The organism is Dehalococcoidia bacterium (assembly GCA_040902535.1).
Taxonomy (GTDB): domain Bacteria; phylum Chloroflexota; class Dehalococcoidia; order DSTF01; family JACRBR01; genus JBBDXD01.
The window spans coordinates 1-57671 of record JBBDXD010000027.1; the positions used below are offsets into that span (position 1 = coordinate 1).

Annotated in this window: 54 protein-coding genes and 2 pseudogenes (1 of these 56 running past the window's edge); 36 read left to right on the forward strand and 20 right to left on the reverse strand. The window is 65.5% G+C overall.

What is annotated here, in order from left to right:
- Nucleotides 1–171 precede the first annotated feature (171 nt).
- The 4 genes from WEB52_14755 to WEB52_14770 form a co-directional block, all read right to left on the reverse strand.
- Nucleotides 172–2025, reverse strand: coding sequence for a bifunctional homocysteine S-methyltransferase/methylenetetrahydrofolate reductase (locus tag WEB52_14755; GenBank protein MEX2227695.1), 1854 nt, complete (start codon nt 2023–2025; stop codon nt 172–174).
- A gap of 127 nt (nt 2026–2152) precedes the next feature.
- Entirely contained in the window at nt 2153–2659 is a 507-nt protein-coding gene (locus tag WEB52_14760; GenBank protein MEX2227696.1) for a pyridoxamine 5'-phosphate oxidase family protein, read from the reverse strand.
- 88 nt (nt 2660–2747) lie between these two features.
- Entirely contained in the window at nt 2748–3704 is a 957-nt protein-coding gene (locus WEB52_14765; GenBank protein ID MEX2227697.1) for an NAD(P)/FAD-dependent oxidoreductase, read from the reverse strand.
- A 110-nt stretch (nt 3705–3814) separates the two neighbouring features.
- On the reverse strand, nt 3815–4564 hold the full coding sequence (locus WEB52_14770) for a phosphatase PAP2 family protein (protein ID MEX2227698.1): 750 nt from the start codon (nt 4562–4564) through the stop codon (nt 3815–3817).
- 172 nt (nt 4565–4736) lie between these two features.
- Here WEB52_14770 and larB point away from each other — a divergent pair, with 172 nt between their 5' ends.
- The 8 genes from larB (at nt 4737) to WEB52_14810 (ending at nt 10808) form a co-directional block, all read left to right on the forward strand.
- On the forward strand, nt 4737–5501 hold the full coding sequence (gene larB / locus WEB52_14775) for a nickel pincer cofactor biosynthesis protein LarB (GenBank protein MEX2227699.1): 765 nt from the start codon (nt 4737–4739) through the stop codon (nt 5499–5501).
- Nucleotides 5502–5541: 40 nt separating this feature from the next.
- Nucleotides 5542–6333: a GNAT family N-acetyltransferase gene (locus tag WEB52_14780; GenBank protein MEX2227700.1), complete on the forward strand. Its 792-nt coding sequence runs from the start codon at nt 5542–5544 to the stop codon at nt 6331–6333.
- 119 nt (nt 6334–6452) lie between these two features.
- Nucleotides 6453–7619: an acyl-CoA dehydrogenase family protein gene (locus tag WEB52_14785; GenBank protein MEX2227701.1), complete on the forward strand. Its 1167-nt coding sequence runs from the start codon at nt 6453–6455 to the stop codon at nt 7617–7619.
- A gap of 49 nt (nt 7620–7668) precedes the next feature.
- Nucleotides 7669–7884, forward strand: coding sequence for a hypothetical protein (locus WEB52_14790; protein MEX2227702.1), 216 nt, complete (start codon nt 7669–7671; stop codon nt 7882–7884).
- Nucleotides 7842–8153, forward strand: a complete 312-nt coding sequence (locus tag WEB52_14795; protein ID MEX2227703.1) for a type II toxin-antitoxin system RelE/ParE family toxin — start codon at nt 7842–7844, stop codon at nt 8151–8153. Before WEB52_14790 ends, WEB52_14795 begins: the two co-directional genes overlap by 43 nt.
- Nucleotides 8154–9086 (forward strand): methionyl-tRNA formyltransferase, encoded by a 933-nt coding sequence (locus tag WEB52_14800; GenBank protein ID MEX2227704.1) that lies wholly within the window; start codon nt 8154–8156, stop codon nt 9084–9086. It abuts the gene before it with no gap.
- A gap of 421 nt (nt 9087–9507) precedes the next feature.
- Nucleotides 9508–10005, forward strand: coding sequence for a hypothetical protein (locus tag WEB52_14805; GenBank protein ID MEX2227705.1), 498 nt, complete (start codon nt 9508–9510; stop codon nt 10003–10005).
- Complete coding sequence (locus WEB52_14810; GenBank protein MEX2227706.1) at nt 10002–10808, forward strand: hypothetical protein; 807 nt, start codon at nt 10002–10004, stop codon at nt 10806–10808. The genes WEB52_14805 and WEB52_14810 overlap by 4 nt, the downstream gene beginning before the upstream one ends.
- Here the strand turns inward: WEB52_14810 and WEB52_14815 are convergent.
- Complete coding sequence (locus WEB52_14815; GenBank protein MEX2227707.1) at nt 10805–10936, reverse strand: hypothetical protein; 132 nt, start codon at nt 10934–10936, stop codon at nt 10805–10807. The genes WEB52_14810 and WEB52_14815 overlap by 4 nt on opposite strands.
- A 436-nt stretch (nt 10937–11372) precedes the next feature.
- Between WEB52_14815 and WEB52_14820 the strand changes: the two genes are divergently transcribed.
- The 7 genes from WEB52_14820 to WEB52_14850 are packed head-to-tail and all read left to right on the forward strand — an operon-like array spanning nt 11373 to nt 18861.
- Nucleotides 11373–12251 carry a polyprenol monophosphomannose synthase gene (locus WEB52_14820; protein ID MEX2227708.1) on the forward strand — a complete coding sequence of 293 codons (879 nt, stop codon included), beginning with the start codon at nt 11373–11375 and terminating at the stop codon, nt 12249–12251.
- On the forward strand, nt 12241–13146 hold the full coding sequence (locus tag WEB52_14825; GenBank protein ID MEX2227709.1) for a glycosyltransferase: 906 nt from the start codon (nt 12241–12243) through the stop codon (nt 13144–13146). Before WEB52_14820 ends, WEB52_14825 begins: the two co-directional genes overlap by 11 nt.
- Complete coding sequence (locus WEB52_14830; protein MEX2227710.1) at nt 13146–14294, forward strand: radical SAM protein; 1149 nt, start codon at nt 13146–13148, stop codon at nt 14292–14294. Before WEB52_14825 ends, WEB52_14830 begins: the two co-directional genes overlap by 1 nt.
- Nucleotides 14251–15399, forward strand: coding sequence for a DUF362 domain-containing protein (locus tag WEB52_14835; protein MEX2227711.1), 1149 nt, complete (start codon nt 14251–14253; stop codon nt 15397–15399). Before WEB52_14830 ends, WEB52_14835 begins: the two co-directional genes overlap by 44 nt.
- Before the next feature lie 8 nt (nt 15400–15407).
- On the forward strand, nt 15408–15920 hold the full coding sequence (locus WEB52_14840) for a GtrA family protein (GenBank protein ID MEX2227712.1): 513 nt from the start codon (nt 15408–15410) through the stop codon (nt 15918–15920).
- The gene (locus WEB52_14845) at nt 15917–16969 is read left to right on the forward strand and encodes an NAD-dependent epimerase/dehydratase family protein (GenBank protein ID MEX2227713.1); all 1053 of its coding nucleotides are present in this window, start codon (nt 15917–15919) and stop codon (nt 16967–16969) included. Before WEB52_14840 ends, WEB52_14845 begins: the two co-directional genes overlap by 4 nt.
- A complete protein-coding gene (locus WEB52_14850) occupies nt 16969–18861 on the forward strand; it encodes a hypothetical protein (GenBank protein ID MEX2227714.1) in 1893 nt (630 codons plus the stop codon). The genes WEB52_14845 and WEB52_14850 overlap by 1 nt, the downstream gene beginning before the upstream one ends.
- An 81-nt stretch (nt 18862–18942) precedes the next feature.
- Here WEB52_14850 and WEB52_14855 read toward each other — a convergent pair whose 3' ends face one another.
- The 4 genes from WEB52_14855 to dcd form a co-directional block, all read right to left on the reverse strand.
- Nucleotides 18943–20184 carry a HipA domain-containing protein gene (locus tag WEB52_14855; GenBank protein MEX2227715.1) on the reverse strand — a complete coding sequence of 414 codons (1242 nt, stop codon included), beginning with the start codon at nt 20182–20184 and terminating at the stop codon, nt 18943–18945.
- A 393-nt stretch (nt 20185–20577) separates the two neighbouring features.
- Nucleotides 20578–21732: a DNA polymerase III subunit beta gene (gene dnaN / locus WEB52_14860; protein ID MEX2227716.1), complete on the reverse strand. Its 1155-nt coding sequence runs from the start codon at nt 21730–21732 to the stop codon at nt 20578–20580.
- Between the two features lie 114 nt (nt 21733–21846).
- A complete protein-coding gene (locus WEB52_14865) occupies nt 21847–22515 on the reverse strand; it encodes an HAD family phosphatase (protein ID MEX2227717.1) in 669 nt (222 codons plus the stop codon).
- Nucleotides 22512–23084, reverse strand: a complete 573-nt coding sequence (gene dcd, locus WEB52_14870; GenBank protein MEX2227718.1) for a dCTP deaminase — start codon at nt 23082–23084, stop codon at nt 22512–22514. The genes WEB52_14865 and dcd overlap by 4 nt, the downstream gene beginning before the upstream one ends.
- A gap of 168 nt (nt 23085–23252) precedes the next feature.
- On the opposite strand from dcd, the pseudogene WEB52_14875 reads away from it, so the two are divergent.
- Nucleotides 23253–24058: pseudogene (locus WEB52_14875) on the forward strand (SDR family oxidoreductase).
- A gap of 137 nt (nt 24059–24195) precedes the next feature.
- On the opposite strand, the gene WEB52_14880 reads toward WEB52_14875, so the two are convergent.
- The 3 genes from WEB52_14880 to glyA form a co-directional block, all read right to left on the reverse strand.
- Nucleotides 24196–25068, reverse strand: coding sequence for an alpha/beta fold hydrolase (locus tag WEB52_14880; protein ID MEX2227719.1), 873 nt, complete (start codon nt 25066–25068; stop codon nt 24196–24198).
- Between the two features lie 6 nt (nt 25069–25074).
- Complete coding sequence (locus WEB52_14885) at nt 25075–25407, reverse strand: hypothetical protein (protein ID MEX2227720.1); 333 nt, start codon at nt 25405–25407, stop codon at nt 25075–25077.
- A 181-nt stretch (nt 25408–25588) separates the two neighbouring features.
- Entirely contained in the window at nt 25589–26863 is a 1275-nt protein-coding gene (gene glyA / locus WEB52_14890) for a serine hydroxymethyltransferase (GenBank protein ID MEX2227721.1), read from the reverse strand.
- A 296-nt stretch (nt 26864–27159) separates the two neighbouring features.
- Between glyA and WEB52_14895 the strand changes: the two genes are divergently transcribed.
- The 3 genes from WEB52_14895 (at nt 27160) to WEB52_14905 (ending at nt 30711) form a co-directional block, all read left to right on the forward strand.
- Nucleotides 27160–27531 (forward strand): hypothetical protein, encoded by a 372-nt coding sequence (locus WEB52_14895; GenBank protein MEX2227722.1) that lies wholly within the window; start codon nt 27160–27162, stop codon nt 27529–27531.
- A 117-nt stretch (nt 27532–27648) separates the two neighbouring features.
- On the forward strand, nt 27649–27861 hold the full coding sequence (locus WEB52_14900) for a hypothetical protein (protein MEX2227723.1): 213 nt from the start codon (nt 27649–27651) through the stop codon (nt 27859–27861).
- A 135-nt stretch (nt 27862–27996) separates the two neighbouring features.
- Nucleotides 27997–30711 (forward strand): M1 family aminopeptidase, encoded by a 2715-nt coding sequence (locus WEB52_14905; protein MEX2227724.1) that lies wholly within the window; start codon nt 27997–27999, stop codon nt 30709–30711.
- A 109-nt stretch (nt 30712–30820) separates the two neighbouring features.
- Here the strand turns inward: WEB52_14905 and hemL are convergent, their stop codons facing one another.
- From hemL to WEB52_14935, 6 genes and pseudogenes are all read right to left on the reverse strand, one after another.
- Entirely contained in the window at nt 30821–32116 is a 1296-nt protein-coding gene (hemL, locus tag WEB52_14910; GenBank protein MEX2227725.1) for a glutamate-1-semialdehyde 2,1-aminomutase, read from the reverse strand.
- A 49-nt stretch (nt 32117–32165) separates the two neighbouring features.
- On the reverse strand, nt 32166–32912 hold the full coding sequence (locus tag WEB52_14915; GenBank protein MEX2227726.1) for a 3'-5' exonuclease: 747 nt from the start codon (nt 32910–32912) through the stop codon (nt 32166–32168).
- A 252-nt stretch (nt 32913–33164) separates the two neighbouring features.
- Nucleotides 33165–33455 (reverse strand): annotated as a pseudogene (locus tag WEB52_14920) (UvrD-helicase domain-containing protein).
- A gap of 507 nt (nt 33456–33962) precedes the next feature.
- Nucleotides 33963–35747 carry an AAA family ATPase gene (locus WEB52_14925; GenBank protein ID MEX2227727.1) on the reverse strand — a complete coding sequence of 595 codons (1785 nt, stop codon included), beginning with the start codon at nt 35745–35747 and terminating at the stop codon, nt 33963–33965.
- Between the two features lie 35 nt (nt 35748–35782).
- Nucleotides 35783–37027, reverse strand: coding sequence for an MFS transporter (locus tag WEB52_14930; protein MEX2227728.1), 1245 nt, complete (start codon nt 37025–37027; stop codon nt 35783–35785).
- Nucleotides 37028–37244: 217 nt separating this feature from the next.
- On the reverse strand, nt 37245–37436 hold the full coding sequence (locus WEB52_14935; GenBank protein ID MEX2227729.1) for a hypothetical protein: 192 nt from the start codon (nt 37434–37436) through the stop codon (nt 37245–37247).
- Between the two features lie 1432 nt (nt 37437–38868).
- On the opposite strand from WEB52_14935, the gene WEB52_14940 reads away from it, so the two are divergent.
- The 10 genes from WEB52_14940 to WEB52_14985 all read left to right on the forward strand — a co-directional run bounded on the left by WEB52_14940 (nt 38869) and on the right by WEB52_14985 (nt 50052).
- A complete protein-coding gene (locus WEB52_14940) occupies nt 38869–39567 on the forward strand; it encodes a response regulator transcription factor (GenBank protein ID MEX2227730.1) in 699 nt (232 codons plus the stop codon).
- Complete coding sequence (locus WEB52_14945; protein MEX2227731.1) at nt 39545–41056, forward strand: HAMP domain-containing sensor histidine kinase; 1512 nt, start codon at nt 39545–39547, stop codon at nt 41054–41056. The genes WEB52_14940 and WEB52_14945 overlap by 23 nt, the downstream gene beginning before the upstream one ends.
- Nucleotides 41057–41095: 39 nt before the next feature.
- Nucleotides 41096–42184, forward strand: coding sequence for an NDP-sugar synthase (locus tag WEB52_14950; GenBank protein ID MEX2227732.1), 1089 nt, complete (start codon nt 41096–41098; stop codon nt 42182–42184).
- 53 nt (nt 42185–42237) lie between these two features.
- Nucleotides 42238–43401 carry a hypothetical protein gene (locus WEB52_14955; GenBank protein ID MEX2227733.1) on the forward strand — a complete coding sequence of 388 codons (1164 nt, stop codon included), beginning with the start codon at nt 42238–42240 and terminating at the stop codon, nt 43399–43401.
- Nucleotides 43402–43469: 68 nt separating this feature from the next.
- Nucleotides 43470–44669 carry a M20 family metallopeptidase gene (locus WEB52_14960; GenBank protein ID MEX2227734.1) on the forward strand — a complete coding sequence of 400 codons (1200 nt, stop codon included), beginning with the start codon at nt 43470–43472 and terminating at the stop codon, nt 44667–44669.
- Nucleotides 44669–45772, forward strand: coding sequence for a GrpB family protein (locus tag WEB52_14965; protein ID MEX2227735.1), 1104 nt, complete (start codon nt 44669–44671; stop codon nt 45770–45772). Before WEB52_14960 ends, WEB52_14965 begins: the two co-directional genes overlap by 1 nt.
- On the forward strand, nt 45754–46494 hold the full coding sequence (locus WEB52_14970; protein ID MEX2227736.1) for an HAD family hydrolase: 741 nt from the start codon (nt 45754–45756) through the stop codon (nt 46492–46494). The genes WEB52_14965 and WEB52_14970 overlap by 19 nt, the downstream gene beginning before the upstream one ends.
- Before the next feature lie 257 nt (nt 46495–46751).
- Nucleotides 46752–48266 carry a hypothetical protein gene (locus WEB52_14975; GenBank protein ID MEX2227737.1) on the forward strand — a complete coding sequence of 505 codons (1515 nt, stop codon included), beginning with the start codon at nt 46752–46754 and terminating at the stop codon, nt 48264–48266.
- 198 nt (nt 48267–48464) lie between these two features.
- Entirely contained in the window at nt 48465–48773 is a 309-nt protein-coding gene (locus WEB52_14980) for a hypothetical protein (protein ID MEX2227738.1), read from the forward strand.
- A gap of 7 nt (nt 48774–48780) precedes the next feature.
- Nucleotides 48781–50052, forward strand: a complete 1272-nt coding sequence (locus WEB52_14985; protein ID MEX2227739.1) for a Glu/Leu/Phe/Val dehydrogenase — start codon at nt 48781–48783, stop codon at nt 50050–50052.
- A gap of 281 nt (nt 50053–50333) precedes the next feature.
- Here the strand turns inward: WEB52_14985 and WEB52_14990 are convergent, their stop codons facing one another.
- Complete coding sequence (locus tag WEB52_14990; protein MEX2227740.1) at nt 50334–51986, reverse strand: glycosyltransferase family 39 protein; 1653 nt, start codon at nt 51984–51986, stop codon at nt 50334–50336.
- A complete protein-coding gene (locus tag WEB52_14995) occupies nt 51983–52414 on the reverse strand; it encodes a hypothetical protein (protein ID MEX2227741.1) in 432 nt (143 codons plus the stop codon). The genes WEB52_14990 and WEB52_14995 overlap by 4 nt, the downstream gene beginning before the upstream one ends.
- A 126-nt stretch (nt 52415–52540) precedes the next feature.
- Here WEB52_14995 and WEB52_15000 point away from each other — a divergent pair, with 126 nt between their 5' ends.
- The 7 genes from WEB52_15000 to WEB52_15030 form a co-directional block, all read left to right on the forward strand.
- Nucleotides 52541–53302 carry a site-2 protease family protein gene (locus WEB52_15000; GenBank protein ID MEX2227742.1) on the forward strand — a complete coding sequence of 254 codons (762 nt, stop codon included), beginning with the start codon at nt 52541–52543 and terminating at the stop codon, nt 53300–53302.
- Nucleotides 53302–53796 (forward strand): hypothetical protein, encoded by a 495-nt coding sequence (locus WEB52_15005; protein MEX2227743.1) that lies wholly within the window; start codon nt 53302–53304, stop codon nt 53794–53796. Before WEB52_15000 ends, WEB52_15005 begins: the two co-directional genes overlap by 1 nt.
- Nucleotides 53797–53810: 14 nt before the next feature.
- The gene (locus tag WEB52_15010; GenBank protein MEX2227744.1) at nt 53811–54806 is read left to right on the forward strand and encodes a prephenate dehydrogenase/arogenate dehydrogenase family protein; all 996 of its coding nucleotides are present in this window, start codon (nt 53811–53813) and stop codon (nt 54804–54806) included.
- A 7-nt stretch (nt 54807–54813) separates the two neighbouring features.
- A complete protein-coding gene (aroA, locus tag WEB52_15015; protein MEX2227745.1) occupies nt 54814–56112 on the forward strand; it encodes a 3-phosphoshikimate 1-carboxyvinyltransferase in 1299 nt (432 codons plus the stop codon).
- 50 nt (nt 56113–56162) lie between these two features.
- Nucleotides 56163–56444: an extracellular matrix/biofilm biosynthesis regulator RemA family protein gene (locus tag WEB52_15020; protein ID MEX2227746.1), complete on the forward strand. Its 282-nt coding sequence runs from the start codon at nt 56163–56165 to the stop codon at nt 56442–56444.
- A complete protein-coding gene (gene gmk / locus WEB52_15025) occupies nt 56441–57040 on the forward strand; it encodes a guanylate kinase (GenBank protein ID MEX2227747.1) in 600 nt (199 codons plus the stop codon). The genes WEB52_15020 and gmk overlap by 4 nt, the downstream gene beginning before the upstream one ends.
- Nucleotides 57041–57211: 171 nt before the next feature.
- On the forward strand, nt 57212–57671 hold the 5' portion of the coding sequence (locus tag WEB52_15030) for a cysteine synthase family protein (protein ID MEX2227748.1). It continues 476 nt past the right edge of the window; only the first 460 of its 936 coding nucleotides appear in the window; it begins with the start codon at nt 57212–57214; its stop codon lies beyond the right edge, outside the window.

Genomic DNA, 57671 nt, shown 5'->3' on the forward strand with positions numbered 1-57671 from the left:
CCCCCCCCCCCCCCCCCCCCGTATATGGAACAAGGCCGCCTGAAGGCAGCCTCGTTGGGCTCGTGACGGGTCGCCCCCCCACGAGGTGGTGTTGCCTGTGAGTATCGACAACGACACCAATTGTCAATGCTGATGAGCATAATTGATAGGCGAACGGGGATCACTGCGCTCTCAGGATGACCGCGCCTTCGCCAGCGTCACCAACTCGCCCACCACCTCGACGCGTCCGAACGACGGCACGAGGTACGTGCCCTGTACCATCGACCGGCACGCTTCCAGCAGCTCACGCGCCTGCGTGATGCCCTCCGCGATGCCGTTCTCGCCCGCCAGGCGCATGCGCTCGCGCACGTCGTCCGGCACGAAGACGCCCGCCAGCTCGTTGTGAATGAACTCGGCATGCCGATAGCTCTGCAGCGGCATGATGCCGACGAGCACGGGCACGCTGATCGCTCCGAGCCGCTCAAGAAAGTTCTCGAGCAGGCCGGCGCTGTAGATTTGCTGCGTCATCAGCGCGTCGGCGCCAGCTTCGAGCTTGCGCCGCACGCGGTCGACTTCCAGGTCGAGGTTGTCCGCGGTGGGATTCGCCGCGCACGCCACCCAGAAGTCCGTCCCCTTGCCGATCGAGTTGCCGGCCCAGTCCGTGCCGCTGTTGAGTTGCTTGAGGATCTTGATGAAGCCGATCGAGTCGACGTCCCACACGCCCGTCGCCCGCGAGTAGTCACCCGACGACGGCGGGTCGCCCGTCAACGCGATCACGTTGCGAATCCCCAGCGCGTGCGCGCCGAGCAGGTCGCTCTGGATCGCCATCAGGTTACGGTCGCGCGACGTGAAGTGAATGATCGGCTCGATGCCGCAGCGCTGCTCGACGAGCACCGCCAGCGCGATCGCGCTCATGCGCACGCGCGCCATCGGGCTGTCGCCAATGTTGATCGTGTCGACGCCGAGGTCCTTCAGATACGCCGCGCCTTCCAGCACCTTGCGCGGGTTGAGTCCGCGCGGCGGATCAAGCTCCACGCTGACGACGAACTCGCCTGCGGCCAGCTTCTGCCGCAGTGTGCGTCGCTTTTCGCCTTCATCAGCCTTCTGCGGCGCCGGCGCGACGGCCGGCACGGCGATCTGCGTCTTCGCGCGGCCGCGCGTGTTCCATTCGCCCGCGAGCGCTTCGCGCATGCGCGACGTGTGCTCCGGCGTCGTCCCGCAGCAGCCGCCGATGATGTTCGCGCCCGCCTCGACGAGCTTGCGCGTGTACTCGGCGAAGTATTCCGGCGTCGATGGATACACGAGGCGCCCGTCCATGAAGCGCGGCAGTCCCGCGTTGGGCATCGCCGACACGCGGATCGCCGTGTTTGCCGACATCTGCTCCACGACTTCCAGCGCCGACTGCGGCCCCAGGCTGCAGTTGATCCCCGCGACCTCGGCGCCTAACGACGCGGCGACGTTCGCCACCTCGTCAGGCGGTTCGCCGCCGATCGTCCGCCCGTCGCGCTGGAACGTCATCTGCGCGACGATCGGCAGGTCGCAGGCTGCCTTGATCGCGCCGATCGCCTCCGTCAGTTCGAGAATGTCCGGGAACGTCTCGAGGATGAAGAGGTCGACGCCTTGTTCGAGCAGCGCGTCGACCTGCTCGCGGAAGGCATCGCGCACCTCCTGCGGCTTGATATCGCCCAGCGTCTTGAGCATGCGCCCCGTCGGGCCCACCGCCCCGGCGATGAAGACCGGGTGGCCGCTGATCTCGCGCGCGTCGCGGGCGAGCTTGGCGGCGCGGAAGTTGATCTCGTGCACCTTGCCTTCGAGGTGGTGCTTCGCGAGCCGATACCGGTTCCCACCGAAGGTGTTCGTCTCGATGATGTCGGCGCCGGCGGCGATGTAATCCTCGTGGATCCGCCGCACGATGTCCGCGCCGTCGATCACCTGTGCTTCGAGACATGCCGACTGCGGGACGCCGCGCGTGTGCAGCAGCGTGCCCATGGCGCCATCGGCGAGCAGGACGCGTTCTTCGAGCGCCTTCGTGAACGGATGCTTCATCGTGCCGTCAAGTATAGGAGATGAAGGAAGCGGCGCTTATCGGGGAATACGTGAGTAAGACATGCCCTGGGAGGCCGCAGATCAGGACCGAGAAAGAACCTGGAGCCTCGAACTTAGAACTGACAACTTATGACTGAGAACTCGACTCGAACCGCCAACGCGTCGCCGTGTTCGGAAAGTCGTGTTCGAGCCACGTCAGCGCTTTCGTCGGCGAGAGCGCGTACGTGATATTGCCGGGGTCATGCGGGTCCGGGCGCATGTCGTACTTCTTCTCGTACGCGTCGGCCATGCGCTCGAGTTGCGCCCGGCCTGTCATCTCAGCCACCTTGCCGTGCAGGATGACGACGTTATCGCCGCTTTCGAGGTGGACGATCCCGTCCGGACGCTCGGCGAGATTGCGCCCCTTGCGAGACTCGCGACTCGTCGCGAAGGCGGCGGCGCCGTCGAACCACAACCCCCACACCGGCATGGCATGTGGCGTGCCGTCGGCGTTGGTGCTGATAATCCAATAGTTGCGCGCGTCCCGCAGCCACTGCTCGATCTGCTCCCACGACAAGATCTCGGCGCCGCTCCCGTCGCGCGCGATGCCGTAGCCGTCGGGCATGTCTGGTCGATCTGCGCTCGGTGTGCTCACGCCGCCATCGTATCAGGCCATAGACGATCGGAGATGAGCGGTTGAGCAGCAGCGCGGCCCCCAACTCCTAACGTCCAACCCCCAACCGCTAGCTCCGCTGCTCCGGCCTGTACAGCTCGTAGTTCGCCGTGCACGCGGCCGTCGAACCCTCGTGCGCGGCGGTGACGATCTGATGCGCGTATTCGCGCGTCACGTCGCCCGCGCCGAACACCATCGCTACGTTCGTGCGTTGCTCCTGGTCCACCTTGATGTAGCCCACCTGGTCGAGTTCGACGCCGAGCGGCCGCGCGAGCAGCGTGTTCGGGCGCGCGCCCTGCTGGCTGAACATGAAGTCGACATCGAGCGTGCGTCCATCGTCGAGTTCGACAACGTTCATGAAACCATCCTCGCCGTAGACCTTCTTCACGCGCCCCTCGATCAGCGTGATGTCCGCGGCGGCAAGCTGCTGCTGCTTCTTGTCGCTGATCAGGTTGCCGCCCGGCGGACGATTGGTGACCATCGTGAGCTGCGGCGTGAAGTTGAGGAACTGGAGCGTCGTCGTCGCCGCTTCATCGTCGCGCCCGACGACGACTACGCGCCGGTTGCGCACCTTGTGACCGTCGCATGTGATGCACCAGAACAGCGACCTGCCGAAAAAATCGTCGACGTCGGCGTTCTCGAACTCCGGCAGATAGTCACGCACGCCCGTCGCGAAGATCAGCGTACGCCCGTGCAATTCAACGCCGTCGCACGCGGCGCGGAAGCCATCTTCCGTGCGCGACACCTCCGCGATCTTGCAGTCGATGAACTCCGCGCCGAAACGCTCCGCCTGGCGCTTCCCAAGGTCGCGCAGCTCGGTCGAGCGGATGCCATCCGGAAAGCCGAGGTAGTTCTCGTTCGTCTCGTGCGTCGTCGAGCGCCCGCTGCCGTGGTCCGCGACGATCACGCTGCGGTTGTAGCGCGCGAGGTAGATCGCGGCAGAAAGTCCCGCCGGGCCGCCGCCGATGACGACGCAGTCGTAAGGCCGGTGTTGCGGCTCCATCTCGCCACTATGGCGAAGTGGCACGTGCCGCTCCGTAGAACCAGCCCGCCGGGGAGTGTCAGTTCGCTATCAGGCTGACGTTCCGCGTGCATCGAAGGCGGGCTGGCATGACTGAGCTGTGCCACCTAATTGTCCTACGGCCGGGGGGCGTTCTGCACCGGCTCCGGCATGGCGTCGTCAACGGCCAGCGGGCGGAACCGGGACCGCGTCAGTACGCCGGGCGACTCTCCGCGCGTGCGCTCGCGGAGCACGTTGTCGAGCCAGAGCGCCGGGATCAGGTACATCGATGCAAGCAGCAGCGAGCCGATGAGGTCGCTCGTCCAGTGCGCACCCGTGTAGAGACGCGCCGGCCCGCCAACGACGATGATGAACACGCAGAACATCCGCACAATCCAGACGATTGGCTGCCACGGCACGATCCGCGGGATAAACGCGAAGATCAGGCCGTACGCCAACACTTCACCCATGAACGTGCCGCTCGGAAAGCTGTCCTCATTCGGGAAGACGCGCACCGGTACCGGCGGCTCGTCCCACGAGAACGGGCGGTCGACGATCTCCCGCACGCCGAGCTGTGCGTATCGCATGGCGCCGGCGCCGAGCACCACCGCCGCCTCGAACAGGCGGCCCCGCACGACGAGCAGCCCGAATAGCGCGATCAGCGCGGCGGCGATCCACTGCAGGTCGCCAACGTCGTTGACGAAGCCGAACAGCCGATCCGCCGGCTCGCTTTCCAGGTCCTGCACCCAGATCGAGGGCTTCTTGTCGAACGGCAGGAAATACGTGCCATCGACCCACCGCGCGAGCGCGAAGAATGTCGCGCAGACGGCCAGCAAGGCGAGCAGCACGGTCGCGTGTAATGCGATACGGCCCACGTCAAGGCGCATTCGTCGAGTATTCGCGCGTGAGCCTCGACCGGCAAGTGCAAAGGCGGATCCCACCGTCAAGCTCACATCGCCCTTCGAGCAACTCCCACGGCTGACGTGCGAAGCTGCCCCGGTCGGCGATGCTATGATTGAAGCGCGCCGGCATGTTGAATCTGCACACGGGAGTGAAGCCATCGAAGAGCATCGTCTGCGCGACCTGCTGACGTCGGTCGCCGAGGGCCGTCTGGCCATCGACGCGGCGGTCGATGAACTGCGCCACCTGCCGTACGAGGACCTCGGCTTCGCGAAGATCGACCATCACCGCGGGCTCCGCGACTGGGTGCCGGAAGTGATCCTTGGCGAAGGTAAGACGCCGGCGCAGATCGTCGAAATCGCCACGCGTCTGCTCGACCGCGCCGATCGGCTGCTCATCACGCGCATCTCGCCGGAAGCGGCACGCGACGTGCTGGCCGCCGTCCCCGATGCGAAGCACCACGAGGCCGCACGGTGCATCACCGTCGAGCGCGCGACGCTGCTCAAGCAGCCCGGCGTGGCCGTGCTCTGCGCCGGCACCGCCGACCTGCCCGTCGCGGAGGAGGCGGCCGTGACGGCGGAAATCATCGGCAACGACGTGCGCCGCATGTATGACGTGGGCGTGGCCGGCATCCACCGCCTGCTCGATCAACTCCCCGCCATCCGCGAGGCGCGCGCGCTCGTCGTCGTCGCCGGCATGGAGGGAGCGCTGCCCAGCGTCGTCGCGGGGCTCGTATCGTCACCCGTCATCGCCGTGCCGACGTCCATCGGCTACGGCGCGAGCTTCAACGGACTGGCGCCGCTCCTCGCCATGCTCAACGCCTGTGCGGCCGGCGTCTCGGTCGTCAACATCGATAACGGCTTCGGTGCGGGCTACATCGCGGCGTCCATCAACCGTATTGCGGTGGCCGGCCGCCCGGACTGACTATCGGTCATCGGTCGCCGGACGCCCGGCGACACTATCCATGACGACCATCTACAATCCGGCCATGGCGTTCGACCCCGTCGTGTCACTGCGGATCATCAACAACGAGCGGCTGCGCAACGCCCAGGGCTGGGCGGAGCACCGCGACCTCGGCGGTGTGCTGGCCATGACATCCGATGCGCCTATCCCGGACCTCAACTGCCTCGAAGCGTTCAATACGACGGAGGCTAAACTCGAAGGGCTGCTCGACATCGGCTTCGCACTGCTGCGGGCGTTTGACTGCGATCCCGCGGCGCAGCTCACGCCGCTCGACCGCCCGAAAAGCGTCGCGAAGCATCTCGAACGGCGTGGTCTCCGCGCCACCGACCGCTGGCACACCATGGTATTCCGCGGCGACGTTGCGTCGATCCCCGTGAACCCCACCATCGACGTGCGCCGCGTCGAGCCCGACGACGTGCCGCTGTTCGTCAGTCTCCACGCCGGCGGTGAGAAGTGGGTGCGGCGGCTGTCAATGTCATCGACGCTGGCGGCGATCAACGAACCCGGCAACAGTTTCTACCTGGCATACGTCGAAGGCCAGCCGGTGGCGACTACGCACCTGTTGGTCGACGGTGCCACGGCCGGCATCTACGCCGTCGGCACGCAGAAAGCGCACCGGCGCCAGGGCATCGCCACGACGCTGCTCGCCGCGGCGCTGCGCGACGCCCAGGCCGCTGGCTGCGACGTCATCGGCCTGCGTACGCTCGCGGGCAGCGACGCCGAACGCCTCTACCGGCGCCACGGCTTCGAACTCGCGCACGAATCGCGGCTCTACGAGACCCCCACAGCGTAGAATCGATAACAATAGACAGCCGTCCGCGTCCCTCTGTTGTCTGCTCCCTGTTGTCTGTTGTCCCCTGCGCTGTACCCTCTCCCTTACCCGAGGTCCGCGCAAACTGAGGCCAACGACGCATGGAATTCCAGCTTTCCGAAGAGCATCGCCTGATCCAGGAGACGGCGCGCCGCATCGCCAAACAGAAGATCGCGCCGCGCGCCGCGGAGATCGACGAGACGCAGGAGTATCCGCACGACATCTTCGCTGCGTTCAAGGAGACCGGCCTCACCGGCCTGACGATCTCAAAGCAGTACGGCGGCAGCGGCGCCGGCATGTTCCCGCTCGCCCTCGCCGTCGAAGAGGCGGCGAAGTATTGCTGCGCCTCGGGGTTGATGCTGCTGCTGTCGGCCCTGGCATCGCAGCCAGTCATGATCGGCGGCGACGAACGCCAGAAGAAGTGGATCGGCGAAGGCATCGCGAGCGGCTCGATCAAGGGCGCGTTCTGCCTGACCGAACCCAACCACGGCTCCGACGCCGGCAACCTGGAGATGCGCGCGAAGAAAGACGGCGACGACTACATCCTCAACGGCGAGAAGATGTACATCTCCGGCGGCACCGTCGCCGACTACGTCGTGGCGTTCGCGCGCACGAACGGCACGCCGGGCCCGAAGGGCATCAGCGCGTTTATCGTGCCGAGCGATGCGCCGGGCTTCAAGGTCGCCGGCCAGGACCGCAAGATGGGCGTGCGCGGCGTCCCGACGGCCGACATCGTCTTCGAAGACGTGCGCGTGCCCCGTGAGAACCTGATCGGCGGCGAAGAAGGCCAGGGCTTCAACCACGCGATGCTCACGCTGAACTCGTGCCGGCCCGTCGTCGGCGCCCGCGGCCTCGGGCTCGCCGAGGGCGCGATGTCGTACGCGCTGGAGTTCGCGCGTCAGCGCGAGGCGTTCGGCAAGCCGATCGCAGAGTTGCAGGCGATCCAGTTCATGTTCGCCGACATGGCGATCCAGATCGAAGCGGCGCGGCTGCTCGTCTACCAGGGCGCGTGGCGCGTCGACCAGGGCCTGTATGACCGCGAACACGCCGCCTACCTCTCGATCGCGAAGGCCTACGCGACCGAAGTCGGCGTGAAAGTGTCGAGCGACGCGATGCAGATCCTCGGCGCGCAGGGCTACATGATGGACCACCCGCTCGAACGCCACTACCGCGACGCGCGCCAGCTCATGATCGTCGAGGGCACGAGCCAGATCCAGCGAGTCGTCATCGCCCGCGCGTTACTCGAACGGGAGATCGTGTATCCGTAGATTTCGCGCGGTCCCAACCGAGTATCGTCATGTGGCTTATACTGGCGCTATGAAGACGGCCAAACAGGAACTTCGGGAACTCCTTGAACAATTGCCTGATGACGCTCCATTGGAAGTGCTCATCCTCGAGATTCAAAATCGGGCAAGCGTCAGGCGTGGCTTCGATGAGTTGCGGCGCGGCGAAGGTATCAGCCACGAAGAAGTCAAGGAGCGACTGCGAACGTGGCGCGAATCGTTTGGTCGCCAGAAGCCAGTCGACGCCTGATCGATATCGCGGCTTACATGCTGCTAGCCGCTCCCGAGCATGCGGAGTCTGTCGTCGACCGCATCGTCCAGGCCACTGAACGTTTGGGCGACTTCCCGCGGATGGGACGAACACTGCCCCACACCCGCGACTTCGAAGCTCGCGAGATCATCGTTGATCGCTTTCACGTTGTGTATGCCATAGACGGAGAGACGGTCGAAATCTCCACCATCCTCCATGGTGCGATGGATATCGCTACGCGCTTACATGAACTGCTAGGTGATGCTTAAATGCGCATCGCACTGATCGGCCAGGCCGCCTTCGGCGAAGCCGTTTTTACCCGCCTCCGCGATCAGGGCGAGCAGATCGTCGCCGTGTCGTCGATCGAGGGCGCGCCCGGGCGTCCCGACCCGCTGTGGGCTGCCGCTGAAGCCGCCCGCCTGCCACCCTTCCCGACCGGCAAGCTCAAGAAGTCCTCTGTCCTCGACGCCTGGTCGGAGACGAAACCGGACCTCTGCGTCATGGCGTTCGTGAACCACATCCTGCCCGAGCGCGTCCTGGAAGCGCCGCCGCTCGGCACCATCCAGTACCACCCGTCGCTGCTGCCCCGGCACCGTGGCCGCTCGTCGATCAACTGGGCGATCGCGCAGGGCGACGGCGTCACCGGGATCACCGTCTTCTGGGTCGACAAGGGCATCGATACCGGCCCTATCCTGCTGCAGAAGGAGGTCCCGGTCGGCCCCGACGATACCGTCGCTTCGCTGTACTTCGACCACCTGTTCCCGCTCGGCGTCGATGCCATGGCGGAAGCGGTGCGCCTCGTCCGCGAAGGCAACGCGCCGCGTATCACGCAGGACGAGACCCGCGCGACCTACGAGCAGCCCGCCGACGACACGACGAGCGCGATCGACTGGGCGCAGCCCGCGCAGGACGTCTACAACCTCGTCCGCGGCTCCAACCCGCAGCCCGGCGCCCACGCCATGCTCGGCGACCTGCAGGTCAGGTTCTTCGACGCCCGTATGTCGCCCGAAGCCCCTCCCGAGCCGCCCGGCACGGTCCTCGCGGTCGGAGAGACGATCGACGTCGCGCTTGCGGGCGGCATCCTGCGCGCGATGCGGTTGCAAGCCGCCGGCGGCAAGAAGATCGCCGCGACGGAGCTCGCCGCAGCGCACGGCGTCACGCCACGGGTCCGCTTCGCGAACGGCGCTCTTCCCGCGCCCTGACCAGGACGCGATGACTCGCTAGTTAACCTTTGCCCGCTCCCGGGCGTTTCCCCTTCGCAGGGCGCCGGAGAGACGTATGACTGCACGATACCCTTGGTTGGCGGCCATCGTGATTCCGTGCGCGCTGGCGACCGCCGCGCTCGCGGGCATCGCCTCACAGCCGCCCACGGCGCTTGCCTGTACCGGTGGCTGGCCCGGCGGTCCGATCGAAGCGATGGCCAACGTCTCGCATATCGCCATCGTTCAGGCTTCAGCAGTCGGTAGCGCCAAAAACACGGCGCCCACCGTCACGCCTCAACTCTCGCCGACACCGACCTCAACTCATGACTCCGCATTCCCCCCGGTGCGCACGCCAGCATCCCCACCCGTCGCGTCGCCAACGCCTGTGCCTCCGAGCGATTTCGTGTTGGAGGGAATTGGCGTGACGTTCAGCCTGCTCGAGAACATCGCCGGAAGCCCGGCCGCTACGATCGAACACGGTTGGACGCAGCGGCGCGACATCGAGGAAGCGCTGCGCCAAGGAGAAGGGGGTCGCCCCGTGATCACGTCGTGCGAACTGGACCGCTTCCTTCCACGCTATATGCTCGGGCGCACGTACTTGCTCTTCTACGCCCACACGCCGGTATTCGATGATCTGTTCCCGTTCATGACGTTTCCGATCGATGGCACCGGCGTCGTGCTCGATGATCCCGAGCACATGCGCGCGTTCAGCGGCGTGCTGCTCATGATGCCCGACACGTACCACCGTTACTTCGAGGGCCTCGCATTCGAGAACTGGGGAGAAGGCGACGGCTACCACATCGCCGAGCCGCGTGTTGACTTCGCGCGCCTGATCGGCGCCGTACGGAACCTGCGCGGAGACCCATCGATCGCGCCGCCCGATGCCGGCAGCGCCGGTCTGAAGGACGTCGCGCGATGAAACTTTTGATCGCGCTGATCGGTGCGCTATTCGCGCCCGCGCTCGCCCTATCGTCCTTCGTTTCGCCGACGCGCGACGCCTTCGCCTGCAGCGTCGGCCCGCCCATGTTCGAGCAGATCATGGCTGAGACGAACGTCGCCGTCCTCGTCGACGTCACCGAGGTCGATGGCCCGCTCAACGCGCAGCCCACCGTGACGCCTCGCGCTACGTCCACGCCTACCGCCACGGCCGCGCCCGCATCGCCCACGCCCACGATTGACCCCGTGTTCCCGCGCGTCCAATCGCCCACGCCGACCGCAACCGCGATGCCGTTCGACCTCACCGGCTACGGCGCGACCGCCTCCGTCATCAAGACGTATCGAGGCAGCGCCGCCAGCACGATCACCGTCGATACCGAAGGACGGGCGCAATTGGAACGCGCCCTTCGCGCCGACGAGGCGCGACGGCCCGGCGACCCCTTCCCGCCGTGCCCCGCCTGGCTCGGCCACTTCCCCTACACCGTTGGTCAGCGGTACGTGCTGTTCGGCCAGGGCAGCGCCGATCAGATCGAGACGGGCATCTACCACCAGTGGGAGGTGCACGTCGACGCGAGCGGCACGCCATACGTGCCCGCGCGCAACATGTACGTGACCCGCGTAGTGTACGAGACGTACCTGCGCGGCATCGATGCCGTCGCCGACGAGCGTTGGTACTACATCACCGCCGACCGCATTCCCCTGGCGACGTTCGAGCGCATGATCACCGGCGAACCGGCGCCGGACATCGTGCCGCCCGTCACCGGCAGCGCCGGCCTCAAACGCTAGAGCAGCGGGATGTCCCGCAGGTTCGCCGCACCGCGCAGCGCCTCGACGGCGACGTCCTGACGCTCGGCGATCCATTGCGGCGCCAGTTCGCGTTCTTCGTCCGGGCGGTTCATGACGAACGCCGCCACGACCGTCTCGCGGCGCTGCCACCACGCACTGAACGCGCGCCGTCACGCCGGGTCGCGATGCTGCCCTTCGGGCCGCGCCTCTGGCCGGTGACCCGCATCTCCGTATCCCGTGCAGGGCAGCAACGGTTGGTCAGGGCCATCGATCTCGCGGCTAGAGCGGGCATCCGCTTGAGTCCGCCCAGCGCGGCAGCCAGCCGCGGCACCTCCCGATGACGCCTGGCTCCAGGTTCGGACTTAGCTTCGCCGGCGGCTCGCCGGACGGGGGCCCATCTTGACGAAACTCTTTGATCTCCATTGGTAGCGGAGCGTATTCTGTCAACGTTCGCCCCGCAGCCGACGGTCCTACGGTTTTGACCTCATATATCCCCGTCGGCCGAGTAATGACTCGGCTGTGCTGACGTTCCTCGGGATGTTGGTTGTAGGAAGGACACGCGCCATGGACGAGCAAGCGCCCTCGCTTTCCTTCGTCATCCCTACGCGAAATGAAGCCGAGAACGTGCGTCCGCTGCTCACGAGTATCTGCGCGGCAGTCCCCGGCTCCACCAAGGAGATCATCTTCGTCGACGACTCCGACGACAACACCCCCGAGGCGCTGCAGAAGGCGATTCGCGAGTCAGACTGCCGTGCGGCGGTCCTCCGTCGCAGCCAGCTCACGCGGTCCGGCGGACTTTCGACGGCGGTCGTGCGCGGCTTCGAACTCGCGCGCGGCAAGTTCGTCTGCACGATGGACGCCGACTTGCAGCATCCCGCGTCGGCCGTGCCCCTGATGCTGTCGGCTGCCATCCGCACGTCCGCCGATGTTGTCGTCGGCAGCCGCTATACGAACGGACTCACCCTCCGCGGCTTCAACGGCGCCGGCCGCTTCGCCGTATCGGCGATAGCGCGGCAACTCGCGCACAGCGCCCTGCCTTCGACGCGGCCGACGACGGACCCGCTCAGCGGCTTCTTCCTCCTGCGACGCTCGGTCGTAGCCGGCATACAGCTTCAGCCCATGGGCTACAAAATCCTCCTCGAAGTGCTCGTGCGCGGGCGCTGGAGCAAGATCGCCGACGTACCGTATGCGTTCCACTCGCGGAACGCCGGTGTGAGCAAGGCGACCGTCCGCGAAGGCCGCGTGTTCCTGCGTCATTTGATGGCGCTGCGCGCGGCCCATCGCGAACGCGCGCTCACGAATCCCGTGCCGCAGGAGTTCCTCACGACGCACATCGGCGTCCCGTCGCCCTCGGCTGCCGGAGAAGAGCTGTTCGTGGCGTACGGGCAACACTACAACCCGGCCGCCGCAGTGCTCTCCGACGAGGCCTTGATTGAACGCTAGCGCCATCGTTCCCGCCCATAACGAGGAACAGAACATCATAGGGCTGCTTCGCCGGCTGACAGACGAAGCGCCGACGAGCGGTGTGGACGACATCGTCGTGGTCGCCAGCGGCTGCACCGACGCGACGCTCAGCCTCGCCCGGTCATTCGCGGAGACACACCCGTCTGTGCGTGTCATCGAGCAGGCGCGCCGCGAGGGCAAGGCTTCGGCGATCAACGCCGGACTGCACGAAGTACGCCACGATGTCGTCGTGCTGATCAGCGGCGATGTCATGCCGGAGCGCGGCGCAGTGGCGCTGCTCGTGCAACGCCTGGGCGACGAGACCGTGGGCGTCGTCGGCGGCCGCCCTGTGCCCCTCAACGACCCTTCGACCTTCGTGGGATTCGCCGCCCAGACCATGTGGCGCATGCACCACTGGATCAACGAACGCTCCGCCGAGGCCAAGTGCGGCGAGATGATCGCGTTCCGGCGCGCGCTCCATGGCCAGCCGATCGTGACCGCGATCCCTGCCGCCAGCGCCGTCGACGAAGTAAGCATCCAGGCGATCGCTCGGGAAGCCGGATTGCGGAGCGTCTACGAGCCCCAGGCCATCGTCCGGAACTGGGGCCCGAACAGCGTCCGCCAGTGGATGCGCCAGCGGCGGCGCATCAACGCCGGCCACCTCCTCGCCGCACGCGAGGGGTACCATCCCAGCACCTCCAGCTCGGCGCTCGTCATACGCGCGCTGCTGCACGATCGCCCGGGCCGTTCCCGCCCGCACTGGCTCTGTGCGGTCGCAGCGCTCGAGGTCGCAGCCAAGATCGCGGCGCGTCGCGACGTTTCGCGCGGTGAAGTCCACACGGTGTGGCGCGTCGCTGAGTCGACGAAGCGCCCGATTGAGCAGGAGTCGACCTGATGTTTCAACTACTGCCGCAGGTCCCGCGTTACTGGATGTTCCGGCGGTTCGGCTGGCCGAAGGTCATGCCCGTCAACGTCGCCGTCAGCATCATCTCCACGTGCAATTCGCGCTGCCTCACGTGCAATATCTGGGCCGAGCACACGCCCGGCGAAGGCCAGGACCTGACGGTCGAGGAGTTCGACAAGATTTTCCAGTCCCTGGGCAAGACGCCGTACTGGTTCACCGTCAGCGGCGGCGAACCGTTCATGCGCAAGGACATCGTCGACATCTGCAAGAGCATCTACGATCGCTGCCGCCCGGCGCAGATCAACATTCCCACCAACTCGCTCGTCTGGCGGCCGATCGCCGAACGCGTCGCCGCGATCGCCGACTACTGCAGCGAGAGCGAACTGGTGATCAACCTCTCGCTCGACGGCGTCGGCGAAAAGCACGACGAACTCCGCGGCATCAAGGGCAACTTCGACAAGGTCATGCTCGTCTATGAGCAGCTACGCGCGCTGAAGCGCCCGAACCTCACCGTCGGCGTCCACTCCGTCATCTCGAACTTCAATATCGATCACTTTCCGACGCTGCATGACTTCGTCGTGAACGAGATGAAGCCGGACTCGTTCATCTCCGAGATCGCCGAGGAGCGCGTCGAACTGGGCACCATCGGCACCGGCATTACGCCGAAACGCGATGCGTACGCCAACGCCGTCGACCGGCTGATCGAGTCGAGCGCCATGCACGCGCACGAAGGCCGCTCGAAGGTGATCCAGGCGTTCCGGCGCAAGTACTACGACCTGGTGAAGCGCTACCTGGAGCGCGAGGCGCAGGCTGTGCCGTGCTACGCGGGCTGGGCTTCGACGCACATCGCGCCGAACGGCGACGTCTGGACCTGTGCCGTGCGCGCTGAACCTATCGCCAACCTGCGCGACTACGATTACGACTTCAAACGCATCTGGTTTGGCCACGAGGCGAGCCCGCTGCGGCGCAGCATCAAGCGCGGAGAATGCGCCTGCCCGCTCGCGAACGCCGCCTACACGAGCATGCTCATGAGCCCCAGCACCATGCTCGATGTCGGCGCAAACATGTGGCAAGAAAAGAGAAAGGAAGTGCGGCGTGGCAGTGTATCTGGCTCGACAGCCCCGGTACGACGTAACTGAGATTCGCCAGAACCTGGAAAACGCGCTCGCGGCGATCGGTTCCGACCCGCGAGGCAAGCGCGCCGTCATCAAGCCGAACCTGGTCAACCAGTTCGGCGACTTGAGCGGCACCACCACGCATCCGGCGGTCGTCGAGGCGATCCACGATGCCTTGCGTGATCGCGGCTTCGATAAGATCGTCATCGCCGATGGCCCGTCGGTGAACCGCCCCGTCGAGCTTGTGTTCAAGAACTCCGGCATGACTGATCTCGCCGCCCGCCTCGGCGTCGACCTGGTCGACCTCAACCAGGCCGAGCGCCGGCCGATCGAGTGGCCGTACGGGCAGCTCCCGCTCCCGACCGTCATCCTAGATGCGGACTTCTGGGTGAACGTCCCGAAGATGAAGACGCACGTCCGCTGCGGCGTCACGCTCGGCCTGAAGAACCAGCAGGGCATCTGCGACTACGACGAGAAGAAGAACAATCACAAGCGCGGCGTCGATGAGCCGCTGGGCGTGCTTGGCAAATACCTCAAGCCGCACCTCCTGGTCCTCGACGGCGTCGAGGGCATGGAAGGCAACGGCCCCACGCATGGCACGCGCAACAAACCCGGGATCTTCGCCGCGGGCACCGACCTCGTCGAGTTCGACACGGTCGTCGCCGGCGTCATGGGCTTTCAGCCGGACGAGATTCCGATGCTCGCCTACGCTACGACCGAGGCGTGCGATCCCGTTGTGGTCGGGATGCCAACCGACGAGATCCGCACGCCGTTCGTCCGCCCGAACCAGCCGGAGTTCGACAAGCTGATGGGATTGCGCATCTGGTCGAACATCCGCTCCTGCAACGCCTGCGACCTCCACGTGACGACCGCCAAGGAGTCCGTGAAGTCGAACCCGTTGAAGCTCATGAAGTACGGTCCCGGCATCATCCGGCAGGCCATGTTCGGCCGTGTCGACGTGCTCAAGGGCGAGCAATCGGTGGTGCCGCAGGACCACGGCCGCCTCGTCTTCATCGGCGACTGCACGGCCGAACTCGCGGAGAGCTACGAGGGTACGTTCGTGCCCGGCTGTCCGCCCGACCCGGACGAGATTCTCAACGCGCTGGCCAACGCCGGCGCCCTCGAGTAGGGACCGAAATGGGTCTGCCGCCAGCCTTATCATCAGCCAGGAGCACCGCCCACGCGTTCTGGGACAGGGCGTGGGCCAACGGCGAGCACAAGCTGCTCACGCGCTACCTCCTCGTCAGCGGCGCCTTCGGCCTCCCGGCGTCGATCATCTCACTGCAGATCATGATCTGGGGATACGAATCTTTTGTCGGCGACTACAACCGCCTCACGCTCAACGCGATGTGGATCCTCAACTTCGAGATCGGGCTGATGCGCAACTTTTTCCTGCACTGTGCGTTTACGTGGAAGACAAACCCGACCCGCAAACGAATGGCGCACATCCACGTCGCCGCCATCGGCGCGTTCGTTATTGACCTCTCCGCGTTCAACATCGTACTGCTGGCAACCGAGACGATCCTTATCGCGCAAGTGATCGGGGCGAGTTCAGGCTTCTTCTGCAACTTTCTCTACAACCGCCTGCGCACGTTCGGCGCACCGCAGCGCGCGGCCGATGAGGCGCTGGTCGAAGGGAGCATCGTGTGAAGGTCCTCGTAACAGGCGCAACCGGATTCGTAGGCCAGCACGTCGCACGCCGGCTCGCCGCATCGGCGGACGTCGCGATCTTCGCGCGCCACCGCGACAAGGCGCGCGCCATGTTCGGCGACGCGGTCGAAGTGCGGCACGGCGACCTGAAGGACGCAGCGTCGCTGGACCGCGCGCTCGAGGGCATCGACAGGGTCTATCACATCGCCGCGCGTCGCGACCACTGGGGTATGCCATACGACGACTACTACCAGGCGAACGTCGTCGGCACGCGCAGTTTGCTCGAAGCGGCGCGCCGGCACGGCACGTCGAAGATCGTGTACTGCAGTTCGGTCGGAGTCTACGGCCACGGCTACCAGTACTTCCCGGTAGACGAAGCGCACCCCTTCGGCCAGCACCTCAGCTTCTATCACAAGAGCAAAGCGCTCGCCGAGGAGGTCGTCCGCTCGTACCCCGACCTTCCCGTCGTCACCGTACGGCCTGGCTGGATCTACGGCCCCAACGACGAATGGGGCGGCGTCACGCAGATGCTGATCAAGCTGGCGAAGGGCCAGTTCGCCTTCGTCGGCAGCGGCGAGAACAGGCTCCACCCCGTGTTCATCAACGACGTGGTCGGTGGCATCGTCGCCGCGGGCGAGAGCGAGCGGTACGGCGAAGCGTACTTGCTGCTGGGCCCCGAGCACACGACATTTCGCAACTACGTCTACGCCATGTGCGACGCGCTCGGCGCGGAACGCCCGCGCTGGTCCGTGCCGTACCTTGCCGGACGCGCCGCCTGCTACGCGCTCGAGCCCATGTGGCTCGTCAAGAATCGCGTGCTCGGCAAGAAGTTGCTCGGTGACAAGCCGCCGATGACGCGCGACACGCTCGACGGCGTCAGCACCCACCGCTACTTCGATACGTCGAAGGCCACGCGCGAGATCGCGCACACGCCGGCCGTCAGCATCGCCGACGGGCTGCAGACGACGGTGGAGTGGCTCGCGGGCACGGGGCGTCTTCCCGCCAGCGTCACGGAACGGATCAAACAACGCGGAGTGGTGACGGCCTGATGTCCAGGTCCGCGTCACTGCCGATAGCCGACGACCGCCCCCGCGTCATGCAAGTAGCCGACGTGCGCCCTCTGCTGGCGCGCCATGCCCTCGCCATCGTGCTTGCGGTCGCGCTCGGCGCCCTGCTCGTCTTCCCGCGCTGGTGGATGCTCACCACCGACCCGCCGGAGGGCGCGCGCGTACCGGTCTCCGTCTGGGGCGCCTGGGGCATGGGCTCCGACGAAGCGCTGCAGACAGTAACGCTACGCGATGCGTACGACGGCGAGTTGCCCGTGCGCTCGCCGCACCTGGTGAACCACCGCAACGACTCGCTGCAGGCCGGCGCCGGCTGGCAGCAGTTCATCGGCATGGGCGGTCACGTGTTTGGCGGACCCTTCGAGTCGCTCGCGGTCGTCTCCACGGTGATGGGCATTGCGGCGTTCATGATGCTCTACGTGCTCGCGTACAACCTGACCGGCTCCAGGCTCGCCGCCGCGTCCGCGCTGCCGCTTGCGGCGCTCTTCGGGCTCGTCATGTACCGTCTCGACGAGTACACGGCGCGCAACATGTGGCGGTACATCGAACCGTTCCTCACGCTTCAGACCGACCGTGAATTCTTGCCGTGGACGCGATTTCTGTCGCCGATCGTGACGCTCGCGACGTTCTTCACGCTCGCGTGGTCACTTCCGCGCGCGGCGAAGACCGGCGAACTCCGCTGGTGCGTCGTTGCTGCCCTCGCGCTGGCGCTGCTCGTCTATTCCTACGTCTTCTACTGGTCGGCCGCCGCGCTCGCAATCGCGTTCTGGCTCGGGCTGCTGCTCGTGCGGCGCGACTTCGATGCCGCGCGGCGCGTGCTGCTCGTGGGCATCGCGGCGGTCCTCATCGCGCTGCCGGAGTTTGCGATCGTCGCCAACAAGAGTCTTACGTCGACGGAGGATATCCAGGGCCGGGTCGGCCAGGGCGAACTCGGCATCATCTGGGTAGAGACTTCGGAGATCTTGGCCCGGCTCCTGGCCGGTCTGCCATTTATGTTCGTGCTCCTGCGCCGCCGCACGGTCGAAGGTGGCTTCTACGTCGCATTGTTCGTGGCGCCGCTGGTGCTCGCGATGTTCGACGGCGTCGTGCCGCAGTCATGGCACTTCCGTTCGCAGGTCTGGTCCGCGTTCGCGATTCCGGCGTTCATCGCCGGCGGCGCCGAGTTCTACCGCATGCTCGGCGAAGGCGGCCAGCGTTTTGCGATGCGCGGCCTCGCCGTCGCCGCCGTGCTCGCGTCCGTATACCTTGCGGCGTTCCAGGTGCGAGTGACGACCCTCGTCGACGACGCGTACGCCGTGAGCGACGACGAGCACGCCGCCTTCGAGTGGATCGAGGACAACGTCAGCACCCGTGAGACCGTCGCCAGTCCGAGCGTCATCACGACGCTCATGCTCGCCAACCTGACGCCGGCGTCGGGCTACATCATCGGTGGCTATAACCCCGTCGTGAGCGACGACGAGCTTATCGACCGCTTCCTCCGCATCCAGACGGCATACGGCTACGACGAAGCCGTGACGTTCGAGCGGCTCGATCCGCGCTATTTCGGTGTCGAGAACGTTCCTTCGATCGAGCTTCAACGCCAGGTCGAAATGCGGGCCGCGTACTATAACTTCTACTGGGAAGTCTTCACGCCGGACGTATACGAAGAGCGCATCCCCGCGTGGCGCGAGCGGTTCCGCGCACTCGCCGGAGAAGAGAACGTCCTCGCGGCGTATCCCGTCGAATACCTGTACTGCGGCCCGCGCGAGCGTTTCTGGCCGATGCCATCGCCCGCACCCGGCACCTACGTGCGCCCCGCCTTCGAGCGCGACACCGTCACCGTCTACGCCATCGTCGAGGCAGACGATCCGCAGGCCGCGCCCTTCGCCGGCTGTTAGCTCACCACTGCACGAACATCGGCATGACGACGTGGACGTAGTTCTCGCTGTCCACGGGGAATGACGCGCCGGATCCACACGTCAATGAGTGGAAGACATCGTGCGCAGAGCTTTCAGTTGATTGTCGAATACGGTGCGCAGTTCGGGCGGCATGTTCGGAATGTCGTTCTGTATGGCATCCGCCGAGGATGGCGCGCGCTGCACCATGTCTTGAACGATCTCGTTCGCTCGACGTTTTGAGAGCCCCCAACTCGATGCCTCGTTCACGAGACGCTCGCCCGCGACATGATCGATTCGCCGAACGTCGTCGATGAACATCGCCATCTCTCTTGTGGTGGTTGCGTACAGCAGTGTCGAGATCAGGTCATACAATGGTGCGAATCGGAGGACGCCAAGCTCATCATGCATGATCGAAAAGTTCTTTCCGTGGGCGTCCGCATTGCCGATGATCACATTGAACGTCACTGCACGTAGCAACCTCTCGAGCGAATCCGTATCGGCAGACGCGCGAAGGATCGCCGCAACCTGGCGCAAGGAAGGGCCACCATCGGCCTGGTACTTTTTCGTTGGATGGATCCCGAGCGCCTGACAAAAATCCTCCTGATGGATCCGCTCGACGTTGCCATCCGGGTGGACTACGCGGTCGTAGCGTTCGACGATCAACACCTCGCGTCCGCCGATGGTCGCAGTCTCGACATTCGCGACCTGCAGTCCCATGCGTTTCGCGACGCGCATGCAGAACGCCTCGTTTGCGACGGTGGCAGGATAAGCGGCGGTTTCGGGCTTGAATATGTGCGTCGAGGGCGTGCCGTCAACGGGTCTTCCCCACGATCCATCGGGCATGCGCGTGAGTACGAGTTTCTCCTGCACACCCGCGAGCGACAGACGCACTCGAGCATCCACGCCAAGCGGCGCATCCTTCAGACTTCTGATGCGCTCCTCTAACTCCCGCTGGCTCATCGGTTCGGCACGGAGCGTTGTCGGTGGCGGAGGTGCTGGCCAATCGACGGGTTGGATTACGAGTGCGCCCGCGCATTCCCGCCCCAATGCCTCTATGAGCGAGTAGGTATCACTCTCGCGCACATCCAGTTCGGCCGCGATGAGTCGCCGGACGTCGCCTTCGGGTAGTAAGCCGTCGAGGAACGAACGCACAACCGAATTCGGATAGTGGCTGGGCGTCAACGGTAGTGCCACGGAAAGCAGGGGGGTGCCGGCTTCGTACTTCCGAAGTGCCTCGTCGGTGTAGGTCAGGCGTAGCTGTGTCCGGTGACGTTCAATCATTGCGACCGCGGCGCCGTATAGCCAGACCGCAAGCCCCTGCATCACCAATCTGCCTTCTGCAATGTGATCCGGATCCCTAGATGCCTCAGTATCTCCAGCAGCCGGCGGACCTGCTCCGTCTCCTTACCCTGTTCCAGTTCCGAGAGGTAGTACCGGCTTACGCCGGAGAGCTCGGCTAGCTGGCTCTGCGTGAGACCAGCTTGCTTACGAAAGTGCCGTATGCCCGAGCCCAGTGATTGGGCGCTGTAGATTCGATAGGGATGGTCGCTCACCGGTACCCCTCCTATTCAGATGTGGGGATTTCCCGGCATTGTACACGCTCATCCTCAATGTGTCGATATTCTCACATTTAGGTCGGTGACAGTTATGTGAGGATATCCCGACACTCTCGTGTGGGGTTCGCAACAAACGTTGCCAGCACCAGGGGCCCTCAGCTCACCACTGCACGAACATCGGCATGACGACGTGGACGTAGTTCTCGCTGTCCACGGGGCGAATGACGCCGGGCTGTGAAGGCCCCGTCGTCTCGAGCGCAACGCGCCCGCCATCGAGTACCTGCAGCACTTCCTGCAGGTACTTGCCGTTGAAGGCGATCTTAGAGGCTTCGCCTTCGACCTGCGCGTCCAGATCGCCGTGGTTGTCGCCGATCTCTTCGGCACGGGCGGCGATCGTCATCTTGCCCGGCGCGCCGCCCTCGCCGCCTTCGAAGGTGATGCGGACGATGCCGCTGCCATCGCGCGCGAAGATCGAGGCGATCTTCGTCTCCTGCAGGAAGTCGCGCACTTCCACGACGGCGCGACTGCCCCACTCTTTCGGGATCAGGCGGCTGTAGTCCGGGAAGGTGCCCTGGATGAGCTGCGCCACCAGTTCGATGTCCTTGAGCTGGAACAGCACCTGCGTGCGGTTCGCGTTGAACGTCATCTGCACCGGGTCGTCCTGGTCCTGCAGCAGGCGATTCAACTCGGACAGCGCGCGCGCCGGCACGATCACTTCCTGCTTCTCGGCGACCTTCTTCTTGAGCTTGAGATGCCGCACGGCGAGCCTGAAGCCATCGGCGGCTGCCAACGTCAGCGTGTCACCATCGAGCACGACGTCGACGCCCGTCAGCACCGGCCGCGAGTCATCGGTCGCGGCCGAAAAGACGACCTGCGTGATCGCTTCGCGGAGCGCCTTCGGGTCGATCTCCAGCGTGCCGCCGTCCTCGATCGCCGGGATCGGCGGGAAGTCGTCGGCATCGATGCCGCCGATCGTCGCTTCGTTGCGGGCGCATTTCACCTTGAGTTGCTTCGACCGCGGCGCCAGCGTCAGTTCGATCTTGTCCTGCGGCAGCGAGTTCACGAAATCGCTCAGCAGCCGTGACTGGACGGTGATCGCCCCTTCTTCCTCGATCTGGCCGCCAATCCAGCACGTCAGCGCGATATCGAGATTGGTCGCCGCGAGCTTGATGCGCCCGCCATCGGTCGAGATCAGGACGTTCGACGTTATCGGCAGCGTGCTGCGCACGGCCACCGCTCGCCCGACGATGCCAAGGCCTCTCGCCAGGTTTTCCTGGAGACACGTCACCTTCATTGCGCTCACCTGTGTAATCACTTTTCGGGGAGTATACGATCGCGCTTAACAAGCGACAATAGATCAACGCGCGTGATCAGATCTCATCACTATGTCTACTTCTCCCATGGCAACTCGGGGGTGTACAGATGCACGTCACACGTCCCCAACAACCAGCTCCATCGGAAACTCCTCCAGCGACGCGATCACCAGCGCGACGCCCGCCACCGGTGCTGCTGCCGTCTCCGTCGCGCGGAGCTGCACGACGTGCGTGCCCGCGCGCAACGCCGACGTAACGCCATTGACGCTGTCCTCGATGGCGACGCATTCGCGCGGCGCCAGGCCAAGCTTCGATGCGGCGAGCACGTACGGCGCCGGGTTCGGCTTGGTATGTTCGACCATCTCCGCGGCGGAGATCGCGTCGAAGAGCCCGTCGAGACCGGCGGCGTGCAGGATCGCATCCACCCAGCGCGAATACGACGCCGTGCACAGCCCGATCGGCACGCCCCGCGACTTCAGACGATCGATCAGTTCGCGCGCGCCGGGCAGCGGCGATCGTGGCCTGCGCAGGCGCTCCATGAGCGGCGCCTCGTACTCCTCGATGACGTCGTCGAGCGCGACGGGCAGCTGCTTCAGCTTGATCAGCCCGCCCCACGTGATCGGCGTCGCGCTGCCGATGAACTGCGCGTACTCTTCGGTGCCTACGCTCGTGCCGTAGCGCGCGAGGACATCGCTGATCGCTTCGAAGAACGCGGGCTCGCTGTCGGTGAGCACGCCGTCCATGTCGAAGATGACGCCGCGAAAGGGCTTCCGCGCTCCGCTCACTCGCCAGCTTCGAATTCGGTGAACGCGCGGCTCGGCGTCGGCGCCATCTGCCCCTGGTACTTGCTCCGGAGGCCGGGACTGCCGTACGGCCGGTCGACCGGCGTCGACATGCGCAGGAAGCTCAGTTGGCCGATCTTCATGCCGAAGTGCAGCGCGATCGGCATCTTGGCGACATTCGACAACTCCAGCGTCAGCTTGCCCGTCCATCCCGGGTCGACGAACCCCGCCGTCGCGTGGATCAGCAGGCCAATGCGCCCGAGCGAGCTTTTTCCTTCGACCTGCGCCAGGATGTCGTCGGGCAGCGTCACCACTTGGAGCGTACTCGCCAGCACGAACTCGCCGGGATGGATGAAAAACGGGCGGTCATCGCCGATCACCACCTCTTCGGTCAGATCATCCATCTGCTCGCGCACGTCGATGTACGGACGGCTGCTCACCTTGAACACGCGAAACACGCGGTCCAGGTGCACGTCGACGCTGGCAGGCTGGATGTCCTGCTCGTCGAGCGGCGTGATGACGAGACGCCCGCCGGCGAGTTCTTCCTTGATCGTGCGGTCGCTCAAGACCATGCGGCGCTGTCCCTCCGATCGGCGGATCGTACCGAAGTGAGACTGTTCGAACCACACGCGATACGAGCACCGACTTGGATACCGCGACAATGCTGCGATACCTGCCGGCCGAACGACTCACGACCGGCGACCGATCGGCTATCGTGCAACGGCAAGGAGGTGACGGGCATGGGTGAGCGGTACAGGGACCACGTCGTCGTGATCACGGGCGGCGGACGAGGCATCGGCCGCGCGACCGCGCTCGAGTTCGCCGCCGAAGGCGCGACCTGCGTGCTCGCCGGGCGGCGCATGGACGTGCTGCACGTCGCGGCCCTGGAAGTGCGCAAGGCGGGCGGCAAAGCCGAAGTCGTGCGCTGCGACGTCATGCAAGACCAGGACTGCAGCACCTGGCCGGGTGGACCGCCGGAACGCTCGGACGTATCGACGTGCTCGTGAACAACGCCGGCGTCGTGGCCGGCGGCCGCCTCGACGAGATCGAGAAGGAAGACATCGGACGCATGGTCGGCGTGAACGTCTGGGCGCCCCTGCGCCTGACGCAGATCGTCGTGCCGCACATGCGGGCACGGCGCAGCGGCACGATCGTAAACCTGTCGTCGATGGCCGGGCGCATCGGCGTGCCGTACTACGCCCCGTACAGCGCAGCGAAGTACGCGATGCGCGGGTTCAGCGAGTCACTGCGCCGCGAACTGAGGCCGGACGGCATTCACGTCATGGCCGTCTACCCCGGCGGCACCGCCACCGACATGATGGAGAACGTCGAGTTTGAGCGCTTCGGCATGGGCGTTGCCACCGCCGAACGGGTCGCGCGCGCCATCCTCAACGGCGTGCGATGGCGCCTGCCCGAGGTCTTCATCGGCATCAGCGAATCGATCGCCGCGCATCTCAATGACCTGATGCCGTGTGGCATGGACATCGGCGTGGACCTGTTCCGCGAGCAGTTCCACGACGCCGTGCGCAACCAACGGACGACGTAGCGGCTGCGCCGCTACGACAGACAGCAGAGCGGCCATGCCGCCACAACAGAAAGGCTACGCCGCTCGCCCACCTCTGTTGTCTGTTGTTTGTTGTCTGTTGTTTCCCGGTCTGTTTTGTTGTGTGTTGTGTTCCGTCGTCACGCCCCGTACTCCCCCTCCCCCCGCACGTCCCGCCCCGCCTCCACATCGTCGATGAACTCAAACACCGCCTGCTTCCAGAGCTGCGGCCGGTAGTCCGGCGTCGAGTGGGCGGCCCGCCGGACCGTCGCGAAACGCGAGGTGCGGATCAGGCCATGGTCGCGGCTCGCGCACGGGTAGAAGTCATCCCACTCGCCGCATGACACCAGCGTCGGCGCCACGATCAGCGGCGTCCGCGCCGTCAGGTCGGGCCGGTCGCGCACAGCGACGCACGCCGCGATGTAACCCTCGTCTGTCATCACTTCCAACTTCCGGCGGTTCTTCGCGTCCTGCCACTCGACGCTCATCTCGGCGAGCGCCGCGTACTGGTCGCGCTCGTGGCGGTAGCGCACTTCGCGCTCGACCAGTTCCTTCATGCCATGCTTCTCGACGATCGTGATCCAGCGGTCGCACGTCGCACGAAAACCTTCCTCGACCTGTACCGTCTCCGGATCGCCTCCGCCGTTTCCTGCCGTCGTGTCGCAGAGGAGCAGCGACTGCACGCGCTCCGGGTAGTCGCACGCGAACTGCGCGCTGATCATGCCGCCCATCGAGACGCCGCCGATGTGCGCGCGCTCGATATCGAGGTGATCGAGCAGGGCCGCCAGGTCCGCAGCGAACTGCGGCAGCGAGAACGTCGCCGGCGGCGGCACGCTCGTGCTGCCGTGGCCGCGCGCGTCGTACAGCACGAGCCGGACGCGTTCGCGGAATGCGTCGATGACCGGCGGCCATTGCGGCGTCGGCCCGGCGAAGCCATGCGACAGGACGAGCGTCGGGCCGCTGCCCTGCGCGTCGTACCAGAGGTCGATGCCGTTGATGCGTGCGGTGGGCAATCCGGGTCAGCCCTCGCGGCGGGCGGAACTCGCGGGGTGAGGGCCCTCGGTGCGGGGCGCCCACAAGGGATCGCCCGGCTTGCGGGCGGCGCCGGCCGCGTTGCGGCGTTGTGCGGCAGCGCGCGGGGGGAATGCACCGTTCAGCGCGGCTATGGTCAGCAGGATCCCGGATACGGCCATCGAAGCGAAGAACAACAACACCCACGCCGCGAACATGGCGCCGCCGATGCCGAGCGCGCCGGGCGCCGGCGACCAGAGCACGATCGCTCCGAAGACGAGCCAGAGCCCGGTAAACAGGAAGCCGTTGAGCGCCTGCCGATACGTGACGGACCGCATCATCGACAGGATCGTATCACATGCTGTTCGGGCATCTGTTCTAGTGTAAAGGCCGCGCACCCGACGCATCTCTGTGGGTGGCAATTTCATCCGCGATGTGATCCGCGAGTGCGCTGCATGGACGTACACCGACGCGCGCTGCGATGAAGCAGGCTTTGCCCCTGTTGGCTGATTGCACCGAGGCTCAGTCCACGCTCAGCCCCGGTGCCGGGAACTGACGGCAGAAGTCCGCAACTTCGCGTCCGACGCGGTCGAGTGCGTCTTCGTCCTTCACGTTGTCGATGACTTCGTCCATCCAGCGGGCAACCTGGCGCATCTCGTCTTCCTTCATGCCGCGCGTCGTCACGGAGGGCGTGCCGATGCGCAGGCCGCTCGGGCTGAACGGCTTGCGCGGGTCGAACGGGATCGTGTTGTAGTTGCCGACGATGTTCGCCCGGTCGAGTGCTTTCGCCGCCTTCTTGCCGATCACCTTCTTCCCCGTGAGATCGATCAGGATCAGGTGATTGTCCGTGCCGCCCGTGATCAGGTCGAAGCCGTGTTCGCGCAGTTCGGCCGCCATCGCCTTCGCGTTGGCGACGATCTGGGCGCCGTAGTCGCGGAACTCCTCCGTCGCCGCTTCCTTCAGCGCCACGCCGACGCCCGCGATCGTGTTTTCGTGCGGGCCGCCCTGCAATCCCGGGAACACCGCCTTGTCGATCGCCTCGGCGTGCTCGGCCTTGCACATGATCATGGCGCCGCGCGGCCCGCGCAGCGTCTTGTGCGTCGTCGTCATCACGACGTCGGCGACCGGGGCCGGATCGGGATGCACGCCCGCGATGATCAGCCCGCTGATGTGCGAGATATCGGCCAGGAAATACGCGTCGACCTCGCGTGCGATCTCCGCGAACCGCGCGAAGTCGTACTCTCGCGGATACGCCGTCGCGCCGGCGACGATGATTCGCGGCCGCTCCCTGCGCGCCAGTTCGCGCACGGCGTCGTAGTCGATGAGGTGCGTCTGCCGGTCGACTTCATAACGCACGGGCGTCCAGAACTTGCCCGTGGCGCTCACGTCCCAGCCGTGCGTCAGATGCCCGCCATGCGGCAGCGCCAGGCCCATGATCTTGTCGCCGGGCTGCAGCAGCGCCATGTACACAGCGAGGTTCGCCGGCGAGCCGGAGTACGGCTGCACGTTCGCATGCTCGACGCCGAACAGCGCCTTCGCGCGGTGCTGCACCAGCGTCTCGATTTCATCGATGTACCGCTGGCCTTCGTAATAACGCTTGCCGGGATAGCCCTCCGAGTACTTGTTCGCGAGCACGCTGCCCGTCGCTTCCATGACGGCGCGCGAGACGTAATTCTCGGACGGGATGAGGCGGACCGTGTCGACCTGGTATCGCTCTTCTTCCTTGATCAAGCGATACAGCTCAGGGTCCGTGCGCTCGACTTCAACGAGGTACTGGTCGCCCACTTCGGTGGTCACGTCGGCACTCCTTTGGATTGGATTCGCTTGCGGTGAGAAACGAAACGGCCACGTCGCGCTGGGCTGACGTGGCTCGCGAGCATGCGGAGCGGCCTCAGCCTCAGCGGCGTGACCGGCGTCCAGCTCCCAATTGCATCGACGTCAGGTTCATGGCTTCGGCAGCGTAGCGAAGCCTCGCTTCAGGTGTCAATCGATGTGTCGCTACGCCACTTGCCGGTCGCCGGGCGCGCGCGTGGGCTATCCTGCAACGTCGGCCGACATGCGTCCGGCCCACAGCCCGGAGCGGAGAGCGCAGATTGAACGAGCAGAGCGCCCCGCAGCTGACGTTCGAGGGCGTCGTCGCTTTTCCGGCGGACGACCCCGGCGAGGCCGCGCACTTCTTCGAGCACACGCTGGGGCTCGCGGTCACCGCCGAAGACGGCCCGCTGCGCTTCTACACCCTCGGCGAGGGCCTGGCGCTGGCCATCGATGGCTCCGGCCAGTCGGGCAACGACCCGTACCTTCTCTTCAGCGCCGCGGACCTCGCGGCGGCGGCCGAGCACTTCCTTCAGAGGGGGTGCCAGGTGCGTGAGCTTTCGTGGGCGCCCGGCGCGGGTTTCCTGGCGCGTTCGCCGGAGGGCCGCACCGTCTGCGTCGTGGATGTCGTCGCGCTGCAGGAGGCACCGTAGGCCACGCCGCCTTTACGTAATCCCCAATGTTCGTTGCAAATGTTAAAAGGTCGCTGCTATACTCGGCCCACTTTCTATGCTGGCCGGTTGGCCAGTGGGTGGCGGAGGTGGCGTCGGATGGACTTCTCCGGGTTTCCGAAATGCCAGAAGTGCAAGCAGGGCGACCTCGTCCCGCTTTCTGACTTTGGCAGCCAGGGCGCGGCGATCCAGTACAAGGCCTGGGCGTGCACCAATCCCGAATGCGGCTTCAACATCAAGATCCGCAACGGTGACCTCTATATCGATGAGCCGATCGCCAGCGGAGCGATGCACTCGCCGCGCCTGCGTTAGCGCCTTCACCTGGCCGCCGTTGTCATGACGCGCAATCGCAAGCTTTGTCGCCTCCGCGCGTGCCGCGTATCATGTCGCGACCTCGACCAACATAACGAGCCGGCGCCGCGCGCGACGCGAGCATGGAGGACTGCCATGCCTGACACACTTACGGATCATCTCGAACGAGAGCTGACCGGCTATGCGACCTGCTCTCGCGCGCTCGGCGCGCGCGCAGCGTCGAAGCCGTTCCCGCTTGCGGGCGATAAGCCCCAGTACGCGCGTGACCTCGTTGTCGACGTGCGGCACATCACGCTTGAGATCGCGATCGACCCGAAGGCGAAGCACATCGCCGGTACGGCGACGCATTACCTGCGGGCGATCAACGACGGCGTGCGCAGCATCGCGTTCGACGCCGCGGAGATGCAGATCACGCGCGTGACCGCTGGCGGCAAGCCCGTAAAGTTCGACTACAGCGACCCTGTGCTCCGTATCGACTTGCCGCGCGCGCTCAAGGCCGGCGCCGAGACGGAAATCGCCATCGCCTACTCGGCGTATCCGCGCCGCGGGCTCTACTTCACGGAGCCCGACAAGGACTACCCGAAGAAGCCGCTGCAAGCGTGGACCCAGGGCCAGGACGAAGACTCGCGCCACTGGTATCCCTGCATCGACTACCCGAACCACCAGCAGACCTCCGAAGTCATCGTCACTGTGCCCGGCTCGATGATCAGCATCGGCAACGGCGCGCTGAAGTCGCTGAAGCAGAACAAACGCGCGGGCACGAAGACCTACCACTGGCAGCAGGACACGCCGCACGTCACGTACCTGCTCAGCCAGATCGTGGGCGAGTTCGCGGAGATCCACCATCGCGCGGACGGCACGCCGCTCGAATACTTCGGTCCGACAGGTCGCGGCGTCGACCTGGAGCGCACGCTCGCCAACACGCCGGCCATGATCCGCTTCTTCAACGAAGCGACCGGCGTCAAGTATCCGTATGCCCGTTACGCGCAGACGTTCGTCGCGGACTTCATCTTCGGCGGCATGGAGAACGTCAGCGCGACGACCCTCACCGATACGTCGCTGCTCGACAAGCGCGCATCCCTCGATGCCGACGCCGACGGCCTGCTTGCGCACGAACTGGCGCACCAGTGGTTCGGCGATCTGCTCACCTGTCGCGACTGGTCGCACGGCTGGCTCAACGAAGGCTTTGCGACGTATTTCGAGGCGCTGTTCACCGAGCGCCACAAGGGTATCGACGAGTTCCGGTACGAGCTGTACCAGAACGCGCAGATCTACATGGGCGAGGACTCCGGCCGCTACCGGCGTCCGATCGTCCACAACGTGTACCGCGAGCCGATCGATCTCTTCGACCGTCACCTGTACGAAAAGGGCTCGCTCGTCCTGCACATGATCCGCACCGCCCTCGGCGACGACCTCTGGTGGAAGTCGATCCGCGCCTACGTCGCGAAGCACCGCAGCACGAACGTCACCACGCCCGACCTGCAACGCGCCATCTGGAGCACGACGGGACGCAACATCGACTGGCTCTTCGATGAGTTTGTCTATCGCGGCGGCCATCCGGCATTCCGCTTGACCTTCGACTGGGACGAAGACGCAAAGCAGGCGAAGCTCAACGTGCAGCAGACGCAGGATGAGAAGGACTCATCGGTGTTCCGCGTGCCCGTCGAGATCGCGTTCACCGTCGATGGCAAGAAGCAGTCGTTCCGCGTCGACATCAACGAGAAGGTGCACAACTTCTACTTCTCGCTGCCCGCAAAGCCGCAGCTCGTGCGCTTCGATCCGGGCAACAACATCCTCAAGACCGTCGAGTTCAAACGGCCGAAGGAGATGCTGCTCTTCCAGCTCAAGCAAGACGAAGACGCCGTCGGCCGCATCGACGCGGCGAAGGAGCTTTCGAAGCTCGGCTCGAAGGAAGCCGCCGACGCGCTCAAAGACGCCGTGCTGAAGGATGCGTTCTGGGGCGTGCAGGCCGAGGCGGCGCGCGCGCTCGGCGCCATGAAGAGCGCAATCGCGCTCGATGCGCTGCTGGCAACGACGAAAGTGCGCCACCCAAAGGCGCGCCGCGGTGTCTACGCGGCACTCGGACAGTTCCGCGACGACCGCGCGGCCGATGCGCTCATCGCGCTGCTGCGCAAGGGCGACGCCAGCTACTACGTCGAAGGCGCCGCCGCGCATTCACTCGGCACCACGCGTTCCGCGAAGGCGTTCGACGTCCTCGCGAAGGTCGCGATGCGCAAGGAGTCGCAGAACGACGTCATCCGCGCGTCGGCGCTGCTCGGCTTCGCCGACCTGAAGGACGAACGGGCGCTGCCGATCGCGCTCGACTGGACCAGGCGCGGCCGCTCGAACCCCGTGCGTGGCGTCGCGACGTCTGTGCTCGGCAAGCTCGGGCAACTCAGCGACCGCGCGAAGGATCAGGCCTTCGACCGGCTCATCGAGCTATTGCCTGATGAATGGCTGCGCGTGCGGCTCAATGCGATCACGGCGCTCGCCGAATTGAAGGACACCAAGGCGCTCGGCGAATTGAGCCGCACCATCGACCGCGAGCTCGATGGCCGCGTGATCCGCACCGCCCGCGAAGCGATGCAGCGCATCCGCGAAGGCGCCGACAAGGGCGAAGAAGTCCGCAAGCTGCGCGAGGATCTCGACAAGATGATGGAAGAGAACCGCTCGCTGAAGGACCGTATCGACAAGATCGAAGCGCGCAACGGCGCCTCGCCGAAGAAGCGCGCGGCGGCATCATCGAAGCGCGCCGCCGCATCATCGAACGGCGCCAAGCCAAAGCGCCCCGCCCCGAAAGCGACGAAACGCGCCCCCAAGCGAGTCGCCGCCGCCCGCTCGCGCCGGTAGGAGACAGCCATCACCACAGAGGCACAGAGGTTTTAATACGAGCGCGGGCTTCAGCCCGCGTTCTTCCACGTAGAACTTACAACTGAAAACTTACAACTGAAAAACACAACTACCGGCTCTCCGCAAACGCCTCCCGCGCCGCCGCGATCGTCTGCTCAATATCCGCCTGCTGATGCGCGAGCGATACGAACATCGCCTCGAACTGCGCCGGCGGCAGATAGACGCCGCGATCGAGCATCGCGCGGAAGAACCGCCCGTAGCGCTCCGTGTCCGAGCGCTTCGCCGACGCATAGTCACGCGGCGCTTCGTCCGAAAAGAACACCGTCAGCATCGACCCCAACTGCGCGATCGAGACGACGCACTCCGCCGCGCGCGCCGCTTCGCGCAACCCGTCAGCGAGCTTCGCGCCAACCTGATCGAGCGCGCGATACACGCCGTCGTTCTGCAACACGCGCAGCGTCACGATGCCGGCCGCCATCGCGAGCGGATTCCCGGACAGCGTGCCCGCCTGGTAGACCGGCCCCACCGGCGCCACCATCGCCATGATCTCGCGCCGCGCGCCGTACGCACCGACCGGCAGCCCGCCGCCGATGATCTTGCCCAGGCACGTCATGTCCGGCAGCACGCCGAAGAACGTCTGCGCGCCGCCCGGCGACACGCGAAAGCCGCTGATCACTTCGTCGAAGATCAACAGCGCGCCGGCGCGTTCCGTGATCTCGCGCAGGAACTGCAGGTAGCCGTACTCCGCGGGCACCAGCCCCATGTTCGCAGGCACCGGCTCGCAGATCAGCGCCGCGATCTCGCCTGAATGCCGCTCGAAAAGCTGTTCGATGGCCTCGCGGTCGTTCCACGGCGCCAGCAGCGTCTCCGACGTGAACGACGCGGGCACGCCCGCCGAGTCCGGCAGCCCGAGCGTCGCGACGCCCGACCCCGCCTTCGCGAGCAGCCCGTCGCTGTGGCCGTGGTAGCAGCCCTCGAACTTCACGATCTTGTCGCGGCCCGTGAACGCCCGCGCCACCCGTAGCGCCGACATCGTCGCCTCGGTGCCGGAGTTGACGAACCGCACCTGCTCGATCGAAGGCACCATCTGCGTGACGAGCCGCGCCAGCTCCACCTCGAGCTCCGTCGTCGCGCCGAAGCTCGTCCCGCGTTCCGCCGCTTTCTGCACGATCTGCACGACGGACGGGTACGCGTGCCCCAGGATCAGCGGCCCCCACGACCCCACGTAGTCGACGTACTCGTTCCCGTCGACGTCGGTGATGCGGCTGCCCTTCCCGAACGCCATCACTACCGGCTCCCCGCCGACAGCCTTAAACGCCCGTACAGGCGAGTCCACCCCGCCAGGCAGCAGTTCTTGCGCCGCTTCGTTGATTTTTCGCGAGCGCTCGTGGTTCATCGGCGTCATGCGTGAAGTGTAGGTGCGGTGATCGGTGCGAGCGAGACCCGTCGGCAGCTCACAGATTCAGCGAGTCCCGCAATTCGAGAAGAAACTCAGACGGGCCATCAAAGCGAGTATTCCCCCAGCGGTCGGTTGTGAACCCTGAGTAGAACATGTGAACCTCGTGCATTGCGCGCGTAAAGCCAACATAGAACAGTCTGCGCTGCTCACGGCGAACAGCCGGTGTCCGCGCTGACCAACGCGGGATGAGCCCCTGATCCATCCCAACCATGATCACTGCATCGAACTCCAACCCCTTGCAACTGTGCATGGTAATAAGTCTTAGTTGCGACGGATCGCCCGACTGTGACGCAAACTGCTGAACGGTTGAACCCGCTAGCGCTCCGGCAGGTGAGTAACTCCCTATGAGACGTTCCCATACCTCGAATTCGTCGGGCCGTACTCCATCCTTATCGAGATGTGCCTCAAGCGCGACTCTCCAAAGGGCGTTGAGCCAGTCGAGGGCTGGTAGATCAGCTGAACGATGATTCCAGAGAAATTGGGTCAGGTTGGCCTTAGTGTCTGCCGCAATATCCGCTTCGTCGTCTACTCCTGTGAGTTGCCCCCAAAGCTCAAGGATGTCCCGAATCCGTTGGTTCCCGGTCCTCCATTCACCGCTACACCAGCGTGCGCAATCTTCTACCCACCGGGTCAAGGGCGTCTTGGGATAAGGGGCATTTCCATCGATGCGAACGTACCTGACATTATGCTCTCGCGCGACGTCTGCAATCACATCACCGACGTTCTTGTCAACATAGAGCACACCAATATCGCCAACCTGTCGGCCTTCGTGTCGACTCAAGATCTCGGGAATCGCGGCGATGGCACGCTGAGCTTGTTCGGCCAGCCCACCGTCTTCGCAGAATACGAAGTCGATGACTGCATCTTCCTCGTCAGCTGCAATGTAGCCGCGATCCTCTTGTAGGATGATCTCGGCGGCATCGATTATTCTTTGACGAGATCTGTAATTGATGCGAAGGGCAATTGTCTCAAAGTCCGTCCGCTCCGCGAGTTCGCGAAGCAGGGTAGGTTGTGCACCAGAGAACGCGTAAATGGATTGATCCGGGTCTCCGACCGCAATGACCCTCACACCTACGCTTTCGGAAAGGATACGCACCAAGTGGTGAAGCTGCACTCCCAGATCTTGATACTCATCGACGAGCAGGACGGGAAACTTCGCAGCGACCGCTTGGGCAACCCACTCCATACTAAGAAGCCGCAGGCCGGCAATTGTCATGTCATCGAAATCGATGAACCCTGCCTTGTGGAGTAAGTCGGTGTAGTGGAGTGCTATGTCCGCTATCGGTTCCTTAACATCCTTCGACCAGTTGCGTCACGTCTCCAATTCATGCGGCGGTAGAGCTCGAAGGCCTCTCGAATCTCGTATACCGGCGTATTCTTTCCGAGAACTCTGTCCGTCGCTTCCTCAAGGCAAGAGTCTCGCTGGGACTTCGTCGCTACCCGAAATGGATTGGGAAGGTCTGGAGCGCCGATGGATGCGTAAGGGCGCACTATGTGCGAAAGGCAGAACCCGTGAACAGTGCCGACGAAAACCCTGCGGGACGGGTGAACGCCCAGTTGCGACGATCGCCTGGTAAGCTCGCGCGCGCATTCGCTGTTGTAAGTGATGCAGGCAACGCCCTGAGGAGGGGCGACATCCTCGTCGAGTACGCGCGCGAGCTTAATAGTCAACGCCTTGGTTTTACCTGTCCCAGGCCCTGCTAGAACTACGCAGTTCCGTGAAGACTCGTAAAGTTGCCATTGACCAGGGTTGGCTCGAAGATCCTCAGCGGCGGCAAGATACAACCGGTTATCACTGAGGTAGTTGTTGGGTGACATGCTCTATAGCCTCTTTGATGTAAACCGGACAAATCGCGGCGTTCAGCTTTGAAGCGAGGCGTTGCGCAACACGACCCTTCCCAGCGCGCTCGATGGCCGACATGACAGAATCGAGCGGAACCGACTCGACAGTGCTCGCCCATTGTTTGAACCGCTGCCGTGATGCCGCGGTCTCCGCGAGTTCCTCCAGCGCTTGGCAAATCGGCCCTGCGGCTCCAGCCGTCCACAGCTCCCGTTCGAGGGTCGAACCGTTCACGAAGACTCCCTTCGATCGGCCCTCCTCAAGCAGCCGGTGATCCCCCTCTGCCTCATCGACGTTCCTTCCCAGCACGGTCAGAAGGGCGCGGATCCTTGTCACCGCGCCCGCCGGTTCGTCCTCGCGTGGATCAAGATCCGTAATTACCGAAAAGGGGATGTCTAACCCCGCCTGCGACAACAGTTTGACGTACGCAGCGAAATGGGTTCCCTCAACGGAACACACTGTGATCCCGAGCTTGTCGAAGTCCGTCCCAAGGAGCTTGGCGAAGGCTGGAACCAAGAACGCCTCTGCCATCCCTTCAACCAAAATCACTCCGCGGGCAAACACAAGTTCGCTCCGGGTAACGTTCAGATAGCGCTCGAGATCACTAACCTCATCGGCATCGAATTCGAGCGTCGCCGATGAGAGTGCAACCGTTTCGACAGGCTCCCCGATCCTCTTCAGGAGCACGATCGATCGAACGGGAGAGACGCTCACGACGTGCGGTGAATGAGTCGTGAGGAAGATCAATTGATCGTGCTCTGGTGGCTGGTCTTGCTCAACTCGAGTTCTTAGGAAATCGCTGTATACAAGCCTTTGCAAGTGAGGGTGGAGGTGTGCTTCAGGCTCTTCGATAGCAAGGAAGACGAAGTTGCGCCTCTGCTGTTCAACCGTTAGTCGTAGTTCTAACGTCTTCAGCGCAAGGTACAGGAGGTTCGCAGACCCCAAGCTAGCGTCGGAAATCGAGCGCACGCCATTATCGAAGAACAGACGAAGTGATCGAACCAGTTTGTCTGCGTCCGCCTCAGTGGCGCTAAGTAGAAACTCAAGGCCGTGCCCAGCCCCGACCATCTCCATCAGACGCTCGTTGATTTCTCGAGCGACGCCCGCAACTTCAGGGATCGCGGCAAGTTGACGGCTTCCCGCTGTAATCGCGCCACTGATGCGCAGGAGCTCGTCCGGCTCGATCGTTGACGCGGCCTGTTCCATCAGAGGACGCAACGGAGATGCCCTCCAGCGTTGGAGATCGCTCTCCGCGTCTCGTAGCGCCGGAAGAACGTCGACAGCTAATCGTCGGCGCGTTTCTAGCGGTATGACGTTGTCGGGCCTATCCCCACCGAAGATGGCCCACTTCAGCTCCACATCACTTCTGATCGCTTCGCCGGTGTCTTGTGACGCGGTGTAACGGTAAGTGAACCGGGACGTGAAAGGCTCCGTTTCAACCACCGAATCCGCGAGAAGGGATAAGAGACTCGGCCTCGTCTCGAAGTCACGAAAGTCTAGAGCCACTTCGATTGCGTGGTCTCGAGCGAGCGGCCGCGGAAGACCGTCCCAAAAGTCATCTAGCCTTAGGTAACGAGCCGAGTCAGGAAGACTAGGGTCGAGCACCAGCCGTATGGCATGGATTAGGTTCGACTTACCGACCTTATTCTCCCCAACGAACACGCTGTCGCCGCCGAGGGCGACGTCTAGCATTCGAAAGTTCCTAAAATTCCTAATCTGTAGGCGCGAAACAAACACGAATCCCTCTTCCGCATGATTCTATACGAATCACATCAGGAAGGGCTGGGTTCATGTTCAACCGGCTCCGCCGTCATCTCCTCCCCCACCTCCGCCGGCTCCCGCACTGTCAGCCACACCAACCCCGCCACCAGCACCAGCATCATGCCGATGATCGGGAACGGCGCGTGGATGCCGAGCTGACGCGCCGTGATGCCGCCGAGCAGCGGCGCGATCGCGAAACTCAACGCCTGCGCGCTGCCGACGAGCCCGAACGCCGAGCCGTGCTTGCCCGCCGGCGCGCTGGCGCCGATCAGCGCGTTCACCGTCGGCACCATGGCGCCGCTGAACACGCCGACGAGCGCCATCAGCACCATCAGCGGCAGCAGGCTCTCCGCGATCGCCACGGGAATGTACGCCAGCCCCGCGCACAGCGTCGCCAGTACCAGCACGTTGCGATAGCCCGCGCGCGACGTCAGCCGCGATGCGAAGAGCGCGGCGACGGCGCTCGTGACCGCGAGCGCTGCGAACACGAGCCCCGCCTGCGCCGCGGCCGAGTCTTCGTTCGTGAAGCTGCCGACGACCAGCGGAATGATCGGCCGCACGAACACCGATGCGGTGCTCACCAGGAACATCACGCTGATCAGCAGCAACATCGCCGGCGTGCGCATGACGCTGCGCAGGTTCTCGACGTAGCCCGGCCGCTCGACATTCGGGTCCGGGCGCTTGAAGTCTTCCTTCACGAAGAAGAACACCAGCGCGAACGAGACGATGTACATCAGCCCGCCGACGGCGAACGTCAACCGGAAGCCGAACTGGTCGGCCATCGCGCCCCCGATCACCGGCCCCACCGTCTGCGATGTGAAGATGCCCATCTGCAGCAGCCCCAGCGCGTACGCCATGCGTCGCGCCGGCGTCCCCGCCGCGACGAGCGCCGTCGCCGCCGGGATCGTGCCGACGAACGCACCCTGCAGCGCACGCAGCGCCACGAGCTGCCACACGTTCTGCACCAACGCCTGCAACGTCACCGTCACCATCGCCCCAGCGTGCGCGCGCAGCAGCATCATCTTGCGTCCGAAGCGGTCGCTGAGCGATCCCCACAGCGGCGACGACACGAACAGCATCACCCCGGTCGCCGTGTTGGCAATACCCGCCCAGAGCGCCGCATCGCCGTCGTCTTCGATGCCGATCTCCATGATGAAGAACGGGATGAACGGAAACACCAGATTGGCACCGGCGAGCGCGAGAAACTGCGCGGCCCAGACCGCGTACAGATTGCGCTCCCACGGCTCGAGCTTCACGGCGTCCCTTCACGGTGCGATGTCGGTGGAAAACGTGAGTATAGAAGCGACAACCGCGAAGCGGGAGACGAGATTGGAAGCTGGAGGCCAGACGCTAGAGGCTGCGCACGTCGCCCCCGCCGACTGACAACTGACGACTGCGGCGCGGAGCCGACGCCGCAAACAAAACGCCCGGCCATCGGCCGGGCGTCTCCACGTCGTATGCAGTTGTCCGCGCCTAGGCGGCGATCGAGCGCTCCGCCTTCTTCTGCGCCGGCTCCCCGAACACGCGCGCCCGGATGCGGCTCACGGCCTCGGCGGTCGGCGCCTCCTTCGAGCGGGCGCGGGCCGGTGCCAGCGTGCGGCTGAGCCATCGCGCGGTCGAGGCCGCTTCGATGCTGTGGACGGTGGCGGGCTTCTCGTCAGTCATAGCTTCAACCTTCATCAATCTCAGAATCGGCGGGAAACCGGAGATCTTTGACCGTGCCTGCACCCCATCAGCTTCAGATTCAGATTCAACCCTGGGCGCAGACCGCCAAATACCTAACGCTCCGGAAGCCCGGGTGTTACAGATCCTGGCCCGAATCGGAGGCGGATTGGGCGATGCAGCGAATCTGAGATGCGGGGGGCTGTCTCAAGGCTGGAACGAGGCATCAGGCCACGTCATTGTGACTCAGGCGGGGCGCTGGCGAAGATAAGGAGGGGTGACGTAGCTTCAATCCGAAGCTGCACGCGCGTGTCGAATAGCGGCTAGCCTCCTCTGGCGAACACAACGTCTACCTCTCCGTCGAGTCCGTCGCGGGGAGGTAACCATCGCTCCAGCATGTACCCGATTGCAAATTGGGCCGGGAAGCAGTCGGCAGAGAACAGATAGATTTCCTCGCCGGATGCATACACCTCGCGAGTGATCAGGTACCCAAAAGTCATCGTGGGCGAACCTGCTATGGCTATAGCCCGCTCGATGAATGCTCCGCGATGTTCCTGTGGGCGATGGCTGATGTGTCGGAGGCAGGAATCCCAGTAGTAGCGGACGGCGGCATTGAAGCGCGCTACGTCCTCGTTTACGTCATCCGTGTTTATCCGATAGGCCACCCTGGTTGCGCGCCTTCCTTCGGTACTGCGGGTGCGCCGCTAATGCCCGCCCTAGGGCGCGCTCAACCTCGGGGTCCTTCGCGATGTCCTGGTGAAGCTGGCGGCGTTCGCGCTCTGTGAGTTTGCGCGAGCGCATCTTAAGCAAAAGAGCATCTTTGACGTCAATGAGTATTTGCAAAACGCCCGCCCTCCGAGTTATCGGAGCAGACTTTTGACTGGGTACTGGATCAGGCATCGAATCCACGGCTGCATTCTCGACTTCGATGACTGGCAGCGGTCTCATGGCAGAGTCCCTTCTTTGGGCGCACAAACCCCTAAAGTCAGCCGATCAGCGGCTGGCAACGGTGCGACAACCTCAGAGACAAGTTTGCTGGCAAGGGCGGTCAGAATAGGACATTCCTACCTCATGATCCAGCCGATCTGGCGAGTATGATCGCACCCCTTTGCGCTGTCAAGATGCAATGCGAGGACTCTCCGGTACTGTTTCTACCACATTTCACGAGTCCGCAACGCGTTGCACTTCGTTGCCAAACTGTTGCCACGACCCCCGGTTTACACCCGGTTAACACTTCCTTCGCAAAGTGTTGACAGTGGTTCCGGTAGCCTTGCTTCGTAGGGCGGACCGCCTGTGCGTCTGAAGAAGGCGTAGGGTGTGACTATCTTGAGGCAGGGAGTGAAGCAGGCGGTCCGCCCGATTTCTCCTCCCAGAATCCCCCCGGATCTCTACCCCGCTATAATGCCCCCGGCAACAATCGATAGAAGGTTGACACATGCCGGGAACCATCCTCGTCGTCGACGATGAGAAGAACATCGTCCAGCTAGCTCGGTTGTATCTGAACAACGAGGGCTTTCGCGTCGAGACGGCCCACGATGGCAAGCAGGCGCTAGAAAAAGCCCGCTCGCTCAAACCCGACCTCATCGTCCTCGACCTCATGATGCCGGAGATGGACGGCCTCACCGTCTGCAAGGAACTCCGCAAGACCAGCAACGTTCCCGTCATCATCCTTACCGCCCGCGGCGACGACGTCGACCGCATCGTGGGGCTGGAGGTCGGCGCCGATGATTACATGGCGAAGCCCTTCAACCCCCGCGAACTGGTCGCCCGGGTGAAGGCCGTGCTGCGGCGCTCCCAGGGCGACCGCGATACACCGGAGGTCATCGAGGTGGAGGGCTTGCGGATCGACGCGGCGAGCCGCGAGGTGACGCTCGACGGACGCTCGCTCCAGCTTCGCGCGAAAGAGTTCGAACTGCTGTCGGCCTTCGCGCAGCACAAGGGCACCGTGCTCGACCGTGAGCGCCTCCTGCGCATGGTGTGGGGCACGGACTATTACGGCGACTCACGGACCATCGATGTCCACGTCGCCTGGCTTCGCGACAAGCTTGGCGAGTCCTCGGTCAAGATCCAGACCGTGTGGGGAGTCGGCTACAAGCTCGTGGTGGAAGAAGATGCTGGGAAGCCTCAGAGCTAGGCTCGTCGTCTCGTTCGCCGCCGTCGTCGGCCTGGCTGTATTCCTGTCGGGCGCCGGCGCCCTCTTCCTGCTGCGCGACGAACAGGAAGCGGCCGCGCATGAGCGCTACGGCCGTCACGCTGAGCCGATCAACGAACGCATCGCGTCCATGCTGGCGCTCGGCATGAGCCTCGCCGAGGTCGAGGAGTACGCCGATGCACGCGCTGGCGAACTCGACGTCCGGCTCCTCCTCATCGATGAAGAACTCAACGTCGTCCACGACACGCTCGACAAGCTCCAGGGCACGTACATCCTGACCTTCGAGAATCGCCGCATCCCGCTCACCGAGGAGAACGGCGCTCGCTACCGCGCCGGCGGCTACAGCGGCGAAGATACGCAGCTCACGTTGTTCGCACCGCCGCCCGACACCAACACCGTGCAGGGAGACTTCGAGCCGCGCCAGTACATCGCCTACGTCGCGATCCCGTCCGATGAGCTCGCATCGGCGTGGCTGGACCTGGCGCCACGGCTCGTGCTCGCAGGCGCCATCGCGCTCTTCGTGTCGTTCGGCGTCGCGTTCGTCATCTCGCGCTCGATCTCGGGGCCGCTGCGGCGCATCACGCAGGCGTCGCAGCAGATGGCGCGCGGCGAGTACGACGTGCACATCCCGATCCGCGGCGAGGACGAAGTCGGCCGTCTTTCGGAAGCCTTCAACCACATGGCGCAGGAAGTCAGCCGATCGCAACGGATGATGAAGGACCTGCTCGCCAACGTCTCGCACGAACTGAAGACGCCACTCACGTCGATCCAGGGCTTCTCTCAGGCGATCCTGGATGGCGCTGCCACCGACGAAGAAGCGTCGAAGGAGTCGGCGCGCATCATCAACGAAGAAGCCAACCGCATGCGCGCCCTGGTCGAAGACCTGCTCCTTCTTTCGCAGATCGAGTCCGGCCAGGTGATGATGCAGCACACACACGTCGATCTTGGCGCCCTCCTCGAGCAGACCATGGAGCGCTTTCAGTTCGCGATCCGTGACGCCGATATCCGCACCGGCGTCAGCATTCCCCACCTGCCGATGGTCCATGGCGATGCCCGGCGCCTGGAGCAGGTCTTCTCCAATCTCATGGAAAACGCCGTCCGCCACACGCCAGCGCGCGGTGATATCGCGTTGAGCGCCAACGTCGAGCGGGACGGCGGCGTCAGCGTCCGCGTGCACAACAGCGGCTCGCACATCCCCGCGGAAGACTTGCCGCGCGTGTTCGAGCGCTTCTTCCAGGTCGACCGCGCCCGCGTGCGCAAGGGCGGGAGCAGCGGCCTCGGGCTCTCGATCGTCGCGGAGATCGTCGAGGCGCATGGCGGCACCGTACGCGCCGTCAGCGATGCAGAAAGCGGCACGGACTTCATCGTCACGCTGCCGCCGGCGACCGGCGACCCGCCTCGCAACGGGCGTGCCCCGCAGAGCGGGCAGAAACCGCGGCGCGCCGAGCGCAAGCGAGAAGCGCCCGCGTAACGTCTATACGCGCGCGACCGGCGCCTGTACTCTTTGGCCATGCATGCGGTGATCCTCGCCGGTGGCTCCGGTACGCGGCTGCGCCCCCTCACCTACTCGCTTCGCAAGGAGTTGATGCCCGTGCTCGGCAGGCCGCTGCTCGAGTATCGCATCGAGAACCTGCGCGACCACGGTGTCACCGACATCGTCCTCGCCTGCTCCGCGAAGGTGCGCGAGTTGCAGGCGCACTTCGGCGATGGCGCGAGCTTCGGCGTGCGACTCCAGTACAGCTACGAGGAGCAGCCACTCGGCTCCGGACGCGCGGTCAAAGAAGCAGCCCGCATGGCAGGCGCCGAGGGCACGCTCGTCGTGTGCAACGGCGACATCCTCACGAACATCGACCTGACAGCGATGCTGCAGGCGCACTGGAAGACGCGCGCGACGCTCAGCATGTCGCTGGCGCGCGTCGAAGATCCCTGGCACTTCGGCGTCGTCGCCATCGACGACGACTGGCGGATTTCGCACTTCGTCGAAAAGCCGCCGCAGGGGCAGCAGCCCAGCGACCTCATCAACGCGGGCACCTGGCTCTGGGAGCCTGAGATCCTCGACCGCATCCCCGACGACGACTCGGCGATCGTCGACCAGTTTTCGGAGCGCGTGCTGTTCCCGGGGATCATCGCCGATGGCATGCGCGCGCAGGGGTTCGAGGAGGACCTGTGGGTCGACGTCGGCGCGCCCGACCGCTACCTGCGCGCGAACGCGCTGCTCCTTGAGCGCGCCGCGGCCGCGCGCGGCACGCACGTGATGCTGGATGACGGGGCGAGCGTCGCGCCGGACGCCACGATCAACGGCATGGTGTACGTCGGCGCCGGTGCATCAATCAAACCGGGCGCGCGGATCGCGGGGCCCAGCGTCATCGGCGAGCGGACGGAGATCGGCGCTGGTGCGCTGGTCGAGGCGAGCGTGCTGTGGGACGACGTCGCGGTGGGCGTCGATGCGCAGGTGCGCGGGAGCATCATCGGCGCCCGTGTGAACATCGGCGCGGCTGCGCATCTCCGCGACGCTGTGCTCGCCGACCGTGCGAGCGTGCCGGACGGCATGCATCTCCCGACGGGCGCAAAGCTAGGCCCGGATGAGGTGGCGACCTGATCACGCAAAAGGATCGGATGACGCATCCGCACTCGCGAGCACTTGCTCTGCGCGTGAGCGTACTCGCAATCGCTGCGCTGCTCACATTCCTCGCCGCGTGCGGCGGCGACGACGGCGAGCGCGATGTCGATATGCCCGACACCCCCGCCGGCGAGTCGACGCCGGCGGTAGACACGGTGCCACCCGGCACCGTCGCGCTCTTCGACATGGACGCGCTCACCGCCGAAGGACTCGACCTCGGACGCGCGATCATCCGCGCCGAATGGGTCGACGACGGCGAGACCATCGTCGCCTTCGACGCGAACACGCAGACGTGGGTAGCTCTCGGCATCGACGGTGCGCTCGTACGAGAGATCGCGCCGCAGGTGACGTCGTCGGGCGAAGGCAGCCCCGTCACCGTGCTTGGTGCTGTCGGCGACGGGCGCCGCGTCGCCATGGCCGACCTCCGAACGGGAAGCTTCGAGCTGATCGACGTAGCGTCCGGTGATTCAGAAGTACTCTTTAGTGGCGCTCGCGCGTTCGGATACTTCTCATCGCGCGGCGAGTACCTGGCGGGAGGCACAACGCCTGTCGATTCGACCGGCATGCTGGATCGCGAAGCATCGGTGTTCGGTGTCTTCGCGGCCGACGGCGACTGCGGCGACGCCACATCCTACGCCTGCATCGAGTGGGAGTGGCCGAGCGAGGAGAACATAGCGCGATTTCCGGCGAACAACCCCTGGTCCGCCGACGGCGCGCATCTCTTACTCGCGCGCCAGGCGATCTGCCCGCCCGACGAACCGGGCGCGCCGCCGGAGCCGTGCTCGCCCGATCCCACGTTCGAGGTGTACTCGTGGCCGCAGCGAGAACTCGTGCTCGCCGTTCCGTCCAGCAGCGGCAACGGCGCTCGGTGGGCCGGTACCGGCGCCCTCTTCATCGACGGCTCGTTCGATGAGTCGATCGGCGCCGCGAGATATCTCATGACGCTCGACGGTGAAAAGCGCGCCCTGCCCGAGATTCTGCACGGCTTTAGCGTCTCCTTCTCGCCAGACGGCCGCCACGCGATCGCCAGCGCCATCCCCGGCGAAGACTGCTCGCTCATCGAAGTAGCGACGGGCGACGTGCTCGCATCCGTCGCGGCGGGCGCCGGCGACACGAACGACACGGGCATCTGCCAGCACGTGAGCTGGTCGCCGGACGGACGCTGGGCGATCGCCAGCGGCGTCAACACGCCGTGATCTCTGACCTCAGACCTCGTACCTCCGACGTCTGACCGCGAACCCCCACCCTGCTACCCTTACACGCCATGACCACCACCATCACCGACGACACGTTGCCGCGCGCGCGGGCGTCCGTGCAGGCGCTGATTGCCGACGCCATCGCGTTGCGGCGCGACCTACACCAGCACGCCGAGCTTTCGACGCAGGAGCACCGCACGCAAGCCGTTATTCTCGAACGCCTCACGTCGATCGGCGCCGATGACGTGCGCGATGTCGCCGACACGGGCGCAACCGCGATCGTGCGCGGCGCCCTGCCGGGGCCGAACCTGCTCTGGCGCGCCGACATCGACGCGCTGCCGCTCCTGGAGTCGACAGGACTGCCGTTCGCCTCGACGAATGGCGCCACGCACGCCTGCGGCCACGACGGCCACACTGCGATCGCGCTGACGCTCGCCGCGGTGCTGCAGGCGTCGCGCGATCGCCTCGCGGGCAGCGTGCGCTTCGCGTTCCAGCCGGCCGAAGAGCACGTCGGCGGCGCAAAACGCATGGTCGATGCCGGCGTCATGGACGACCCGAAAGTCGACCGCACGTTCGGGCTGCACATCTGGTCGAGCAGCCCGCTCGGGCACGTGCTCGTCACGCCGGGGCCGATCTTCGCGGCCGCGACGCACTTTCGCATCATCGTGCGGGGGCGGGGCGGCCACGCCGCGGCGCCGCAGGAGACGATCGACCCGATCCTCGTGGCCTCGCACGTCGTGGTCGCGCTGCAAAGCGTCGTCAGCAGGTCCGTCGATCCCGCCGCGACCGCCGTCGTTACGGTCGGGCGGTTCGAGGCCGGCGTCCGCGGCAACATCATCCCGAACGAAGTGATGATGTCGGGCACGGTGCGTACGTACGAGAAGCCGGTGCTCGACCGCATCCTCCAGCGCATGGATGAGATCGTCCGCGGCGTCACCTCGGCGTGGGGCGCGGAATACCAATTCGACCATTCGACGCTGCCCGCATGCACAAATGATCCCGATACGGCGGCCATGGTCGCCGGCGTCGCGGCGCGGTTCCTGGCGCCGGAGCACGTGGGCGAAACGCGCGTCACCGGCGCCGACGACATGTCGTATTTCCTCGACCGCGCGCCCGGCGTGTACTTCCTGCTCGGCGCCTCGCCGCGGCATGTCAAGCGCGTCGAGGCGCATCATCACCCCGGCTTCGACTTCGACGAGGCATGCATGCCCATCGGCGTCGAGCTGGCGCTCCGCATCATCGAAGAAGCCACCGGATCGACGCTCTGATGACGACCGCGCGCACCGGCAAGCCCATCGTCATCGCCGACTACGACCCGCAATGGCCGCAGATCTTTCGCGACGAACGCCAACTGATCTTCGACACGGTCGGCGATGGGCTGTTCGAACGCATCGAGCATGTGGGCAGCACGGCCGTGCCGGGCCTCGCCGCGAAGCCGATCGTCGACATGATGCCCGGCGTGCGCTCCCTTGCGGACGTGACGCCCGACGTCATCGCGCGGTTCGCGAGCATCGGCTACGAGTACGTGCCCGAGTACGAGCAGCCGAACGACGTCGACGAGGGGGCGCCGGAGCGTCGCTACTTCCGCAAAGACCGCGATGGCGCGCGGGCGTTGCACGTGCACCTCGTCGAAAAGGGGAGCGAGTGGTGGGTGAAGCACCTCCGCTTCCGCAACTATCTGCGCTACTTCCCCGAGGATCGCGATGCATACGCGGACCTCAAGCGCGCCATCGCGGCGGACTACAACGCGAAGATGGGCGCAAGCTGGGGTTCGACGGAACTCAACATTTACTACACGGACAACAAGACCGACTTTGTCGAAGGCGCCCTCGCGAAGTTCGCCGCCCAGATCGATGCGCACGCAAGGATCGTCGTCGCACCGTACGACGAGCGTTGGCCCCGGTTTTCGGCGGCAGAGCGTGCGCGGCTGGCGGCGGCGCTGGGTCCGCACGCGCTGGCGATCGAGCACGTGGGTAGCACCTCGGTGCCAGGGCTGGCCGCCAAGCCCACGATCGACACATGCGTCGGGGTGGCCGACATGCCTGTGCTCGACGAGTTCCGGCCGATCATGATCGCTCTCGGATACAAGGGCCTGCGACTGAACGAGCATGACTGGGGATACGCGCCCCTCCGCACGCAGGAGATGAACTACAACACGCACTTCGTGCCGTACGGTGGCGAGCGCTGGAAGTATTACCTGGACTTCCGCGACTACCTGCGCGCGCACTCCGACGTGGCAGAGGCGTACGCCGCGCTGAAGCTCGCGAACGCCCAGGAGTTCGACCGCGACATCCTGGGCTACATCGAGGCGAAGGCGGAGTTCGTCGTCGATATGCGCACCCGCAGCGCCGCATGGCGCGCCGGTGGATGACGATCCGCGCGATCTTCTACGACGCAGGGCACACGCTCGTCAGGCCGCGACCGGACTTCGGCGAAGTGTGGGACTTTCTCGCGCACCAACTCGGCATCGATATCGCCATGGAACATCGCGGTGACTTCCCGGATGTCGGCGCATTCTTCTACAGCCGCCTCGGCGCCGATGGTCTGGGCTCGTACGCCTCCGACGCGGCGGCGCGCAGCTTCTGGTCCGAGTACTACGCGTTCGCATTGCGCGATATCGTCGGCGATCTCTCGCGCGATGAGGTGATCGCGGCCGGCGAGTCGCTGTACGACTGGTACAAGGACCCGCTGCAGTGGCAGCCGTTCCCGGAGGTGCTCGACACGCTTGCCCGCGTGAAGGAGCGCGGCCTGATCCAGGGGGTCGTGTCGGACTGGGGCAGCGACCTCCTGCCGATCCTGCACGCGCACGAGATCACGATCATGATGGACTTCGTCGTGGCGTCGGCGGTCGTGGGCTCTTCGAAGCCTCACCGCGAGATCTTCATGTATGCGCTGGGCCGCGCGGGCGTGCGCCCCGAAGAGACGATCTACGTCGGCGACTCCTACCTGGCCGACGTGCTGGGCTCGCGCGGCGCCGGCCTCCACCCCGTCCTGATCGACCGCGACGGCAAGGCGCCCAAGATCGATGCGCCAGTAGTCACTTCGCTGCTGGATCTCCTGGACGTAGCAGACACGCTGAGCGCGGCCTCGTAGGGCGCCGGCGGCATGGCGGGGCCCTCCACAAGCAGCGCACACGAGCCTTCACGGCAGTTGACGTAAGTCTGCTGGCGCGTCACGACGGGTCCGCCGGGCCGATCAGCGGGTACATAAGGGCGCCACATAAAATCTCCGAATATTGACCGGTTATGCGTTTTGCTAACGGCTTATCGCCTTTACAATGCCCCTCGTCCTGGTGGTTGATGTGGTGCCCCCCGCCACATATCGTTTTTGAACTGAACAACTGAATAACCGTGAAGTACCCGATAACCGTGACCGCGGACGGGTTCGTCCTGCGCCGGCCACGGATCTCCGTGTCTCTGATCGTCAGCGACACGTGGCGATTCGTCCTCCGGCACTGGGGCATCCTTGCCGCCGTCGCCATCACATTCATCGTCCACGCGCCGACGCTCCGTTACTTCTTCGACGGGGATGATTTCGTCGTGCTCGGCAGCATCAACCACGACGGCACGGGCAATTACCTCAAGCACACACTGCTCATGCAGGACATCGTCCCGAACTGGCGACCGCTGACGGGACTGATCTACGCCGCCGAATGGCAACTCTTCGGCATGGACGCGCGCGGCTGGCGTGCGGTCAACCTCTCGCTGCACCTCGCATCGCTCGTCGTGCTGTACGCGCTGATGCTGCGCGTCACCCACCGCCCGATGATCGGCGCGGTGGCGGCGGTGATCTTTGGCGTCTCCGGCGCCCACTTCGACACCGTGACGTACATCACCGCGCTGCCGCACGTGCTGGCGACGGCGCTCGTGCTCGGTTCGCTGCTCGCCATCATCTCGTACGTGCAGGACGGCGAGCGCACCGCCTGGGCATACTGGCTATCGTTCGGGCTCTTTGCGCTCGCATTCCTCGCCAACGAAGGACACTTCGTCTACGCGCCGCTGATCGCCGGCGCCTACGCGCTCTATGCGCGGCGCTGGCACAACGCGCCGCTGCGGCTGGTGCTCCACGCGCTGCCGTTCGCGATCGTCGCGGGCGGCTGGAGCGTGTACTACCAGTTCTGGGCCAGCGACCAGATCAAGTTCGAAGGCTACTACTGGGGCGAACACGTCATCACGAACTACGCCGTCTACCTTTCATGGCTCGTCGTCCCGATCAAGAGCATCCCCCACGATCCCAGCGGCATGCGATGGATCGTCGCCGGCGTGGTGATCGCGTTCGGCGCGTTCTTCGTCATCTGCGGCCCGAACATCGCACGCGTCGCGGTCGCCGGCGTGGCGCTGGCGCTGCTGCCGTACGTGCCGGTCGAGATCTGGACGGCGTCGCGTTACAGCTACTCCGCGGTGGCCTTCTTCGCGCCGCTCATCGCCATCGCTGGATACTACGTCTTCGACCGCGTGCGCTCCGTACACCGGGTCGCGCGCGCACCGGCGGCGATGCTCGCGCTGATCGCCGTCGCGACCGTCGCCTCGTTATACGGATGGCAGACGTACGCGCAGGACCGCCGCTCCGGAATCGCGACCGACCGCTGGCAACTGCTCGTGAACGAACTGCAGGCGAACTACGCGACGGTGCCGCCGGGCACGACGATCTACATCATCGACGGGCCCTGGACGAACCCGATGGAGCAATACACCTGGGTGCCCTCCGTCGCGCGCGCCCTCTACGGCGATGCGGCGGCGTTCAACCTGCCGCGCGCCGTCTTCGTCTCCGAGCCGCCCGCCGACTTCGACAACAAGCTGGTGCTCGAGTGGACGGACGACGGGCTGCGCCCCGTCAGCGCACAGCAGGTGCTGGCCCAGCAGTAACCTGCCGATACTTCACCGATATCAGCGGGACGACGCGAACCTGAGGCGTGTCTGCCCGCTGACTCGCTTTTCGCGGCTCTACCGCATCCCGCACCCAGCGTCCCGCCTCCCGCGTCCCGCGTCCTTCAGCGCCCCTTGCGTCTCTGAGCCAACCAGCGCAATCTTCGAGGAGAAGGCACGCACGAACAGGAGGCCGCCGTGGTCGTATCGACGCTCAAGCGCACCATGACCGTGCGCGAAGCCGGCGAGTTCGCGAAGCGCCAGCAGGCGCTCGAAACGCGCATCGCGCCGCTCATGCAGAAGCAGCCGGGCTTCGTATCGCGCGAGATGCGACGCGACGGCGACGCCGGCGGCATGGTCGAAGTGACGACGTGGGAGACCGACGCCGACTGCCGCAATTACCTGCGCAACGGCGGCGCTGCCATGGCCGCGACGCTCCTCGATGCGTTCTTCCCCACCGCGCCCTATCCCGACGGTAACTGGCTGCGCGAGAACGTCGAGCAGTGATGGCGCGATGACGCAGGCACCAGCATCGCAGGCGCCCGCCGACAACCCGTTCGAGAACGCCATCGAGCAGTTCAACGATGCCGCGGAGCGCCTCGGCGTCGACGAGGGGCTGCGCGAGATCCTGCGCCACTGCCAGCGCGAATTCACCGTGAACTTCCCGGTCGTCATGGACGACGGCTCGATTCGCGTGTTCACCGGCTACCGCATCCACCACAACGAAGCGCGCGGCCCCGTCAAGGGCGGGCTGCGCTACAGCACCAACGTATCGCTCGATGAGGTGCGTGCGCTCGCGATGTGGATGACGTGGAAGTGCGCCGTCGCCGGCCTGCCGTACGGCGGCGCCAAGGGCGGCGTCATCGTCGACCCGAAGTCGCTCAGCCGCCGCGAACTCGAAAAGCTCACGCGACGCTTCGCCGCCGAGATCGGCCTGCTCATCGGCCCGGACGAAGACGTGCCGGCGCCCGACATGGGCACCGACCAGCAGGTCATGGCGTGGATCATGGACACCTACAGCATGATGCACGGCCATTCGACCCCCGCCGTCGTCACGGGCAAGCCGGTTACGATCGGCGGCAGCAGCGGCCGCTTGGAGGCGACCGGCCGCGGCGTGCTCTTCGTGACGCAGGAAGCGTGCCGCCATCGCGACGTGGCGCTCGAAGGCGCGACGGTCGCCGTGCAGGGCTTCGGGAACGTCGGCAGCGTCAGCGCGCGTCTCCTCCACGAAGCCGGAGCGAAGGTCGTCGCGATCAGCGATACCAACGGCGCCATCTACGATCCGGCGGGGCTCGACATCAGCGCGACCCTCGCGTCGACGCGCGAGCATGGTCTGATCCCACCGGGTCATGCCGGCCAGCACGTCACGAACGAGGAGATGCTCGAACTGCCCGTCGACCTGCTCGTCCCGGCCGCCCTCGAAGGCCAGATCCACGGCCGCAACGCCGCCCGCATCCAGGCGAAGATGATCGTCGAAGGCGCCAACGGCCCGACGACGCCGGAGGCCGACCGCATCCTCAACCAGCGCGGCGTCTTCGTCGTGCCCGACATCCTGGCGAACGCCGGCGGCGTCATCGTGTCGTATTTCGAGTGGGTGCAGGACCTGCAGTCATTCTTCTGGGAAGAGCAGGAAGTCGTGCTGCGCCTGGAGAAGATCATCAAGCGCGCCTACAAGGAAGTCGCCGACCTGCAAGAAGCGCACGGCGTCACCATGCGCGAAGCCGCGTACATGCTCGCCGTGCAGCGCGTCGTCGATGCGACGACCGTACGCGGAATCTTTCCGTAGCTCACTTCACATGAACCGCGCTCCGATCGCCACTCCGCGATCGTAGGGACGTAGCTTTAGCTGCGTCCGAGCCCCGCGCGTCAGCGCGACATTCACATGACCCGCATGCCCATCGCCACCCGCGATCGTAGGGACGTAGCTTTAGCTGCGTCCGAGCCCCGCGCGTCAGTGCGACATTCACATGACCCGCACGCCCATCGCCACCCCGCGATCGTAGGGACGTAGCTTTAGCTGCGTCCGAGTGCGCGCTGGCGCGACACCTCCCACCGACGACCCCGCCCCTACGGCGGCCCCACGGATCTCCCGTCTTCCACCGCCGGCAACACGTACGCGTAGAACTCGATCTTGCCGTCGCGCGTTGCTTCGACGGCACGTCCGCCCGGGTAGCGCGCTTCGATCTGGGGCAGCAAGTCGAAGTACGGCTCCAGCAGCACGAACACCGCCTCGCGGCCACGGTCGATGTCCTCGATCGACGCCTCCGCGTTGCTGAACTCGAACGATCGGTCCTCACCCTCCGCGTCCGGAGCCAGGTACTGCCGCGTCTCCTGGCTGAGCGGCGCGCGATCGCTGTAGAGGTAGAAGTACGCGTCGTCCCCAAAGCCGTCCATGAACGTCGACACCGTGGTGAACTCCGAGAAGTAGATCTCGCGCACGAACGGATGCTCGCGCCACGTCCAGAAGTAGTCACGCACCGTCGTCGCGGTCAGCACGGCCAACACCACGGCGACCGAGCCGAACGCGATCGTCCGCCGGCGGCGATCATCAAGACCAGCGCGCCACACTGCGGCGAGCGGCAGCGCGGCGATCAGCATCACGAACGGCGCCGCCGCGACGGGCTGTCGCATGATCGAGCCGTTTTGCGTCACGGCCGGAAGCGGGATGATCAGCGCGCAGCACAGCGCGGCGATCACCACAGGGTCGCGGCGATGACGCCACGCGAACAGCAGCCCTGCGACGATCAAAATGAGCGTCAGCGGGTCAAACACCGGCCTGATCCCGTTCGCGTCGACGATGTCCCAGTCGGCGTCGTGGGTGTAGGTGCGAAAAAACGTCCACGCCTGCTCGCCCGTCAGCCGAATCTTGCCGGCGAACGAGGCGTCATCCCACTCCGCCGACCTCGCGACGCCGACCTCCTGGTAGTTGTCGATGTGCTTCCAGTAGTACGCGTCGGGGTTCGAGAGATAGATGAACATCGGCAGCGCGACGACGAACGCCGCGGCGCCGAACGCCAGCGTCGAACCCAGCCACCACCTGCGGTCATCGCGATTCCGCCAGTCGATCAGCCACATGATGCCGATGAACACAAGCACCGCGACGACGGCGATCGGATAGATGTTGTACGTGTAGATGCCCAGCCCGAGCAGCACCCCTCCCGCGACGAACCACCACCGCTGCTTCGTGTTGCGTCCGAGCATGGTGCAGAGCAGCACCGCCAGGATCACCGTGCCGTACGAGATCGACCAGTGCGCGACGCGGCTGTACAGCAGGTGCCAGTACGAAAGCGCAAGCATCGCGCCGGCGAAAAACGCCTCCGTGCGCCCGAACGACGTCCGCACGAACGCGTAGAGCAGCGGGATCGCCGCCAGTCCGACGAGCGCCAGCGGCAACCGCAGCGCAAACGCCGTGTCGCCCAGCAGCCAGATCGAAGGCGTCGAGAAGTACGCGTGCCCCGTCGGCTGCCCGAGGGCGGCCGTCGTGTACACCGCCCAGAGGTCGCCATCGACGATCCTGTGCGCATCCGTGCCGACCTGCGCTTCGTCCGGGTGTACGCCGTACGGGATGTCGCCCAGCAGCACGAGCCGAAGCACGCCGGCGATAATCAACAGCACGGCGATCAGCACCGCGTCGAGCGCCCACCAGTGCTGATCGACAAACTCGCGCACACGATCGACAAGCGTGCCGGGCGTGGCGGTCGCGCGCACTCCGCTCGTCACAGCTCGAACGTCAGGCGCACGCGAGCATCGCGCCCCGCCGCCCAGCGCGCCATCGCGCCGAGGTCGCGCAGGCGCGGCAACACGCCCGGCGTTCCGGCGAACAGCGCGTCGATGCGCTCATCGCCCGATTCCAGCGCTTCGACGACGGCGTCGATCGTGGCCGCGAGCGGCGCCGCTGGCTGCCAGACGCGCTCGAGTTCCAGCCGATCCGCATCGACCTCGACATTGCGGTCGGCGAAGGTGAGCAGCGGCGTCAGGTCGATCTTGCGCTCGCCCCTGAGCAGCATCGCCAGCTTCGTCAGGTCGTGCTGCGCGCCGTACCGCGCGGCAAACGCGAACGACAGGAACGCGACGAGCGGGTCGGTCGCGCCGCCGAATTCGATCGGGCACGGCTCGCTGGCATCAGACTCGAAGAACAGGCGAGACACGGTTGGAAGACTAACAGAGGATCGCTGCGAATCTGTGCTGAGGCTGGACCTGCGAGGGTGAAGTACCCCAGCATGATGCGTCCGCTCCTAACGGCCGCAAAGACGACTGACCCCTGACGACCCGCAATGCTAGACTTCACCCGCGACGCGCGCTACGGGGGACTCCGCCTTTTGATCCTCATCCACAGTGACCTCATCGACCAGAACTTCGGGCTGTTCCTGGTCCTCGTCAGCACCACCGTGTTCGCGCTCCTCATCGGCATCGGCTTCCACGAAGCCTGTCACGCGTACACGGCAAACGCGCTCGGCGACAAGCTGCCCGCGCGCCAGGGCCGCGTCACGCTGAACCCCATGGCGCATCTCGACCCGGCCGGCTCGCTCCTGATGATGCTCGTCGGGTTCGGGTGGGGGAAGCCCGTGCAATTCAACCCCTACGGCCTCAACGTCAGCCCAAAGACCGCGTCCTTCCTCGTAGCCGGTGCCGGGCCGCTGTCGAACTTCGTCATGGCGGGGCTGCTGGCATTGCCGATCCAGTTCGGCATGGTGCCATACATCAACCCGATTGCGAACCTGCCGGCGTTCATCTGGGAATTGCGCGTGCAGGAGTTCGAGGACTACGTCGGGCTGTTCCTGACCGGGGCGGTCTACCTCAACTGCATCCTGGGCCTCTTCAACCTGATCCCCATCCCGCCGCTCGACGGCTACAAGGTCGCGCTCTTCCTGCTGCCGGACAGCCTCGCGCGCGAGTTCGCCAAGCTCGACCAGTATGGCTTCGCGATCCTGCTCGTTGTGCTGTTCGGCATCCCGTTCTTGACCGGCTACAGCCCGCTCGCCGATATCCTGGGCCCATCCGTGCGCTGGCTCGTGCATCTGTTCACGGGCGCCTGATGCTTCCGCGCATCACCCACCGCGTCCGCCAGTTCTTCGGCGCATTGCGGCCGCGCGTGACCGCCGACGACCGCGCCGACGCCTACCGATATCTCAATCCGCCGCTGCGCACGGTCTTCGAGGCGATGACGCTGCGCGACCAGCAGCATGGCATCGTCGTCTATCAGCGGGTCCGCGAGGCGGCGCAGGGCGACGATCCGGCGCTCTTCGCGGCGGCGCTGCTCCACGATTGCGGCAAGGGCGATGTCCGGCTCTGGCACCGCGTCGCCTACGTCATGCTGGGGCCGCTCCCCGGCGCGCAGGTGCGCGCGGCCTCCGAGCACGCGACGTCGTGGCGCCGGGCGATCTGGCGTCTGCTGCACCACCCGAGGCTCGGCGCCGAGATTGCGGCCGCCGCGGGCGCGGAAGCCGACGTTGTGCGTATGATCAGAGAGCAGGAGTCGGCGGCGCCCGACGCGCGGCTGGCGCTCCTGCAGGCCGCCGACGAAGCTTGAGGACGGGAACTGACATGGAACGCATCGCGATTATCGGGCTGGGGCTGATCGGCGGCTCGATCGGGCTGGCGCTCAAGCAGGCGAATCTCACCGGCGTCCAGATCGCCGGCACCGCACGTTCGCGCGATACGGTCCAGCGCGCCAAGAAGCGCGGCGCCATCGACGAGTTCGCGCACACGCCCGAAGAGGCGGTGCGCGGCGCGAAGCTGGTCATCGTCGCTTCGCCGATCATGACCATCCCGTCGATCTTCGACGAGATCGCGCGCGCGCTCGAGCCCGGCGCGGTCGTCACGGACGTCGCGAGCACGAAGGGCGAGGTGATGCGCTGGGCGCGCGAGAAGTTGCCGCGGAGCGCGCACTTCGTCGGCGGCCACCCGATGGCCGGCAAGGAAACAAGCGGCATCGATGCGGCGGAGGCGGATCTGTTTCGCGGCCGGCCGTGGGTGATCGTGCCGTCCGTCGACGCGCCGGAAGCCGCCGTGACGACGGTGATCTCCCTCGCGCACACAGCCGGCGCGACGACGTTGTTCATGGACGCCGACGAGCACGACAGCTACGTCGCCGCGATCAGCCACTTGCCGCTGACGCTGGCATCGGCGCTCTTCTCACTCGTGTTCGGCAGCGAAGCATGGCCGGAGATGGCCGGGCTCGCATCGAGCGGCTTCCGCGACACGACGCGCCTGGCGTCCGGCGCGCCGGAGATGGCGCACGACATCGTCATGACGAACCGGGAAAACGTGCTGCACTGGCTCGACCGCATGCAGGCCGAACTCGCGCGTTTCCGCGAAGCGATCGCGTCCGGCGAGAGCGAACGCGTCATCGAAGCGTTCACGCGGGCACAGATCGAACGCGACAACTACATGATCAACGGCCCGCCCTCCAGGGAGACGGGGGACGAAGTCGAAACGATCAGCCTCGGTGACATGCTGATGGGGACGCGGCTCAAGCAGTTCATGAAGAAGCAGGAAGACATCATCCGCGCGCAGGAAGATCGCGCGAAGAAGCGGTGATCGCGCGATGACCGAACGCGTGATCAAACCGGCGCGGCGGCTGCGAGGCACCATTCAGCCTCCCGGCGACAAATCCATCTCGCACCGTGCCGCGATCCTCAACGCGATCGCCGATGGTGAGGCGGTCGTGCACAACTTCCTGCCCGGCGAAGACTGCCGTTCGACGCTGACCGTCTTGCGCGCGCTCGGCGTCGAGCACGAACTCGACACCTCCGGCGATGTCTCCGTGCTGCGCATCACCGGCGCCGGCATCGATGGTCTGCGCGAACCGCCGGGCGTGCTCGACTGCGCCAACTCCGGCACGACCATGCGCCTGATGGCCGGTGTGCTCGCGGGCCAGCCGTTCCTCTCCGTGCTCGATGGCGACGATTCGCTGCGCTCGCGGCCCATGGCGCGCATCGCCGAGCCCCTGCGCCGCATGGGCGCGCGCATCGACGGCCGCGACGGCGCCCGGTTCGCGCCGCTCACCGTGCGCGGCGGCGGCCTGCACGGCATCCGCTACAAGCTGCCGATGGCGAGCGCGCAGGTGAAGTCCGCCGTGCTCCTCGCCGCGCTTTATGCCGAAGGCGAGACGATCGTCGAGGAGCCGGGCCCGGCGCGCGACCACACGGAGCGCATGCTCGATGCGATGGGCGCGCACATCGAGCGCGAAGGCCCCGCCGTGCGGATCACGCCCGGTACTCGCCTCGAAGCACTCTCCATGCGCGTGCCCAACGACATGTCCGCGGCGGCGTTCTGGATCGTCGCCGCCACCGTACACCCGGACGCTGAGCTGCGGATCACAGGCGTCGGCATCAACCCAACACGCACCGGCATCATCGACGCCCTCCGCGCGATGGGCGCCGACCTTGCCATCGAAGAGGAGCGCGTCGTAGGCGGCGAGCCGGTGGCGGACATCGTCGTGCGGTCGTCGCAGCTTGAAGGCACAGTCGTCGAAGGCGACCTCGTGCCCCGACTGCTCGATGAGGCGCCGGTGCTCGCCGTGGCGGCGGCGTTCGCTCGCGGCACCACGGAAATCCGCGATGCGGGGGAACTTATCGTCAAGGAGTCGAATCGGGTCGCCACAACAGCTTCACAATTGGCGGCGCTCGGAGTACGCATCCGAGAGCGTCCGGACGGCATGATTATCGAAGGAGGGAACGGGATCGCGGGAGGAAACGCGCGCTCCTTCGGCGATCACCGCCTCGCGATGGCGCTGGCGGTCGCAGGAGTCGCCGGGGCCGGCGCCGTCACCATCGAAGGCGCCGAATGCGTCGGCGTCTCCTATCCGGGATTCTGGCGCCACCTGGAGGCGATCTCCCGGTGAGAATCGTACATACGGAAAGGGGGAGCACGGACGAGGGTCAAGGTGAAGGCATGGCTAGCACTGATTTGATACACATCGGCTTCGGCAACTACGTGGCCTCGAACCATATGGTCGGGATCGCGTCGCCCGGCTCCGCGCCCGTGAAGCGCCTGGTGCAAGAAGGCCGCGGCAAGAGCAACACGATCGACATGACCAGCGGGCGCCGCACCAAGGCCGTCGTGTTCATGGACAACGGCACCATCGTCCTCGCCGCCATCACCCCGGAGACGATCGAGGGCCGCGCTCGCGGCAGGCGCCTGCAGCGCGTGCACGGCGATGAGGACGTTGCGTGACCGAGGCTGAAGCCTCGAGCGCTGCGCCGCTCCTCGTCGTGCTCACCGGCCCGTCGGCGGCCGGCAAGGATGCCGTGCTCGACGAACTGGCGCAGCGCGGGCGCCGGTTTCACCGCGTCGTCACCGCCACGACGCGCGCCCCGCGCGACAACGAACGCGATGGCATCGACTACTTCTTCCTCACGGACGCCGCGTTCGACGAGTTGATCGCCGGCGACGGCTTGCTCGAATGGGCGCAGATCTACGGTCACCGCTCCGGCGTGCCAAAGCAGCAGGTCGAAGACCGGCTGAGCGAAGGACTGGATGTCTACGTGCGCACCGACGTTCAGGGCGCGGACTCGATCAAGCGACTCATGCCCGGCGCCGTGCGCGTCTTCATCGCACCGTCCAAGTTCGAGGATCTCGAGCAACGGATACGCGCGCGCGGCTCTGACGACGAGGAGCGCGTCACGCGCCGCGTGGAAGCCGCGCGCGGCGAGATGGCCCGCCAGGACGAGTTCGAGCACGTCATCATCAACGAATCCGGCAAGCTCGCCGAAACCGTCGACCAGCTAGAAGCGATCTTGGAGCGCGAACGCGCAGCCCGCGTCCTGTAACACCGTTCCGCACACCTCCAACTTCCAACCCCCCAACGACCAGCAACCAGCAACCAACCACCAGCAACCAACCACCAGCAACCAGCGACCAGCGACCAGCGACCAGCGACCAGCGACCAGCAACCAACCACCAGCAACCAGCGACCAGCGACCAGCATCTACACTGCCCCCATGCACCATCTCCACCTGGTCCAGAACATCGGCAGCACGCCGATGGTCGAACTGCGGCATCTCTCCCCGAAGCCCGACGTCCGGCTGTTCGCGAAGCTCGAAGGCTGGAATCCGACCGGCTCGGTCAAGGACCGCATCGTGCGGCACATGCTGGTGCACGCCGAACGCGACGGGATCATCGTCCCCGGCGACACCGTCATCGAAGCGAGCACCGGCAACACCGGCATCGCGCTGGCAATGATCGGGCGCGCGCTCGGCTACCGGGCGAAGATCGTTATGCCGGAAAACGTCTGGCCCGAAATCCCGCGCTCGCTCGCCGTCTACGGCGCCGAGGTGCACTGGGTGCCCGCCGAGGCCGGCGTCACCGGCGCCATAAATGCCGCGCGCAAGCTGGCCGCGTCTGAACGCCGCTTCATGCTCGACCAGTTCTCCAACGAGCACAACGCCCGCGCGCACTACG

Excerpts from the sequence above, each read along its gene's own strand:
- dcd (MEX2227718.1), bottom strand. The coding sequence starts at position 23,084 with ATGGTCTTGAGCGACCGCACGATCAAGGAAGAACTCGCCGGCGGGCGT.
- WEB52_15000 (MEX2227742.1), top strand. The coding sequence starts at position 52,541 with ATGCTAGACTTCACCCGCGACGCGCGCTACGGGGGACTCCGCCTTTTG.
- WEB52_14770 (MEX2227698.1), bottom strand. The coding sequence starts at position 4,564 with ATGCGCCTTGACGTGGGCCGTATCGCATTACACGCGACCGTGCTGCTC.
- WEB52_14840 (MEX2227712.1), top strand. The coding sequence starts at position 15,408 with ATGGGTCTGCCGCCAGCCTTATCATCAGCCAGGAGCACCGCCCACGCG.
- WEB52_14885 (MEX2227720.1), bottom strand. The coding sequence starts at position 25,407 with ATGATGCGGTCCGTCACGTATCGGCAGGCGCTCAACGGCTTCCTGTTT.
- WEB52_15020 (MEX2227746.1), top strand. The coding sequence starts at position 56,163 with ATGGCTAGCACTGATTTGATACACATCGGCTTCGGCAACTACGTGGCC.
- WEB52_14965 (MEX2227735.1), top strand. The coding sequence starts at position 44,669 with ATGACGACCGCGCGCACCGGCAAGCCCATCGTCATCGCCGACTACGAC.
- WEB52_14830 (MEX2227710.1), top strand. The coding sequence starts at position 13,146 with ATGTTTCAACTACTGCCGCAGGTCCCGCGTTACTGGATGTTCCGGCGG.
- WEB52_14850 (MEX2227714.1), top strand. The coding sequence starts at position 16,969 with ATGTCCAGGTCCGCGTCACTGCCGATAGCCGACGACCGCCCCCGCGTC.
- WEB52_14905 (MEX2227724.1), top strand. The coding sequence starts at position 27,997 with ATGCCTGACACACTTACGGATCATCTCGAACGAGAGCTGACCGGCTAT.
- WEB52_14900 (MEX2227723.1), top strand. The coding sequence starts at position 27,649 with ATGGACTTCTCCGGGTTTCCGAAATGCCAGAAGTGCAAGCAGGGCGAC.
- WEB52_14950 (MEX2227732.1), top strand. The coding sequence starts at position 41,096 with ATGCATGCGGTGATCCTCGCCGGTGGCTCCGGTACGCGGCTGCGCCCC.
- WEB52_14790 (MEX2227702.1), top strand. The coding sequence starts at position 7,669 with ATGAAGACGGCCAAACAGGAACTTCGGGAACTCCTTGAACAATTGCCT.
- WEB52_14960 (MEX2227734.1), top strand. The coding sequence starts at position 43,470 with ATGACCACCACCATCACCGACGACACGTTGCCGCGCGCGCGGGCGTCC.
- WEB52_15010 (MEX2227744.1), top strand. The coding sequence starts at position 53,811 with ATGGAACGCATCGCGATTATCGGGCTGGGGCTGATCGGCGGCTCGATC.
- WEB52_14970 (MEX2227736.1), top strand. The coding sequence starts at position 45,754 with ATGGCGCGCCGGTGGATGACGATCCGCGCGATCTTCTACGACGCAGGG.
- WEB52_14800 (MEX2227704.1), top strand. The coding sequence starts at position 8,154 with ATGCGCATCGCACTGATCGGCCAGGCCGCCTTCGGCGAAGCCGTTTTT.
- WEB52_14855 (MEX2227715.1), bottom strand. The coding sequence starts at position 20,184 with ATGCAGGGGCTTGCGGTCTGGCTATACGGCGCCGCGGTCGCAATGATT.
- hemL (MEX2227725.1), bottom strand. The coding sequence starts at position 32,116 with ATGACGCCGATGAACCACGAGCGCTCGCGAAAAATCAACGAAGCGGCG.
- WEB52_14935 (MEX2227729.1), bottom strand. The coding sequence starts at position 37,436 with ATGACTGACGAGAAGCCCGCCACCGTCCACAGCATCGAAGCGGCCTCG.
- WEB52_14945 (MEX2227731.1), top strand. The coding sequence starts at position 39,545 with ATGCTGGGAAGCCTCAGAGCTAGGCTCGTCGTCTCGTTCGCCGCCGTC.
- WEB52_14755 (MEX2227695.1), bottom strand. The coding sequence starts at position 2,025 with ATGAAGCATCCGTTCACGAAGGCGCTCGAAGAACGCGTCCTGCTCGCC.
- WEB52_14810 (MEX2227706.1), top strand. The coding sequence starts at position 10,002 with ATGAAACTTTTGATCGCGCTGATCGGTGCGCTATTCGCGCCCGCGCTC.
- aroA (MEX2227745.1), top strand. The coding sequence starts at position 54,814 with ATGACCGAACGCGTGATCAAACCGGCGCGGCGGCTGCGAGGCACCATT.
- WEB52_14820 (MEX2227708.1), top strand. The coding sequence starts at position 11,373 with ATGGACGAGCAAGCGCCCTCGCTTTCCTTCGTCATCCCTACGCGAAAT.
- WEB52_14985 (MEX2227739.1), top strand. The coding sequence starts at position 48,781 with ATGACGCAGGCACCAGCATCGCAGGCGCCCGCCGACAACCCGTTCGAG.
- WEB52_14940 (MEX2227730.1), top strand. The coding sequence starts at position 38,869 with ATGCCGGGAACCATCCTCGTCGTCGACGATGAGAAGAACATCGTCCAG.
- WEB52_15005 (MEX2227743.1), top strand. The coding sequence starts at position 53,302 with ATGCTTCCGCGCATCACCCACCGCGTCCGCCAGTTCTTCGGCGCATTG.
- WEB52_14780 (MEX2227700.1), top strand. The coding sequence starts at position 5,542 with ATGACGACCATCTACAATCCGGCCATGGCGTTCGACCCCGTCGTGTCA.
- WEB52_14785 (MEX2227701.1), top strand. The coding sequence starts at position 6,453 with ATGGAATTCCAGCTTTCCGAAGAGCATCGCCTGATCCAGGAGACGGCG.